Below are 57,671 nucleotides of genomic sequence, written 5' to 3'. Positions count from 1 at the left end.
TCAAAATTACTTTTCTCGCGGTAATAGTGGTTCAAAAGTGAGGGCAGCTATCGCCGAAGGGACTGATGTACCCCTATATATATTAGGATCTAGCACTGACAGCGCACACTTAGCAGCCCAGAAAGGCTTGCCTTATGCATTTGCGAGCCACTTTGCCTCTACGCATTTACTTGACGCCCTGCACATCTACCACGAAGAATTCCAACCATCTGCAGCTTTAGAAAGCCCTTATACCATAGCGGGGATCAATGTATTTGTTGCAGATACAGATGAACAAGCCGAGCGTTTATTTACCACGCTGATAAGGATGTTTGTTGGGGTACTAACCGGAACCACAACTGCACTGCATCCGCCAACTGCCATGACGGAGGAATTGAGAGGCATGCTGCAACACCCTGCAGTGCATCAAATGCTGAAATACTCCTTTATAGGTAGCAAACAAACCGTAAAAGAGCAGGTTCAGGCATTTGTGAACGACACGAAAGTAGATGAACTGATCGTTGTAACCCCTACACATAGCCAGGAAGACCGGATAAAGTCGATTCAGCTTTTTTCAGAAGTTATGAATGATGTCAACGCAGAAGCTTCTCGTGCTCATCAAACAGTTTCAAAATGAGCGAAAGAAAAAAATTAAAGCTGGCTGCAAATATTGATGGCACCGGCTGGAACTTTGTGGGCTGGCAGCATCCGGACATTCCCTCGGACGCCAGTGAGAATATAGACTTTTATATCCAGCAAGCGCAGCTTGCCGAGGCTGCAAAATTTGATACGCTTTTCCTGGTCGATGTCAGCCATGTTGGTGCGGGCAATATCCCACATTACCTAAGCATGTTCGAGGGCATGACTATCATGTCGGCCATCAGCACGAAAACCGAAAAGATTGGTTTATCAGCCACAATTGCTACTTCCTATACTGATCCTTACAACGTGGCCAGGCAGGTTTTGTCGCTCGATAAGATTAGTAAAGGTCGGGCCTCTGTTAACGCAGTTACCTCCAATCCCGGCGGTATGGTCAATTTCAGTCGAGGTCATTTAACCAAGGCTGATCAATACCCGATGAACAAGGAATTTATGGAGATTCTGATCGGCCTTTGGGATACTTACGAAGATGATGCTTTCATTCGCGATAAACAACGGGGAGTGTACCTGAACCCCAACAAAATGCATACGCTGAATTACCGGGGAAAGTATTTTTCAGTCGCGGGACCATTAAACCTGAGCCGTTCGGTGCAGGGCAGGCCGGTACTCTATACCGCTGGCAGTTCGGGCACCTTTATGGATCATGCGTCAAGCTTTACCGACGGGGCCTTTATACATGGGCAAACGATGGAAGATACTATGCAAGTAGCAAATGGCATAAGGGCACGGTTAGCCGAGAAAGGACGTCGCCCGGAAGACTTTGTAGTGATCACCAGCCAAAACCCTATAGTAGGCAATACCGATGAAGAAGCGGTGGCTAAATATAAGCAACTGCTGGCATTTAGTCCAAGGAACAGCATACCGGTACCGCTCTTCTTTGGTTCGGCAGAGCGGGTCGCCGCTCAGGTAGCTTTATGGTATGAATCCGGTGCGATGGATATGCTGATGGTCAGGCAGGACCACCCGCACGGATTGAGGGATTTTATCGAACTGGTGGTTCCGATCTTACAGGAGCGTGGTGTTTTTAAGACCGAGTATGAGGGGGATACCTTAAGAGGACATCTGGAGATTCCGAAGCCAGCATTTAGAAAAGTAGGATAAAGATCATTAAACATTAAGATTTTAATAAAAAGCTAACCCAAATGGAAAATAAGCAAAATCCAACGGTACTCATCATAGGTGCCAGCGGAACAATCGGGAGTCAACTGGTTAAAGACCTCGAAGATAAACCTGTTAACGTTCGGATCACTTCCCGTAAGCGGAACGAGGTAGAGCAAATGGTAACGGAAGGGAAAGACTGCAAGTTTCTTGACCTTGATGATCCGAAAACATTTGCATTTGCTCTTGCCGGTGTTGATAGAGTATTTCTTTTAACAGGGTACACGGTTGGCATGCTCACGCAGAGTAAAACGTTAGTGGATGCTGCGAAAAAAGCAGGCGTTAGTCATATTGTACATGTGGGCGTATTTGCTGAGTGGGATACTACAGACGCTCACTTTGCCTGGCACCAGATGATCGAAAAATACATTGAGGCGAGCGGTATTGCCTGGACACACCTCCATCCGAATATGTTTATGGAAGCCCTTACAAGTGCTTACTTGCCAAAAAATCTCACCTACACCACTTATTGGGAAGATCGCAGGGTAGGTTTCATTGCTTCAAGTGATATAGCTGCCGTTGCGGCAAAAGTTCTTGTGGACGGACCTGGGCGGCACGGCGGTAAAGATTATTGGTTGAGTGTAGAGAGCCATAATGGAAAGGAAATCGCCCAGTTGATGAGTGAGGTAAGCGGGCTTGAAATTAAGTGCGAAGAAAAAGGCCTTGAAGAGTTTACAGAACTGATAGAAGCATGGATAGCTAACGGTGCTGACAGTTGGTACGCAAGCGCAAACATCGAATTTGTCAGGCAAATGCTTGATGGTAGAATGTCCTATATGTCGATGATCCAAAATGATATTCCGTACATCCTTGGCAGACCAGCAAAAACAGTTCGGGAGTATCTGGCTGAAAATAAAGAAGTACTTGTAGCTTCGGCTAATCAAAAATAGCAGATCTACTTTTGCTCACAGACGAAACATTTTGCCTGAGCAAAATTTAGGATGTATTGGATATGAACCATCACGAGATTAATATTTCTGCGGTTTAAACGATACTTGCTTTGGTTGGTATGTGTAAATGCCTCCCGAGGAAATTTTATTTTCAAAACCTGTGAATTGATAATATACAAGAGAATAGCAGTTGTCCCAAAAAACGAAAGAAAAACGACCCTCTGAATGAGAAATGGAGTATTAGTCCATTTCATACTTGAAAATCAGGAACAGCAGTGCGGTTCGACCTCCTCCGGTTTCATTTGCCTTAATAGGCCGTCATATCATTTAATGAAGCAATTTGCTTCAAATCTTCAATAAAATGGTTCGACATTAGTACGGCTTTGGTACAAACCCCTCTTTACAGTACGTAGAGAGGGGTTTTTGTTTTTTGTAAAACCTTTTAATGTTACCCTATTGAATATCCTACAAACAGATTATGGAATATTGTAAATTGGTGCATCTTTGTTTAAAACCTGAAGTTGAAAAAACTAAAGTTGATATTGAGCAATCCCTGTTCAGAGCGCTGGGATGACATGCTGCTAACCAGCGCAGGGCGTTTTTGTGAAAGCTGTGAAAAACATATCGTAGACCTCACTTCCAAATCGGATGAAGAGCTTATTCAATTTTTTAAAAAGAAAAAGGAAAATGTTTGTGGACGCATGTTGGCCAGTCAGCTTAATCGTGATTTAGTGATGCTACCTCCAAAAGCTAGTTGGCACTGGTTACTTCCTCTTGCTATGGGCGCAATTGTGGTTACACCGGCACTGGCAAACGAATTGAGACCACTAGTGGTAAATAGCGATCAAGCATCTGCTTTACTTCCGGCTTCTGTTGAGTCTGCTATTAAAGCCCCGGTAGTGCTGGATACCATTAGCGGGATAGTGGTGGATGATCGGACCGGTAAACCATTGAAAGGGGTGAAGGTCAGGCAGAAGGGTTTCGAAAATGTGCTGGCCTTAACAGATAGCACCGGTAAATTTAAGTTAGGCATTAAGGAAGGAACTGTAGCAACTGCGTATACGTTTGAGTTGAGTGGCTATTCCGGGATGGAGGCTCATCTAGACGACGGTATGGTGATTAAACTGGCAATTGAACCCAGCATTATCTTAGGTGGAATATCAACTATATCTGTAAATCAAGAGCCTTTGTACTTAGTTTATGCTGATAGAAAAAGTTGTGTCATAGACGCAGCCAAATTAAGTAAGATACCACCTGAATGGATAGAAAAACTAGAGGTATTAAAGGATGAAAAGGCAACTTCGCTTTACGGATCTAAAGCTGCGAATGGCGTGATACTGATCGAAATCAAAAAAGCCTATGCGAAGAAAATCGATTTCTCAAAGAAAAAGTAGAAATCTTACTTTTTCGTGCGTTGTTATAATATACTTACCAACTCGGCACGGTAGGAACTTAACTTCTTGACAGTTCCCAACTTGGAACACTTTAATACCGGGTTAAATTGAGGTTGTTATTTCGAATAGAATAACCTTATATCCTAGTCTCAAGAAAACGATCGGTTCTTCGAAGCATAAATCTCCGTCCATTCCTTGTAACAAGCAATCTTCACACATTATATGTGCAAATGCCTACGCAGTATGCACTATTGAACAAATGAGGTGGTACTTAAAAACAGAGCAATGCCGCTGCGGTTCGACTTTATCCGGCTTTGATTACGCTTAACATGCCTTAAAATCACTTAAGACAGCGATTCGCGTCAAATCTTCAATGAAATGGTTCGACATTACTCCGGCTTGGTTTACTAAATGGAAAATTGTACGAACTTCGAAAGGGCTGCTCATAAAAAAGCAGCACTTTCTCTTTGATTTTCAGCACGTTATCGTAGAAGGTAGGATCTGTAAAAGCGGTTCTAAATGACCATCCCCACATAGCAGACTATCTTTGAACACCCCACGAATTAAGGTATGCTTCTGAGTTATGTTACTTTTATTGTATCCTTGTTTGTTTGTCGGCCCTGCGAAGGGGGAATGCATATTTTTCGAAAGACTTCAGGATAGGTTTGGCGATACGTGTTTCATCGTCAAAAAAGCCTCTGCCCCGCATCATCGGCTCCCACCAGAACACGCCTCTTCCCAGCCCGTTGGGCACATTCATGACTATATCATTGACTGCCTGAAACCATTCTTTCTGCCCCTCAGGAGTTTCAGGAAATGGGAAAGCGACATTCTCGTGGGATGAATTTGTTTTCCAGTAGTAACCTGTTTCAATGACAATGATCTCCTTTCCATAACGCAATGCGGTCATTCTCAGGTTGTCTCTTAAATCCATTAAAGTGCCGTGCGACCATGGATAGAAAGAATATCCGATGACATCGTAATCGACCTTGAATTTCTTCATATAGTCAAAAAATGTCCTGGAGAATTCCTGATCGCCGCCATGGTCAACGTGAATCATAATTTTAACTTTTTTTTCCTTACCATCCACATCCCTTATAGCCATTGTCCCGGCTTTAAGGTAATCTGCAACATTTTCCCATCTGCTCTCAGCTGGCTTCGCGTAATTTATACGTCCGTCCGGCCATAAAAAACCATTACCTATCTCATTACCTATCTGAATTATCTCCGGCAAAACGCCTTCAGCCTTTAAGGAGGAGACAACGTGATGTACATACTCATATACGGCCGCTACCTTTTTTTTATGCGTCATGCTTGCCCATAATGATGGCGTTGGCTGCAACATCGGGTTAGCCCAGCCATTGCTAAACATCATATCCAGGGTAAAATGGTAATTATATTTCTTTACATCTTTAGCAGCTGCTATAACATATTTTAAATCCTGCGGAAGTCGGGATGGCTCATTACATATCATTAGTCGGGCCCAATTGAAGCCATGTTCGCTAAAGATCTGCAAAGCGGGTTTTTGTGTTCCGTCCATATCGCGAAATTTTTCTCCACGATCCTCGCGGGATTTTACAAAAGACAGATCAAGTCCGAAGGCATAATCGTTCTGGTAAGGAAGGGATTGAGCCAAAATACCGGATGAAACAAAAGATAGCAGAATGCTTAGTATTGATGGATTAATGAAAATTTTAAGAAGTGGTTTCATAATGTGGTTGATATATGTTTCCTTCCGAAAGATACAAAATCTATGTTTTTCTTTTCCAAGAGCATCAAATAAGCTTTTGTTGCAAAATTGATTGAAGTTATAGCGGTATAATGTATTTGGACTGATGAAGAATGTAATACGCACGATAAATGACCGCCGTTAACTGGTAGCGATGTTAAGTTTTCCCTTAGATGAGAAGGAGCCACATCTAAGCTTATGCTTTGTATTTTCAATTTTGACAACAACAAATTGCCATGAACGATACCCAACAAGTAATTAATTTCAACATAAGGTGCTTCCAGTGAGCTCCTTTTAAATTATTGAACATAAACGGCGATATCAATATCACTTATTGCTTTGCTATTATCACTAAAGAAAAAACCTTGCAAGTTAACTACCTTGCAAGGTTTTACAGAATTTAAAAGTACCTTGCGCGGGAATACTTTGAACACTTGGAACGCTTTCTAATGATTTCTGAAATATCAAGAATAGTGATGTCTTCATAGCGAAGTTAAAAAAATGGTCGACAAGTAAACTGTCTCCTCCGTTCCGCCAATATCAATAATTTTGGCATCAGGCGGAAGGTTCGTTTGGGCTAAAAGTCTGAGATTTTGCAGGTATTTCTTCGTCCAGCTTACTTCCTGTAAGGGTGCATTTCGGATGTAAAGCAATCCTGTTAAATCATGACTTGCACCCCCCAATTGAATTACTCATAGTCACCATCAAAGAACCCGAATTAACAGATGATACCAGAAAGGCGTTATTTAAAGATATGAAGGACAAGATGCGATTTGAAGCGACATATCAGATGATAAACTTTTTCCATAAGTAACTGTTGCTAATTAGGTTTGAAATGAAAAGACTGGCGATTATATCTGAAACAAGCTTAAATCCACTGGCTTCCGGCAAGTCAGATGCAGCCGCAGCTAAGGCTGAAGAATTGAAAACTGCTTTAAACAGTTTAAAATCACAAGGAAGTAAAATCACCCTATCAAAAACTACCGGGTTAATAGCATCTGCTAAAAATCTTGCGGCTCAAAGGGATGCATTAACAAAGCTGGCTAACGAAATGCTCACTCTTGCTAAGGCAGAGAATGAGTATAAAACAAATATATCAACCCACCTGCCCGATGAAAAAAGCATCCTTGTTAAGTAGCGAAAAGGAAATTAAGAGCCCTATTTTGGCTCAGCAATGCTGACTTGCGGAAGTGTGGTGGAAACTTTATAACTAATATTAAACTCTAAAATTATAACATGAAGGCTTTATTTTTGAATTTAATCGTCGCTTCCCTTGCTTTCGCTTCCTGCAATTCGGGAGAAAATAACAAACAGACAAAAGACACTGTTTCAAGTTCAGAAAATACCCAAATTTCAACCCAGGGAGGTTCTGTTCAGGGAATTTTGGATTCTTATCTCAAACTAAAAAATGCCTTAACCGAAGATAATGCTGCGGACGCTGCATCGGCAGGAAATGAAGTTGCAAAGGCGTTCGACCAGTTTGATAATGCTTCTCTGAATGAATCTCAGGCTAAAGAATATGCCGAAATTCATGAAGATGCTAAAGAACATGCAGAACACATTGCAGCAAATGCCGGTAACCTCAAACATCAGCGCGAGCATTTTGAGAGTTTGAGTCAGGATGTTTACGACTTGGTTAAATCTGTAGGTGGGGCCCGAAAACTTTACCTTGACTATTGCCCAATGTATAACAATAATAAAGGTGCAAACTGGATCAGTGAAACCAAAGAAATAAAAAATCCATATCTGGGGAAAGAGATGCCGGAATGCGGTACCGTGAAGGAAGAGCTTAATTAATATGACTACACGTAAGAAAATACTGCTGACAGCATCAGCGGTATTTATCATTATGCAATTCTTTCAACCGGAAAAAAATAACAATGAGCGCATTACAGGGAACGATATCAGCCGTGTATATCAGGTTCCCGTAAATGTAAATGCTATACTTAGAAATTCCTGTTATGATTGCCACAGTGATTCCACCCGGTATCCCTGGTACGCTTCAATTCAGCCTTTTGCGTGGTGGATGAATGAACATATTAAAGAAGGAAAATCGGAACTAAACTTTAATGAATTTGGTACCTATTCGTCCCGCAGGCAAAAAAGTAAAATAAGGGCTATTGAAGAAAGTGTGGAGGATGGTTCTATGCCCCTTGCTTCCTATACCCTGATCCATCAAAGCGCAAAATTATCAAAAGATGAAAAAAGAATTATTAAAGAATGGCTTGCTGAGATTGAAAACACTCGTCCTCGATAAAAACTAAAATGAAACGGATTATTCTCTATATATTTTTCCTTGGTTATATGAATGTTGCTTTCGGGCAATCGCATGATGACCATGAAACGTTGTCTCTTATGGTGCAATCAGAAATATACGTTTGTCCGATGCACCCTGAAGTCATAAGTAATAAGCCTGGTAAATGTCCTAAATGCGGCATGGCCCTGGTAAAAAAGAAAGGTAAAAGCTCGACACCAGCCAGACCAGCTCCCACGAAAAGGCCAAGCCCGCCAAAAGTTTCGAAGCCGGCACCCGTTGCTAAAAAACCACCTGCAAAACCGACATCCCCGAAGGCATCTCCAACTCCGGCATCTAAAAAGCCAACAACTCCAGCCAAGAACGAGGAGGTGAAGAATGAGAAGGTTGAGAAAGCAGGTCATCGGGTTGAAAGTCCGGGTCCAACCTCCAGACCCAGAACTGTTCGGTATGATTTATATGTAAACGATACCACAGTTAATTTTAGTGGCAAAAATAAACGGGCTATCGCTATAAATGGCAGTATTCCTGCACCCACGCTAACCTTCACGGAAGGTGATACAGCAGAAATCTACGTTCACAATAAAATGGATGAAGAAACTTCTGTTCACTGGCATGGGGTGTTTTTGCCTAACCGCTTTGATGGGGTTCCGAATCTTACACAAATGCCTATCAAACCGCGCTCGACCTATATTTACAAATTTCCTGTAATCCAGAACGGAACCTATTGGTATCATAGCCATACCGAACTCCAGGAGCAAAGTGGGATGTACGGTGCATTGATTTTCAACAAGAAAAACGAACCAGATATACCGGCGATTCCGGTCGTTTTAAGCGACTGGACAGATTTTAAGCCTAAAGAAGTTGACCGCTCTCTTCATAATGCTACGGATTGGTTCGCAATCAGAAAAGGCGCCACACAGAGTTATGCAGAGGCCATTCAAAACGGCTACTTTAAAACAAAGGTTATTAATGAATGGAAGCGGATGACGGCCATGGACGTAAGCGATGTGTTCTACGAAAAGCTCTTATCTAACGGCAAACCTGCTATTAAATATTCCCGGTTTAAAGCTGGCGATAAGGTCAAGCTTCGTATTATCAATGGCGGAGCCTCTACTTATTTTTGGCTCACATGGTCTGGCGGGAAAATAACAGTTGTTGGAAACGATGGTAATGACGTAGAACCGGTTGAGGTCGACCGCCTGATTATCGCTGTTTCTGAAACATATGATGTGATTGTCACTATTCCCGAGGATATGAGTTATGAATTTTTGGCAACTGCCGAAGATCGCACTAAATCAACTTCTATATGGTTAGGAGACGGCATGCAGATGCCTGCTAAACCTTTAGGTAAGTTAAAGTATTTCGAAGGCATGAAGATGATGAATGGCATGATGAAAATGAACGGCGATATGGCGCCTATGGGCATGGAGATGAGTAATCAGCAAATGGACATGAACAGCGTGATGTATCCTGAATCAACCGGTGAAGAATACGGAAGGTCGAAGGGAAAGCCAGATGAAATTGTGGATATGGACAAATCTGAAGTGGATTCAGTTCAAACCGATATGAACGCAGTTGAAACACAGGAGTCAACCGGCCATGATATGCATAGTATGCACGGGGCCAGCAGCGGTGACCTGGTAACTCTGAATTACGGCATGTTGAAGTCGTCGAAAAAAAGCACTTTACGGCCGGGGCCTTGGCGGGAACTTAATTTTGAGCTAACGGGTAATATGAATCGGTATGTTTGGACGATTGATAACAAAACCGTTTCTGAATCTGATAAAATTCTGATTAAGAAGGGCGAGAATGTCCGCATTATCATGTTCAACAATTCCATGATGAGGCATCCGATGCACTTGCACGGACATGATTTTCGAGTTATAAACGCACAAGGTGAATACGCGCCTTTGAAGAACGTTCTTGATATCATGCCCATGGAAAGGGACACCATTGAGTTTGCCGCAACTGAAAGCGGCGACTGGTTCTTCCATTGCCATATTTTGTATCATATGATGAGTGGGATGGGAAAAATTTTCAGCTATCAAAATTCTCCGCCAAATCCGGATATCCCAAACCCTAAACTGGCTCAGCGTAAATTATTTGCTGACGACCGCATGTTTCATTTTATGGCCGTAGCCGGTTTGGAAACTAATGGAAGCGATGGTGAAGCCATGCTGGCAAATACTCGTTATCGTTTGTCTACAGAATGGCGCATCGGCTTAAAGCCGGAACATGGCAATGAGAGTGAAACCTATTTTGGACGGTACTTTGGCAAAATGCAATGGTTATTTCCCTTCATTGGGTTTGATTACCATTATAATCCTCATGTTATGGATAATATGGAAAAGAATATGTTCGGGCAGATGAGTAATCAGAGCAACAGGAAGGCTTTGGTTGCAGGTATTCAATACACTTTACCAATGTTGGTTAATGCGGAAGCAAGAATTGACAGTAAAGGAAAATATCGTTTCCAACTGATGAGGGAAGATATCCCGGTAACGGGTAGATTAAGGGCAACTATCATGGGAAATACAGATAAAGAATATATGGGAGGATTGCGTTATACGCTTACTAAATACTTCTCATTGTCAACTCATTATGATAGTGATATGGGTTATGGGGCAGGACTAACTATCACCTATTAAGTGATTAATACTATTTAATGGGTTGAAAAGAATCATGACACAGTTCATGGTACACTCCCTCGGTTTCAAAAAATAGTCGGATTGTATGTTATTTTAATTAAATAAATGGCTCTTCCATTTGACATTATCATCTGTCATAGCGCCCTGGAAATTGTAAAACTCAAGAAAGAAGCTACCCGGGTAAACGAACTGGCCGTACGCAGATTTCAGGCATAAGTGCTTAACATGCAGAGTCTGCAGTATGATATTCTGGGTGCCAATGCTCAGCAGATACAGGCAGTTTACAATTACGAGCGAACAATTCTAAACGCTAATATTGAGGTTGCCAATGAATTAGCTAAAATTACTAACCTTGAAAAGAGCTATAACCTGAAATCGAAGGAGGTTGAGGCTGACGCAATCCATTGATATTTCAAACAGTCTGTTCCGCTCGGAGCGGGCGGATTATATGGAAGTATTGATGACCCAACGGGATGCACTGGAATCGCGATTTGATCTGGTTGAAACAAAAATGCAGCAGATGAAAGCTGTGGTTAACATCTAGCGTGCGTTGGGCGGCGGATCGAATTAGTCTCACTTTTAAGAATTAAACGCCAGCTTCGATCAGAAGCTTCGGGAACCATTCTTGCATTTTGTAAAAATGGTTCTCTGTTTAATGGGAAGACATTTCATAGATAAATTTTAGGTTTTTTAATTGAACGATAAAATATTACAGGTTGATGTAAATATCCTACAATGTAAACACCTCCAAGCATGATATATTTGTTATATAAATGCTAACCAGGCTGTTTGAACTGAACGTTCATTCTCTCTAATTTTCAAAAATTTAGTCCATCTGTAGGTTATTATGTATAACAATGTAAGGCTTTACTTATACCTCGCATTTATGGTCTTAAATCTGAAGGCCCAGGCACAGCTGAAATGCAATGTGTCGCACTATAATACAGAACACGGACTTTCTCATAACCGGGAAACTTTCATTCATAAAGATAAGGAAGGGTTTATTTGGGCAGCATCCTGGGATGGCTTAAATCGTTTTGACGGCAGCAGTTTTATTTCCTATAAATCATTTCCTGGCGATCGATATGGGCTGGCGCATGACAGGGTTGATGTTATCACGGAAGATGAAAAGGGCATCCTATGGCTGAAAGGTTTAGGCGAGATTTACAAATTTGATAAAAAGACTGAACAGTTCTCACCATTATCTGCAATAATTAGTGAGCTTAAGGAGCAGCATATTGACGTTAAAAATGTTAGTTTTTCAAAAGGCAACTATTTATGGGTCGTAACCAGAACCCGCGGCATCTTCCTTGTTAATAATATTAGTCCGAAAAACTATAAATGGTTCAGAAAGGCTGACAGGAACCGTAATCTTCCTTCTGATACCATTAATTTTTTGCACCAGGATAAACTCTCGAACGTTTGGGTAGGAACTACCGCAGGAGCGGTTTGTTTTGTTAAAAATAAGACGGGACAGTACAAAAAGTCAAACCATCAGCTAACAGTTCCCGGGAAATTAAATATCAGAGATGTGGATGAGGATTCCGGCAATATATATTTTAGTACCACCGAAGGATATGTCGTCATTTTCTCTAAGAAAACGAGACGCACCATCATCAAGAAAATAGCTAATAAAAGTCTGATAGCTATTCGTAAATCTTTGCATAATTCTTCGATTTTTTGTACCACGTCTCAAGGCGATGTGGTAACAATTAATTTGACTGATCTAAAAGCTAAAGAGGTAAAATTGTGCGACAACATACCTATAATTTCTATTTATCAGGACCGTACAGGAAATTTATGGCTCGAACCAGATACCAAAGGAATAATACGATTTAATATTAAAACAGGAGCGTCCAAGTGGTTTGGAGAAAGCCATAGCGCAAATCGAAATCCAAGTAGTTTTTATAGTGTCTTTGAAGATGAGAACGGAACGATATGGCTAAACATGAAGGGTGGCGGTTTCGGGTATTACAATGCTAAATACAACAGGATAGACCAATTTTACGAAGAAGGATTTGAGCAACATAAATTCCCGGATCTGGTTTATAATTTATATTACGACAAATCGGGGATCATCTGGCTATGTACAGAAAACGGAATCGATAAAATTCTACTGCATAACAATAACTTCTTACATCAACCATTAGTCGAAAATTCGACGCTTAAAGTCGACAATCAGGTTCGGAGCATTTTCTCCGACCGTAAAAACCGAGTATGGATGGGTTCGAAAAGTGGAACCCTGACTGTTTTTGATATAAATAAAAGGCTCACTAATCTTTTTATAAACAAACCTTCAGGTGGACTGGGTCCTGTTTATTGTGTTGCACAGGACAGGGGCGGAGTAATTTGGATAGGGACAAAATTTAATGGATTATTTAAAGCGGAGCCCATAAATAAGGAGGAAACGAAATACAAGCTCACACACTATGACAAGGCAAACAGCAATCTTAGCAGCAACGATATATATTCAATATTCGAAGATAACGCAGGCCGGCTATGGATAGGAACGATGGGAGGGGGGCCGAATTTGCTATCAAACATCAATGGCAAAACTTTTTTCTATAATACAAAAAATGCATTTAGAAGGTATCCAAAGGAAGGATTTAATCAGATAAGATACATTACTTCAGACAAAAATGGAATGTTGTGGATGACATCAACTGATGGGTTGCTGCTTATGAATGCAACCGGCAAAAATGTTTTAAATCCTGAGTTTAAAATCTATAAAAAGCAACCTGGAGATGAAAAGAGCCTGGGAGATAATGATATTCAGTTTGTTAGCCGGGATTATAAAAATAGAATGTGGCTATCTACTTCCGGAGGCGGGCTGGCGCTCGCTATTGGTAACAATCCTTTAAAAGCCCTTTCATTTAAAACCTACACCAGAAAGGACGGACTTCCGAGTGACTTTCCTATTTGTTCTATCCAGGATAAAATCGGAAATCTCTGGATAGCGACTCAAAATGGACTCTCAAGATTTAATATAAAGAAAAATTCCTTTACCAATTATCGCCAAAATTATGGTCTACCGAACGTTGGTTTTTCTGAAGCCTCCTGCGCGGTTACAAACGACGGAACAATATATTTCGGCACAGCAAAGGGCTTTTTGACTTTTAATCCCGCCAGAATCGATACTAAAAAAACAAGTCCTAATATCGTTTTTACGAGTATTCAAATCAATAATGAGGATATTAACATTGGATCCGGAGATTCATTACTGGACCTTAATGTAAACTATGTGCGCCAATTGAAGCTGGAATACAATCAGAATATTGTGGGCATCGATTATGCAATACTGGATTACAGAGGCGGTGCTAAACAAGATTTTCTATATCGTTTGTCGGGGCTTAGTGATACCTGGATTAATGATAAGGCGCGGCAAAGAGTTACCTACACCAACCTTGCCCCGGGCGAATACTTATTTCAGGTGAAGAGCGTAAATGATGAGTTTTACTCTAATATACCATTAAAAGAACTTCGTATCACTATTTTACCTCCGCCCTGGAGATCATGGTGGGCCTATGTTTTATATCTGATTGTTGCTTGCATTCTCGGGCGGATAGCTTTTCGAATTGCCCGTACAATTTTACGCCTGAGACAGGATATCACTATAGAAAAAAGAATGGCCAATCTTAAGGTGAGCTTCTTTACGAATGTATCTCATGAACTCAGAACCCCGTTAACCCTAATTCTGAATCCTATCGAAGAAATTGAACGGCGAGAAGTTCTTTCGGACCAGGGAAAAGCTTATATACAGGTTGTTAGAAGAAATGCAAGGCGCATGGTCAGATTTATGGACCAATGGTTAGATTTAAGAAAAATACAAAGTGGGAAGCAATGCGTAAATGTCTCCAATACGGAAGTAGTTTCTTTGGTTCGCAGCATTGGAGAATATTTTATCGAAATCCTCCGTGAGAAAAATATTGAACTTCAGATTTCATCTAATGTTGACGAATTATATGCCTGGATAGACGTAGAAAAAATTGATATCGTTATTTATAATCTTCTCTCAAATGCCTTTAAATACTCTCCTGAAGGCAAAAAGATTTGTATTAAAATCGATTGCCAGAGTAATTTAAATAAGTTTTTTATAGAAGTGACAGATGAAGGAGCAGGTGTTCCTGAAGAGAAACTTAATCAGATTTTTGCTCTGTTCTATTCCGAAGATGTTGAAAGGGTTCAAAACGCAACAGATAAAGGAATAGGAATAGGGCTGGCCCTTTCGCAAGAACTCGTGGACCTTCATCATGGTAAGATTTCGGCTAGAAACAACCAGTTATCCGGACTTACAGTATCCCTGGAACTAAGGCTGGGGAAGGACCATTTCGATAAATCCCAGGTTAAATTTATTGATTCTCCAAATCTTGATTCTCTTCATTCGCAAATTAGCGAACATATAACGGTGCCTGTTAAGGAACAGTTAGTTAAAGAGAATAAGCCAGATAGACCCTTAGTTTTATTAGTGGAAGACAACAACGAGCTTCGCAATATTCTTAAAACCCAGCTGGGTGAATTCTATAACGTGGAGGTAGCGTACAACGGTCAGGATGGATTAGAAAAAGCTTTAATATTGATGCCCGATTTGATCCTCAGCGATGTAATGATGCCGGTATTGAATGGCATCCAATTATTGGAGAAACTAAAAAATGATGAACGTACAAGCCACATACCTGTAATCTTATTATCTGCCAAGGCATCCATAGAAAGCCAGATTGAGGGCCTGAAATATGGTGCAGATTATTACATCACAAAGCCTTTTAGCTCCGACTTCCTGATGGCTGCTTTAGAAAATCTGATGAAGCGAAGAAAAGAAGTTTTTAACTCACTTTTAGGCAAAAAAGCAGCAGTAGATTTAAGTCCCGGTGAAATTGTGTTCACCAGCAAAGATGAAGACTTCCTGAAAAAAGTAATAGATATCGTAGAGAAAGGAATGATTGACCCGGAATTTAATATTGATAAGGTTGCAGAAGCCATTGGACTAGGCCGTACTACTTTCTATAATAAGTTTAAAAGTCTTACCAATATTACCACGGTAGAATTCGTTCGCGAGATGCGATTAAAAAGAGCGAAGCAATATCTTGATGCCGGTGAAACTAATATCTCCACTGTTGCTTATAGCGTTGGCTTTAATAACCCCAAATATTTTAGTACATGCTTCAAAGAAATGTATAAAATTTCGCCAAAAGAGTACGTAAAGAGCCGGGAAGATTGTTTTCGGCAAAGGGTGTAACCTGGTTTATCTTGTTTCTAAAATTAATAAAGAAAGCACATATCCGGGAGATATGTGGACTTTCTTTTAACCAATTATTATAGGTGGGATTCTTCCGGACTGATTTAAATCAAACTCCAACGTTTTTAATTTTAGAATACAATTGCAGTCCTGTTTTTTTGTCTTTTAAGTTTGTCGCGTTGGCTCATTTTGCACAAAGCGGCAGGGTCTCAAAACTTCTCCTTTATTTCATCTACAAACCTATCAATACAAGCCGAAAATTTAGTTCAAAAATCAACGGAATTGGTTCAAAGATCAACGGGATCGAATTGTGAAGAGTTTCATAAAATGGATGAGGGGAAAATATTCAGCAGAACTTCTGCATCTCATAGCCTCCAATTTTGCATTCCAATATCTTAAAAGCTCCTGAAGTAATCTCGATCCAATTTAAACGTGAAAAAAAGCTGTTTTAAGCGCAGGTTGATGATTATTAGACCAAATTTGAAGGAATTTGAACCTCCTTTCGACGCATCTCTTATATGTTTGTTTAAGGAAATGACAGTGGTTTATAGTCAATCTGCAGTTGATTGTACTCGATTTTTCTTTCCCATATGGTAATAGGAATTATCATATCTATCCAATCCTGGCAATGAGGCTATGGCAATTAGAAAACCAATTAAACAACCATTATGAAAGAAATTTACTTAGACCAAGAAAGTAATCTGTAGCTATAATTCTAAGTAGTTATGAACTCAGCTTTATTCCATTCTTATCATTGAGATGAAAAAGCTCTCTTTGATGAGTTTGTCTGGCCGGAAAATACCGGTTCAATGAATACTATGCTGCTTTAGCAAATTAAATATTTATAGTATTTAAAGGGGTTAACGCCTCAACCTAATCAATTATGCAATCAATTAAAATTAAAAAAGTAGTCTTTACTATTTTGGCTATGATCTTCTGCATCGCTTTAAATGCTCAGGAGCGGAAAGTGACGGGAGCGGTTGTAGATCTCAAAGATGGCTTCCCTCTCCCTGGTGTGAGCATAAAAGTAAAAGGGCAGCAAAGATCCGCCACCACAGATGATAAGGGTAATTACTCCATCATGGCCGATCCAAAAACAGAAATCCTGGTATTCTCATACCTGGGATATAGGGTGCAGGAAGTAAATGTTTCCGGCAAAACAGCAGTTAACATTTCTCTTGAGACAGACAGCAAGCTTATGGAAGAAGTTGTGGTGGTAGGATATGGGGTGAAAACACGATCTGAAATTCTAGGGTCTGTGGCAACAATTACAGGCAAGGAGCTCGAAGATATACCAGCTCCAACGATAGCGGCCGCACTTCGCGACAGGATAGCAGGAGTTGGTGTAAGCGTGCAATCGGGGCGTCCGGGCGCTGATATAAATTTAAATATCAGAAATTCAAGAGTATCTACTACATCGGCGGGATATGGAGTTTCTACGGAGCCTCTTTATATTATTGATGGGATAACTGTTGGGGGAGATCAGTTTGATGCCCTTGATGCATCCATGGTTGAAACCATAACGATCTTAAAAGACGCTTCTGCGGCTATTTATGGTTCTGCAGGTGCAAAGGGTGTGGTGCTAATTACCACTAAAAGAGGGAAACCGGGTAAGCCCAGATTTTCGGCAAACAGCTATGTGGGTATTTCAGATGCCTCATACACTCCTCCGATGCTAAGTGCGTATGAGCATGCTTCGCTATTAAATCAGCAATTGGATCTTAAAGGAGACGCAGCCTTCGCTAATTATTTTTCGCAGGAAGACCTTGACTATCTAAAAAATTCAAATATCAAGAGCTGGCGCGAGGAATTGTGGCAGGCTGCAATTACACAAAAGCATAATATTAACATGAGTGGCGGAACGGAGAATCTAACGTTCTCGGTGGGAGGGAATTATCAGAACGAGAATGCCAACTACGCTGATATGAAGAAAGACAGTTATGGTTTTCGTACCGGTTTAGTGGCCCGCATTGGCGAATCTATTAAGGTTGATGTTGGATTCAATGTTAACTCTTCGAATAAATTCAGCAAAAACGGCCTCAATAAAACCGACAACACCTATTATACCAATTTAATGATGACGCCATTGTGGATACCTATCCAGGTCGATGGAAAGCCGGTAAATCATAATGGTATTAAAAATCCTCTCGCTATAATTAATTCAGGCTTTTTCAGCCGCGATGTTGGTACAAACTATTCGATCAACACTGCCGTTAACTTTACGCCAAAATTTATTCCAGGCTTAGTAGCCTCTTTAAGGGTAAGTCAATCAGGTGCAAACGGAAATTCAGAAACATACACTGCACCATATAAGCAATATACTTTTGCCAAAACAGGTAACCTTGGTCTTTTTTACAGAGACTCTGTAATATCTGTTCAAGATGGGGTTGCTCCTAAAGACGCGAGATTAAATCCGTCGCTCAGCAAAGGCTCAAGCTGGCAAGGCACCTTTACACTTAATTATAATAAAGCAATTAAGAAGCATAATATAACTGCTATGGTTACCGGTGAAACTTCCCGTTCTTATAACGAGGGGATCGACATGTACTGGGGTAATCAAATTGTATCGGGTATTGAAGAGTACTGGGGCTTCGATCAAACAGCAATTACTTTCAGAAGTCGGGAGAAATCTGACGGGATTAAAGAATCTTACCTGAGCAGGTTAAGTTATAATTATGACGGAAAGTATATGCTCGAACTTACCGGTCGTATGGATGCATCTTCAAACTTCGGACTTAAGAATGTTTGGGGCAAGTTTGGAAATGTGGGTGTGGGATGGAATATTGGTAACGAGAACTTTTTCAAAGACAATGTAAAGTTTATCAATAGTTTAAAACTACGAGTAAACTATGGTATTACAGGAGACGATAGAGTTACTGCCAAGCTCTGGCAGGAGAGATACGGAATTGACCTTGTTAATAGCGGGTATCTCTATAATAATAGCTCTCAACCGACTTTCAACCCATCTATTATCCCCAATCCTAATATAACATGGGAAAGCGCGAAGACCCTGAACGGTGGTGCAGACCTAAGTTTACTTAATGATAAACTGACTTTTCAGTTTGATATTTTTCACAGATGGTCCCTTGACGGATTTGATAAGAATGGTAACGATAACTTTCCGATGTATGTTGGATTTATCGCACCCGTGGTTAATAATTTTGAACGCCGTACCTGGGGCACAGAATTCAGTATGGGTTACAGAACAACAATCGCCAAAAAGCTAAGGTTCAATTCGAGCATAAACTTTGGGCTCGGAAATTCCATGGTTACACAGACATTCTATAACAAGTATGAGCTATTTTTAAATACCTACCCTGATTGGATAACCAGTTTTGGGGTTAAAGAGAACCAGTGGGGAAATTTCGGATATATCAGCACCGGGATAATGAGGAGCCAGGAGGAGGTAGACGCTTTGTTAAAAGATAATCCTAACTATACTATTATCGGGAAAGTTCCGGAAGTGGGATGGCTTAATTTCAAAGATATTAATCAGGATGGAAAGATATCAGAAGAAGACAAGGTGCAAATGTTTAAACATCCAAACCCGGCGTCTTTCGGTATTAATCTGGGATTTGGCTATAAATCGTTTGATTTACGAGCAAATGTGGCTGCCGATATCGGTGGTAAGGTATTCTACGATTCCAGAGCTCAGGATGAACCAACATTAACCCGGAATGCTTCGAAGTTCTTTGCTGTTGACAGATGGACACCAGAAAATCCGGACGGAAAATTTCCACGTCTTGATGATCCCGGCTCGAAAGACGATTCTGACTTCTGGGCAGTGAGCGGTACCATGATAAGAATCAATAACATGACTTTAAGTTATACCGTGCCTAAGAACATTACAAGTAAGTTGGGGATTTCAAATTTCCGCATTCTTGCAACCGGAAATAATTTATGGACCCTGGTTAATCCGCTGCCTTATAAAGATCCTTACAGTGGGAATATGTATGATTATCCTACGCTTCGCACTATATCTATGGGCTTAAGTGTAGGCTTTTAAAAATAAATTATTTAAAAATGAAATCAGCAATGAAACTAAATTTTAAAAGAAGAACAGTTTTAACATTCTTCCTCGCTGTGCTTGGTCTTGCCTCTTGTAACAAAGAAAAATTTCTCCTGCCAGACCGCATGGGTATGGATCAGAGATTATGGGAGAATGAAGGTGCCGTACAGCTTTATATTAACGGAATTTATAACCTCGTGATGCCGGAATGGCCTTTCGAAACGGCTGGCTTTAACATTATGTATCTGAGTGACGAAAGTATTATAAATGTTACCGATGGGACACTGAAAAAAGCCTTTAGCATTACGGCAGAACTTAGAAATGAAGATTATAAGTTTATCGCAAATAAATATCAGGGTTCAAACAAAACCGATAACAAATACTTCGAAATCGGGAGGTGTAATCTTGCTTTGAACAGACTTTATCAAAGTCCATTACCGTTCGAGACAAGGAAGAAATTTATCGGCCAACTTTATATGCTGCGGGCCATGGCCTACTTTGATATCGTTCGCATATGGGGAGGAGTTCCTTTAATGCTGAAGGAGCAGGACCCTGAAAATCTGGAAGTTGCGCCAAGAAGTAAAGCTTCTGAGGTTTTAAAACAAATTGTTCGCGATTTGGACAGCGCTTCGGTAAATTTGGATGGTGTTGCGTGGAATCCTGCCACAGAATTCGGAAAGTTTACTAAGCTTGCTGCGGTTTGTTACAAGGCACGAGTGCTTTTGTATGCTGCAAGTCCCTTATTCAATCCTCTTAACGACCCCGCTCATCCCTTTGATCAAACAAAATGGAACACTGCTTTACAGGCTTCAAAAGAGGCTTATGATCTTTGCCTGGCTTCCGGCATAGGATTAATGACAGACTATTCCGCCATTTTCAGAACTGAGGGAGCCGGTAATACTGAGGCTATTATAATTAGAGGTTATTCGAAGGACCTTGAGAAGCGCTTCCAGACTATCGAAACAAAATCTCGTCCGGGTGGTCTGACCGGCGGCAGCCCTAATGACTGTTTTGTTGCTACCACCAAACTTTTAGATGCTTATCCTATGGAGGATGGAACCCCTATCTCCCAAAGTACAACTTACGACCCTGTGCTTTACTGGAAAGCTAGAGATCCAAGGTTCTATGCCACCATTGCTTACAACGGAAGCGACTGGAAGCTGAATGCAATAGCCGACAGAAAGCAATGGAATTATAATAGCGAAGTAGAGGGCAGCAGTAAACCGTTTTATTGTAAACGTTTCGCCGACCCTAATTTAGCCTCGGGTTCGGTTGGTGTTAGCGCTGATAAAGGGGGGAATGGTTTTGATTGGATCGAGCTGCGATTCGCTGAAGTTGTTCTTAATTATGCAGAATGTCTGAACGAGACCGATGATTTGGCCGGTGCGAAGGACATGGTTAAAAAAATCAAAATCCGGGCAACAGTTAAACCTGGAACAAAAGATTATGGCTTGGCATTAGCTACCAATAAGCAAGAAATGCGCGATTTAATCTTAAACGAACGTCAAATTGAGTTTGCTTTTGAAGGTAAACGCGGCTGGGATCTGCGCAGAACCCGCAGAATGCATTTGCTAACGGGTTTCCTTGTTTCTCCAATCGAGACCACAAAATCTATTACCAAAAATGGCCAACCATATAATCTAAAGCTACAGCTGGAGGAAATAAATCCTGCAAATGCCAAAAGGAGACGGGATACTCTAAATACAAATCTTAAAAGCACTTATCAGTATTTCTTTTTAAGAAACCCTACTGGCTTAGGAAATTCGACAAATGCATTGGTTTTCCCGGAAAAGAACTATTTCGTAGGTCTTCCGAACCAGTTTTTAAACTCTTCTCCATTGCTTGAACAAACTATAGGATGGGGTGGTACTTTCGATCCGCTTTAAATTTGAACTGTTAATTTAAAATCATGAAAAAAAGTTTTTTTAAAATAGTATCTCCTTTTGTTATTATGCTGCTGCTTGCCGGCTGTGTAAAAGAGGAGAATATCTTTACGATGTTTGATGATGTACAGATAACCCTTCACAACAATTCTCCTTATAGCATAACAGACTATAAAGAAGTGGCTGATGGAGACAGTGTGTATATCGACTTTACGATTAGCTCTGCTAAAAAGGATATGTACGAAGTTTGGCTACTGGAAACTGGCCAGACGGCCCCTTCATTAAAGATTCCGATAACGGATAATTCAAAAAGAAGGGAATTTTCGTATACAATTAAACTTAAGGCAGATAAACGAATCGGACCGACAAGTTATCGCGTATTCCCTGTAGATAAAGAACTTGTTTACATGGGTGATGGCCATAAACAGGTTACTATTGATGTAAAATCTAATTTAACGTTCCTGACAGAGCGCTATGCTTTCTTTCCTGATTCTCAGCAGGTGAAAAAGTGTTTTTTATCGCTAACAAGCGGGCAATTATTCAGCTATAACGAGGGAAAGGAAAATGAGTCGAAAATTGATTTAGGAGTTGATACAATATTCGTACTCGTTCCTAATACAACGCCCAAAAGGTACGATAGAAAGTATGTCATATTTTCGCCGGATGCCTTAAATAAGCCGCTATATTCGTTTTACGATATGAACTCCTGGAACAAGCGCACAACGTTATTCAGTGTGCCGGAAACCATTGCGCCTTTTGTTAATTTCAAGACAGGCGCTCAAATCGTAAAAGCAGCTACACCGAAGATAAACCCTGGTCAAAAAGGGCCTTTCCAGTTTACATCCGGACAAATGATCTATTTTAAAACACAAGAAGGGAAATATGGTGCCTTAACCGCAACTGTGATAAACAGCTTTAGCAAGGGAGGGGATTATGTGGAATTTCAGATTAAAATAGCTGATTAACTATTACAATTTTCGAAGAGGCTGTCCCAAAAAAGGCAGCCTCTTTTATTGACAGGTCTCTGAGTCCTTCACAAGGTCAGTTGCCCCGCGAATTTATTTTAGAAAGCCATGGTTTAAGTTTTTAATATGAGACCGCGATATCGGAAAGTTCCCGTAAAACTCGAAAAATCTTTTAATATCCGGCGCGACGTCAAACCTCATTTTGTAGGCGTTGGCCATTATCACCCTGAATTAGAATTACATTATGTTGTTAAAGGAGAAGGTGTACGTTTTATAGGAAACACAACAAGTCAATTTTCAGACGGAGAAATTGTGCTGATTGGTGAAAACTTGCCACATGCATGGAGAAGCAGCGATCTGTATTACCAAAATAATCCCGCCTTCGAAATTGATGCGATTGTGATAAACTTTGTGCCCGAATTTTTAGGTAAAGAATTTCTTCATTTACCTGAAACACTAAGTATTATGAAATTATTTGACCGTGCCCGGATGGGTTTGGTGTTTCATGGACAAACGCAAAACAAGCTTTCAGAACTTATCCTATCAGCTTTAAATACTTGTGGATTTGATCGGATTGTGATTTTACTGCAAATTTTGAATTTAATGGCACATACCACAGATTGCAGAACAATTGTAAACGGAAGCAATATGCTGTTTCAACGAAATGAGTATGATGCCAAAAGACTGAATAAAATCTGCGAACATGCCTTATCTAATTATATGCGGGAAATTCATCTGGAAGAAGTCGCAGACTTATGCAATCTAAGTATAACCTCATTTTGCAGGTATTTCAAAACCATGACCACTAAGACATATGTCGATTTTCTGAATGAAATACGAGTAAGTCAAGCTTGTAAATTACTTGTCGACGATAGGTTGCCCGCAGAAATAATTTGCTTTGATTGCGGCTTTCATAACATATCAAACTTTTATCGTCATTTTAAAAAAGTAGTCGGAAAAACTCCGCAGGAATATAGGAAACAATATTTTAACAGTCTGGCAAACTTGTAATAGCTAATTAGCATTGCTTGTAAACCAGGATGCAGCTGAATCGTTAGTAGCCGTAAAATAAGAAAACCGGATTGAAGAGCTCAATCCGGTTTTCTTTTTAGAACACTGCGCTTATTGCACTTCTATTTTTCTATTAAAGAGGACCACCGAATCGGCTATACTGCTTACTTTAAGAATGTATATACCTGTTGTAGTTAACTGTACAGGCACCGCAACCGAATTCTCCATGTTTTGAGTCTTAATCAATTTTCCACTCATATCATAAATTTCCAGTACGCAATTATAATTTACGTTGATTAACTGTACGTTAAAGTTCCCGTCATTTGGAACTGGCCATACATTTAATACTGCATTTCTCATTCCGCTTACCACGCGAATATCAGAAGTCGTTAATGTACCATCCCGGTCCTTGGTCACAACACGATAATAGGTGTTGCCTAAATAATCATTCTTGTCATTCACGTTATAGGTAAACGATGCCGCAGCTCCATTTTTCCCTTTGGATAGAATACTTTTTCCAAGCTTAGCAAAATGATTGACATCTGAAAAACTCCTTTCGATTTGAAAGCTTTCGTTATTTGCTTCGTATTTAGTTTCCCATGTAAGGTTTACATTTTGAGGATTGAGTCTGGTTGCTTCGAACGTTAAGGAAGATGCTTTGTGGGTGAAATCACCACTTAGCATATTTATTTTCCTGGCCATTGAAGCTCCTTCCGAATCGGTAACTGTAAAGTAAAACGAACCCAAACCTAATTTAGAGGGTTTAAATCGGGCGATGCTATCATTAACGCTTATGGTTCCATTAACCGCGCCGGAAACAGTGAATTTAGGCGATATCTTATATCCTCTGGCAAGGTTGCTCAGGTCAATTAGAATTGGTTCCATTCCTTTCGTGCTGTAATGAGGAGTAGACATCCACTCAAGGTATTCTTCAAGAGGTGTGTTTCCGTCACGGTCAGGATCTGCGTTACCTTCTGAGAAATCTCCAGGAGAAGAATGTGGATTAAATCCTTTTAGGTTTTCCCACCAGTCAGGCATACCATCGTGGTCAGAATCCCAGTCAGAATCTCTTCTTACTTCAGGGTAATCTTCATAGCCGCCAACATCCGCCTGGTCATCGGGTAAGCCTTTAAATCCAGTTTTGCTTCCTACGTATGTATATGTGCTGTCTCGTGTTTCGTTAACAATTCGGATATCATGATCGTCAAATACCGGCTGAGTACAACCCACGTCAGAGAGTACATTTTTATAAGCTTTATACGCGCTTTCTGTTACCACATACGAAGTGAAGAAAGGCGCGCTTACAAACGTTTGATACGAACTGGTATCGCCATTCGAATTAACGGATCTTCTGCCTAACATCTGGTTGTTTTCGTTAAAACGACCAGGCATTACATTCCCATTAAAATAGCACCGTTGTGTACCTTTTCCAACACCTTCATGATTTAAAGTAAAGGCATAAAAGTGTCTGGTCGCTGGTCCAGGTTTGTAATAGTTATTGGTAAAGTTTACTTCTTTGGCACCACCATCGGTAGTTCTGCCGCCCCAGTTGTACACCACATTATTGGCGATATCCAATTCTCCAGAATAGTATCCATTTCCATCCAAACCTCCGCCAAGACTCCAGTTTCGTCCTTCGTTATGAGCAAGCAAATTATGATGGAAGCTGCCTCTGTCTCCTCCTATGGTTGCTGCATAACCATGTCTGTTTCCTGCTGGATAATTCTGGTGACCAGCCTGATTAAGTGCTTCTGAAATAAGTGTTCTCTGAAGAGTAATATTCTTTGCACCTCTTGAGCTGAACGCTTCATCAATGGTCCAGCTGATAGAGCAATGGTCCATAATTGAATGATTGGCACCCGTCAATCCCATTCCATCAAAAGTTCTTCCTCCACCTAAGCGAACCCGCACATGCCTTACGATACAATCGTTACCTGTAATTCCAAACGGAGAGCTACGGATACAGATACCTTTTCCGGGAGCTGTTTGTCCGGCTACAGTAACGTAAGGGTCTTTAAGTACTAACCGTGATTGCAGTTGAATTATCCCCGAAACGCTAAATACGATGGTACGCGGACCAATATTGTTTTCTACAGCCGCTCTAAGGCTGCCTGCTCCGCTGTCATTAAGATTCGTGACCTCAATTACTTTGCCACCACGACCTCCGCGAGCAAAACGTCCGTATCCTTCAGCATCCGGGAAAGCAAGCTGGCGTGTTCTGAAATGCCATACATTTCCTTTGTATAATGCTTGCGAACCCACTTCATCTACTCTCCAATAATACTTATCCATGGTGTATAGATTCGTGGCAGTATACGTGGTGATGTTAGCAGGCTGGTTTCCCATAAAAAATGTAGAAGAACGATCTGCATTGGCCACTAAAATTGAGTCTGTTCCAAAATATACATCATGCGAAAGTGCCGTTGGCGATTTTTCCCAACTCAGTTCCAGGCTCCCTCCGATAGGAACGTCGAGATGTTCTTCCCCATGAGCAGGATGCGGCGATCTGGATTTTTTGCCAGCATTAACCCCGTTTAGCTGAAATCCGTTTATATAAACATTTTTTACAGGTTGGCTGCCAGTGGTTTTTGCACGGTAAGAAATTACAACCTGCTGTCCCGCTTCAACGTTAACCTGTATTTCAGATGTCGCACATTCTGTCATTTTCTCGAGCCGTACGGTAGGAATAAGGTTCTCGACTGTTAAAATATTATTCACATAGACATCAAGCGGACACACAGCGGCTACGGCGACGTTGTCAGGGATGTTATGATAGGTAACGAGGGTATGCTCCCCAGCAGGCAATCCCTTAATGATTAAATCTATCTGGCTTCCTAATGCAAAGTCTCCATCCTTTACAAAGATGCCGTCGTTGGTAAATCTTGCATTGAACGCGCCTGCTTGTACGCTGGCTTTAAAATACGTTCCAGACATATTTAAACCACGAGGTCCTTTTTTTACGATAAATTTAAGGCCATTAACACTGATGGAATCCAGTAGCCCGTTTTTTAGTACCCATGGAGTGTAGCCTGGTTCCTGAACTTCTGCTGAAGGTCTTCCGTGCATATTGAAATCCACTTTCGCTTCCGGAAGTTGTGAAAATGCGGCTCCCGAAAAAAGGAGGGAGGTGCAAAACAAGATAGTTTTCTTTACTTGTTGAGTAATGGTTAGATTCATAATTTAAGTTTAACAGGTAAGTAATTTTGCAACAGACGTTGAGCAACGCCGGCAATAAATCCGGCTGAATTAAATTCAGCCTTAAGAAATTCAAATAATTAGAATGTAGATCCAGCTTAAGTCATCTGATGTTTTTTTATGTTAATAATTGAATTTTATACGCTTAATGGAGCAGGTAATCTTAGCGGATAATTTTACAAATGGCGCTTCCGACAAGGATACAAGAATGGACAATCAGAATCCTTTACGATTTCTCCAAAATACTATACGATTTTATCGAGTAAGCTGTAATAGTTCCTAAAACTAAGTTCAGAACCCGCTATAACCGGTATAGTTCTGTTTGGTAATCTTTAATATACAGTCCTGATGATTAAGATCATTTGAATTGGTAGCAATGGTGCAGACTTTTGCTTTAAATATTCTCAATGATTTTATATAAAGATTTCACATTCGATTCAGCTCATTTTCTTCCCAATGTTCCTGAGGGACATAAATGCAGGCAACTTCATGGCCACTGCTATCATCTTAGGGTGTTTGTTGAAGGACCAGTAAAAAAGGAAGAAGGGTGGGTTATTGATTTTGCCGAGTTGAAAACAATTGTAGAATCGGTAGTAAAAGTAATAGACCATACATTTTTAAATAATATTGAAGATCTTCAAAATCCAACCAGCGAACTGCTTTCAATTTGGTTATGGGACAATATAAAGCCGCAGCTTCCGCTATTAAGCAGGATTGAGCTTAAAGAAACTCCCACATCAGGAACAATTTATGAAGGCATCTCCGAACCGGATATTGCAGGGATTCAATAGACTGGAAAATTTCATTGCTATAAAAGGCTATGGATCCATTTCAGCCCTAGGTCATGATTTGGAAACGATCCGAAAAAGCTACCAATCAGGTAAGGCAAATTTTCAGTTGCTAAATAACGCACCAATTGGCTCTTTACAAAAGGAAGGTTCGGTGTTGCTGGAGCAGTTAATCACAGATAATAAGATATATAAAGGATTGGATCGTTCTGTTTTGATGGCAATTTATGCATCCCGAAAAGCCGTTCAGAATGCTGGGTGGCCTGACGAAGATAATATATGTGTAAATATTGGCTCCTCCAGAGGGGCAACTGCTTTAGTTGAACAATACCTAAAAGAATTTAACGAATACGGAACAGTTTCGGCGGTTACATCCCCCCTCACAACTTTAGGCAATATATCATCATGGGTTGCTCAGGATCTCAATGCAACAGGTCCGGCAATAAGTCATTCGGTTACCTGTTCTACCGGTTTGCAGGCCATAGCAAACGGTTTTGCCTGGTTAAAATCTGGTATGGCTAAAAGGTTTCTGGCTGGAGCGTCCGAAGCGCCGCTAACTCCTTTTACCATAGCTCAAATGAAAGCTCTGGGTATTTATTCTGATGACAATACGACATCGTATCCCTGCAGACCCTTAAATGAGCAGAAACAAAACACGTTTGTTTTAGGGGAGGGAGCAGGTATTTTTGCGCTGGAAATGCTGAATAAAGACGAATTACTTTCGGATAAATCAGAACCAATTATTATAGAATCGATAGGTTTTGGATTTGAGAATATAAAGAGTAAAACAGGTATTTCAAAAGAAGGACAGAATTTTACAATGGCAATTAAAAATGCCCTTAATAAATCGTTGTGTTCTATGCCAGTTGACCTGATTATTATGCATGCACCCGGTACTGTTGCAGGTGATTATGCGGAATTAAACGCTATACAGGAAGTCTTCAAAATTACCGGAATACCCGCAATAACTTCTTCAAAATGGATGACGGGCCATACTCTTGGCGCATCAGCGTGTTTAAGTTTGGATTATGCGATACACATATTGAAAACCCAATCTTATCTCGAGTTTCCTTATCCTGTTTCTCAAATTGCTTATCAAAACAAGAAATCTATTAACAGAATATTGGTAACAGCAGCGGGATTTGGAGGAAATGCTGCGGCACTAATTGTTAGCACCAACGCTTGTATTAAATTTGTTTGTTAAATATAAGAGCTGGTATAGCGCTTAGGGAGAGATTAGTCGTAATTTGCATTTATAATAAAAAACATGTTTCGTCACAAAGGCAGAAGTAGAGCGTATATACATAATTTACGATTGGCTGCTATGCTCTCTTTTGTGGCAGGCATGGTTAATGTTACCGGAGTTTTATCTGTAAAAACTTTAACAACAAATGTAACCGGTCATTTTGCATACTTTGCAGAAGAGCTGGTGAATAAAAATTATATGACTTCAGTAATTTTCTTACTGTATATTTTATTCTTTTTGTTTGGCGCCTTTGTATCGAGCTTTTTAATTGGAATTATATCAAGAACAAACCCTGAAGTTTCTCATTCTGGCCCAATGATTATTGAGATAGCCCTATTGGTTTTTGTGGCTTTTTTCGGCACCTCTTTAATGCTTCAGAATCATGGCGGTCACCTGATAGCCTACGTCTTATTATTCGCTATGGGAATACAAAATTCGTTGGTCACCCAGGTATCGCAATCCACTGTGCGTACTACCCATTTAACAGGCCTTTTTACGGACTTAGGAATTGAGTTATCGCAATTATTTTTCTTTCGTAAAACGAAGGAACTTAAAAGATTGTCGAAAAGCATCTATTTAAGATTGCTGATTATCGCATTTTTCTTCACAGGATGTATTTTAGGTGGTTTTCTGTTTGGCACCTATCAATTAAAAACACTTCTTTTTGCTTCAGGTTGCTTGGTTGTAGCCTTTCTGTATGATAATCTTCGCTACCGTTTTTATTTTTTCAAAAGAAGATTAAAATCATGGAAGCCTTAAAAATCCAGCGGGTTTAATGGGCTTATTTGCAATTTTCCGGTTCGTTTAAGTTTATACTATGAGATACATAGGGTATACTTAAATTCAATCCTCTGGCCATTAAAAAGGAACCTGCTAGTAAAAATAATATTGGAATCAGCAATACAGGCGCTTTCAACTTCCTGAAAAACAGGGGAGACAATGCTGTTGCAAAAAGGAGCGGTACAGTACCTAGTCCGAAAAACAACATAAAACGCCCTGCTTCAATTGGCGTAGTTAAATTTATGGCTTGTGCCAATGCTATGTAAGTTACTCCGCAAGGCAATATCCCGTTTAAAGCGCCGGCTATAAATCCGCCGTAAGGCTTACTTAAATATCTGCCTAATAGTGAGGTAAGAACGGGCAGTAACTTCAAGGAAAAGATTCGGTTTGTAAGCTTTCTTCCTTTTATGAAATGACTGATGCCTGCTGTGATTAACAAAATACCGGTAATCAGGGATAAGGTCTGCTGCATTTTAAGCAAGCTGAAACCAGTTCCAATTAAGCCAATTAATAATCCTAAAAACCCATACATTAGTATCCGGCCGGCCTGATAAAGCAATCGATGTAAAATTGAAGTCCAGATAGATTGATTTGAAAATGGCAGAGCCAGAATGAGTGGCCCGCACATGGCAACACAATGTAAACTGCCAAACAAACCGGTAAAAAAAGCTAAAGCTTCGTAACTCATGGCATTATTTTTTCACTCTCGTAGAGATACGTTTTTTCATCAATCGTATAATTGAGGGTAAGCAGCCATGGGCCGCGCCTCAAATCTCCTTTTAAAACCCGGACGCTAAAATCTTTATCCGTACTTCGCTCAAAAATGGTATCCATCTTTGCGTCAGACAGACGTTTAAAATTAAGCTTACACTCAGCGGGATGTCTAAAAACTATAGTAAGACCATTTTCATTTACGTCCACCGATGGCACAACAGAATCTGCAACGGCCTGTTGCCTGGCATCGTATTTTTTATTGTAGTTTAAGCCCTGTTCATAATAGTCTTTTTCAATCAAAGCATCGTCGTTGCTGAAGATCATTTTAACACTTAACGTTAATATAAAGGCCATAAACAAGGCTAATGCAATTACCAATTTCGTTCCCCAGTTCATAATTATAAGTTTGGTGGTGCTATAAATGTGGTACTCAGTTCTTCAACCAGTTTCCCTTCAGAAAGTACTTTTAATTCAATATCAGATTTGTATTTCAAAATTTCTTTTTGCGGCCTGATGATAAAGAAGGTAAGTTTTATGCTTTTACCTTTTCCAATGGTATCTTCTTTTCGGATGAATTGGATTTTGGTGTCCTTATCTATGGGCATTAGCCTAAACTTTATAGGATGAGCTGTTTTATTTATAAGTTCGGCATTGTAAAGATTGCTTACTGTTCCATCTGTACGTTGCTGGTACAGCGTTCCACTGGCTCGAAGAACTACGGTTTCAATATCGCTCCGCTTAACCAATAGAATGGCTAGAACAGAGACTAAAACTGCTAAAATGGCTGCATAACCATAAAGCCGTTTGCTGAAGCGAAAAGCTTGTCTGCTTGTAATTTGCTCCTGTGATTTAAAACCAATTAACCTGGTTGGCCGGTTAATTTTTTCCATCACCATATCGCAGGCATCAATACAAAGTGTACAATTAATGCACTCTAACTGGGTTCCTTCACGAATATCGATCCCGGTAGGGCAAACCTGCACACAAACATTGCAATCAATGCAATCGCCAGGAGCGTTATTAACCGGAGCATCGCGATTTAGCTTTCCGCGAGGTTCGCCGCGTTCATAATCATAAGCGACTACTAAACTCTGTTTGTCCAGTAAAACTCCCTGTAATCTTCCGTAAGGACAAATAACCGTACATACAATTTCTCGTAAACGGGCAAATACCAGGTAAAAAGTAATGGTAAACAATATAATTGCGATAAAACCATAGATGTGCAGTTTAACCGGTTCACTTATTATTTTTACAAGCTCATCTAAACCAATAATGTAGGCCAGAAAGATGTTGGCTATTAAAAATGAAATAAGGGAAAACAGCGAATGCTTAGAGGCTTTTTTGACAAACTTTTCTACCGTTAAGGGAGAAGAATCCAGTTTTCGTTGCTTTACGGCATCGCCTTCTATCCAAAACTCAATTTTGCGAAAAAGCATCTCCATAAAAATGGTTTGCGGACAAGCCCATCCGCACCAGACCCTGCCGAAAACCACCGTGAAGAGGATAATGAACACAATAAAAGTGATCATGGCCAGTACGAAAATATGAAAGTCCTGAGGCCAGAAAACTACTCCAAAAAACACAAACTTCCTTTCCAGGATATTAAAAAGAACCAGTTGCTCGCCATTAATTTTTATGAATGGCCCTGTAAACATTAAAGTTAAAAGGGCATAGCTTAACCAGTTACGATAGTTATATAGCTTCCCTTTAATGAGTTTGGGGTATATCCAATCGCGCACTTTATTGTGTTTACTTGCTGTATTTCCCATCTTATCTGTTTCTCATCTCGTTTGATGCAAGGAAGCCGTTCAGAAAGTCCATTCTCCTTATTTATAGGCACTTAGTTCACTTCTCCATCTCAGAAGAGGACTTCAACTATTATATCCTTTCCTCAGAAAAATCGACTATCCTTCTTTCTCTCCCTGTGGTGCTTTCGCATTCGGTGGATTACTGCCTTTCAATGAATTAATGAAGTTCGCTACCTCAGCAATCTGCTTAGGGCTCAGGGTTTTCTCCCATGAAATCATGCCTTTTTCAGGGATACCATATTTGATGCTTTTAAAGACATCATTAATTTTTGCACCATGAAGCCAGTAATTATCGGTTAAATTAGGCCCCACAACACCTTGCCCTTTATCGCCATGGCAAGCCACGCAATTGGTATTGAAAATTGCCTGTCCTGAAGAAATAACTGCTGCATCGCTATTTTCTTTGACCGTATTCTCATCAATTAAATTAGCCGATTTAGCCAGATAAGCTTTTTTTTCAGCCTCCGCTTCCCGAATTTCTGTAGCATATTCCTCATCTTGCAACTGCCCCCATTCAAATACATGGTAATGTAACATATAGCCTACCGCAATAACAATAGTTGCATAAAACAACCACATAAACCACGCTGGCGTAGGATTGTCTAATTCGGTGATACCATCAAAATCATGCTCTATTAAGATATCTTTTTCTTCGGATATCGGCCTTAATCCAAGTATTCTTGAAGTAATTCCAGGTTTTTCTTTTTGCAGCCGGGCCCATTCAAGGTACTCAAGAGGTTTGACTTCCTCCTTAACAAGTGGAGTAGGCTTTAGAAACTCTTTAGATAAACTGTTGAAGGTTTTGAGTAAAGTTACCGCCACAAGTAGTAAAACCAATATAGTAGCCACAAACGCTATAATAAGCATATCCCATTTAAGATCTCCCGAGCCGACTGCTGCCTGAACTTTTTCAGCTTCCTCTGCAAACAGAGAATTCGCTGCAAATAACAGTGTGATGCAGGTTAAATATCTTTTCATAAATTCTCCTGTTTGTCTTCGTTTAATGGCAGTTCACTCATGTGGCGAATGTGGTCCTTATTCATTATAATCAGCATTACTGTTACCAGGATAAAAAAGATCAGAAATATCCAGAGTGAGGTAATTAAATAGATATTGCTATCTGTTACGGTATTTAAAAATTGCTTAAACATTTGGGGTGTATTTTAAGGGTCGTATGTTGTGAGTTTTGGGTTGAATGTTGTAAGTTAGGTGATACATATACCCCGTATCCACAACCTTCTTTACCTATTTTTCCGCTTTTATATCTGTTCCTAATCGTTGGAGGTAAGCTATAACGGCAATTATCTCTCTGTCGCTTTTCACTTTGATATTATCAGCCGCCAGATTTTTTGCAATCATCTCTGCCTGATTTTCAAGGTTTTTATTCGCTGTTTCCTCAAAATCATCTTCATATGGAACACCCAGACTGCGCATTGCTGAAATTTTTGAAGCTGTTGTGCTGATATCCAGCTGTTGCTCAATTAACCATAAGTAAGGAGGCATGATGCTGCCCGGCGACATGGTGGTCGGATCCATAAGGTGATTAAAATGCCATGCATTAGAATACTTACCGCCTTCACGATGCAGATCCGGTCCGGTACGTTTTGAGCCCCATAAGAACGGGTGATCATACACAAATTCACCGGCTTTACTGTATTCACCATAACGTTCGGTTTCAGAACGGAATGGCCGCACCATTTGAGAATGGCAGTTAACGCAACCCTCGCGAATGTAAATGTCGCGCCCCTGAAGTTCAAGCGGAGAATAAGGTTTAACACTCGCAATTGTTGGCACGTTAGAACTTACCAGGAAGGTTGGCATCATTTCTATCATTCCACCAATCAGAATAACAATAAGAGACAGTACCAGAAAGCGCATTGGCTTGCGCTCAAGTGCTCTGTGCCAAGTTTTTTCGCCTGCATGAGGTATAAAAACCGGTGCTAAAGGCATTGCTTCGGCGGGTTCGTCAGCTAAAAGAGTACCTTGTTTTACAGTTTTAACCAGATTATAAGTCATAACCAATACCCCGGTGAGATACAAAACGCCACCCATTCCTCTGAACATATGCATTGGAATAATTTGAAGCGTGGATTCAAGGAAACCAGGGTACTTCAACATGCCTTCGGGAGTAAATTCTTTGAGCATTAGGCCCTGTGTAAAACCGGCCCAATACATTGGTATCGCATAAAACAATATCCCGAACGTGCCTATCCAGAAATGGAAACCGGCCAGCTTTTTAGAGTAAAGCTGTGTTTGATAAATTCTTGGAATTAACCAGTACAGAATTGCGAAAGTTAAAAATCCGTTCCAGCCTAATGCACCAACGTGTACGTGAGCTACAATCCAGTCGGTAAAGTGTGCGACGGCATTAATCTGCTTAAAGGAAAGCATAGGCCCTTCGAAAGTTGCCATTCCGTAAGAGGTTAAACCGACCACCATAAATTTCAGAACAGCATCGTCACGCACTTTATCCCATGCTCCGCGAAGCGTAAGTAATCCGTTTATCATACCTCCCCAGCTTGGCGCTATCAGCATGATTGAGAAAACTATGCCTAAAGATTGAGCCCATCCGGGCAAGGAACTATAGAGTAAATGATGCGGCCCGGCCCAGATATAAATGAATATGAGTGACCAAAAATGAAGGATACTTAGCTTATAAGAATAGATCGGCCGGTTTGCCATTTTAGGAAGAAAATAATACATCATCCCTAAATAAGGCGTAGTTAAGAAAAATGCGACCGCATTGTGCCCGTACCACCATTGTACCAGCGCATCTTGTACTCCGGCGTATAAGTAATAACTTTTAAAAGCTGAAATTGGTAATTGAAATGAGTTAACAATATGCAGAACAGCAACAGTTACAAAGGTTGCTATATAGAACCAAATCGCTACATACATGTGATGTTCGCGGCGTTTGATAATTGTACCAAACATGTTGATACCAAATACTACCCAAATTAGAGTGATGGCAATATCAATCGGCCATTCAAGTTCGGCGTATTCATGCGATGTGGTAAGTCCAAGTGGCAGGGTTATCACGGCTGAAACAATAATGAGCTGCCATCCCCAAAAGTGTATTTTACTTAATATATCGCTAAACATACGAGCCTTAAGCAGCCTTTGCAGCGAATAATACACCCCCATAAAGATACCGTTACCCACGAATGCAAAGATTACCGCATTAGTGTGCAAGGGACGTATTCTGCCAAAAGTTGTGTACTGATTCCCCATGTTTAGAGAGGGCTTAAATAGCTGAAATGCGATCAGCAGTCCTACCGTCATCCCGATAATTCCCCACACCACGGTGGCTATACCGAAGTTTCTTACAATTTTATTGTCGTAACTAAATTTCTCAAGCATAAAGTTGAATGGATTTTACAGGTGTAAAGTTATCAGGAGCGATAAAACGGCTTGATGATGAAGATTCCGGCAAAAACTGATCTTCGTCACTTTTTTAGAAAAGGAAAAACAATTTCTATAGCGAAAATAGAAGGGCAGGGGCGTGTTGGATTTGTTAAAATGATGAACAGGTTCCGTACAATAAGCAGGCTACACCTGATCTATCACAATAAACCCTACTCTCCAGGCTTATCGTCGTCAAACAGAATCCTCATAGCCGGAGTCTGCATATCATCATTCTGTCCGTTTCGCATGGCCCAAAAAAATGCGATAAGAAAAATAAGCGCGATGAAGATGCTGCAACCGATTAGAAAATATATGATATTCATACGTCAGTTTAACCGATTTTTATGAGCGAGGTATTTCGTACAAAACGATGCGAACAACAGAATGGTAACGGTACTTAATGGCATCAATACTGCAGCAGTGAGCGGAGACAGGGTTCCCTGGACGGCGAAATAGACACCTACCAGGTTATACATGCTTGCTATTGAAAAGCTTAACTTGATTGTTTCCATTGCATCTTTCGCCACAGCGATAAACTTTGGTAGTTGTTTCAAAGAATCGCCCTGCAGAACGGCATCGCAACCCGGACTAAAATTGTTAATATTATCCGTAACTGCGATGCCAAAGTCGCTTTGCTTTAACGCACCGGCATCATTTAAACCATCACCGCACATCATTACCTTCTTATCTTTAGCCTGCAGATTTTTAATATATTCAAGTTTTTCTTGCGGCGATTGCTTAAAAAACATCTGATTTACATTTGGAAAAAACTTCTGTAAACTACTTTTATCGTTTTCATTATCGCCGGATAGCAAATGCAGATTAAATTGCTCAGACAACTCAATAAAAATACCCTTTAAGCCAGTGCGCCATTGATGGTTGATTTGAAAGCAACCCTTGTACTGTCCATCGATTTCTAAATGCACGTTGGATGCACCACTAATCAGATTTTTAGCGGATGGTACAAATGATTGACTCCCGAGAAGGATATATTGATCCTTTATATATCCGGCAATCCCCCTGCCCGGAGTTTCTATAAAATTATATACATGCTGAAATGTCTCAGGCTTTATCCATTTAATAATTTCGCGGCTTAGCGGATGCGATGAATTTCGGGCAATAGAGGCTGCAAGTATTTGTTCCTCAGCAGTTAACTTCCCGGAAAATGAAATATCGACCGCTTCCGGGGAAGTAATGGTTCCCGTTTTATCAAACACAATGGTATTTATCCTTGCCAGTTGTTCAACCGCATCGGTATTTTTTAAATAGAATCGGTTTTTATCAAAAAGCGCGAGAACCGCCGAAAGGGTGAATGGTGTACTAAGCGAGAGCACGCATGGACAAGCTACAATAAGTACCGCAGTAAATGCAGCCCATGCTTTATTGGTATCAGAATAATAAATCCAATAACCGGCAGCCGAAAGGGCGATAATAAATACTACAACACTAAAGTATTTTGCAACATTGTCATTAAAATTCTGGATGGTTTTACTGCTTGTAAACGTTTCGTTGTTCCATAAACTGGTAAGGTAACTTTGCGAAACCGGTTTAATAATTTCGAGTTCAACTGCTTCGCCAACCTGCTGGCCTCCGGCGTACACAATTTCTCCAAGTACTTTTCTTACTGGTTCAGATTCGCCTGTTACAAAGCTGAAATCAAAAAAGCCTTCTCCCCGCATGAGTATAGAATCAGCAGGAAGAATTTCATTGTTACGAATAAAAACCCTGTCGCCAATTGAAAGCTCGGCTATTGCTACAGACTTTTCTTTTTTATCTTTTAAAATAGTTACCGCTACAGGAAAGTAGGACCGATAATCGCGTTCAAAAGAGAGATGAGAATAGGTTCGCTGTTTTACCCATCTGCCCATCAGCAATAGAAAGATGAGGCCGGTTAAGGTATCTGAAAATCCTGCACCAGTTTGAGTTGTAATTTCAAATACAGTTCTAAGAAACAATACTGCTATTATTAAGGCCAGCGGAGCATCAAGATTTATGAGTTTGTTTTTTAATCCTGACCAGGCAGAGGTAAAAAAATCGCGACTGCAATAAACCGTTGCCGGAACAGCAAACGCCAGGTTCAACCAGCCGAAGAGCGTTTTATATTGCTGTTCAAACTCCGAAAGGCCAAAATATTCAGGAAAGCTGAAAAGCATGACGTTCCCCATGCATAAACCTGCCACAGCAATTCGTTGAATAAGCTGCCGATTGACCGAACCTTGTTTTTCTTTAACAACATCCTGCAGGCTTATCAATGGCTCGTAGCCGATTGATACCAATAGTTCAACAAGATTACGCAGGGAAATTTCAAGAGGTTTAAAGGTGATGGAAACCTGTTTCTTTAAAAAATCTATCCGTGAATGTATTACACCAGTATTTAGCTTGTGCAAATGCTCAAGCAGCCAGATGCACGAACTGCAATGAATGGAAGGTATATAAAATGTAATAACCGTTATGGTATCATTTTTAAAATCAATAAGATCATTGGCTATATTTTCCTCATCCAGATAGGAGTATTGTTGTTGCTGAATTTTTTGTGTCTGACCGGGTGTATCATTATACCGATAATAATCACATAAGCTGTTCGATGATAAAACCTGGTAAACGCTCTGACATCCTGTACAACAGAATGGCTTATTGTCGAATATATATGCAGAATTTGTTGTTTCAGTTCCGCAGTGATAACATTGAATTTCGGTTACGGTATTTGCAGCCATAATTATTTGCTTTCCTGTTATTGAGCTATCGTTACTTTAAACTGATGGATTTGCGAACTCTTAAGCAGTATGCGACCGTTCTCATCTGATTTTTGTTTAGTATCAAAAGTACTGTGGTACCCAACCGTCGGGTGTGAGGCTGGTCAATACCAAAAATGATCTTCATCACTTTTTTTGATCAATTTTTTTGAACTTTTCCGTTGAAAAAGTTTCGATAACTCCGACTAATTTTTCCATCAGCTTTTCGGAAAACGCCTGGGTAAGCACGCGGTACCAGAACCTTCATTGAAAGAGTTAAAGTCCACCCGATTAAATAGTCCTAGAAAATTGATAGAAACGAATACGAGGTTGGGCAAACCACTGAATATTTAGATATTTACGCGGCTATACGCAAAGCACTCATTAGCGGCAAGCTTAGAATTATAAATCAAAAATAAAATGGAAAATCAACTTAAGTTCTGTTCATTACTGCTAATTTGTTGGGCAACATTTACACTCTTGTACACAAGAAGGCAAGAAAGAAGCGGCGGAAACCGGCTATGCTACCGAAGAAAACCTTGTAGGAAAGTGGGGGTTAAGCAGAGAATCAATGAAGGAAGCCAGACCAAATAATATAAGCAAATTTGAACTGAGGTCTGACTCATCTGCAATTATATCTTTTGTGAACTCAACAAGCCAGCGCGAAATAACAGGGACGTGGTCTCAGAATATCGATAAAGAAATGGGGAATCATAACAGAGTTGAGTTTACCTCTGATGTCGTAATTAAGTTTATGGCAAATGATGCCATGGAAATTATGGCATTTGTATTAAAGTTTAATAAAGGAAGAGTTACTTTAAACGGAACTGACATGGTATATGAGAAGCAGAATTGATTTTTTTGGTACCAGTTTAAAAGTAGCCATAGATTCCGTTGAAGCTTATATTTGCTACTGTAAATGCAGATGCTCTGGTTTCGACCTTAAATGCTCCAGGTCCAAAGTATAATCTCTTATGTCTTCTATATTATGATCCAGCAACCATTGCTTGAATAATTTCGGATCTTCGACCTCGTGATGTACGATATCGTTGTTCAATAGTTTGATAGTGAAAATCTGACCGGCGGCAAGAAATTTTGAAAGCTGATCCGATGAATACTCGAATCCTGGATATTTGGTACTACTACACATGGGATGGTATCGTTCTATTGATTAATTAAGCGTGAACCTATAATCAGAGTCAAGAATATCAGCTGGAATTAAACTTCTAATCTCATCCTCAGTGGGGATCGTTGTAGTTTTAAGTATTGCTCTAAGCAGTTTATCTTTTTGAAAATCAAGTTCGACTGACCAAACCGGCCTTCCAAGATATCTCTCAAGTGTGAGATGAAATTTAGAAAATGGCATTATTGGATTATTTTGTAATAACTGGAACCGTACGATTTGTTGGTCTGTCCAGTTCTCCCAAATCCTACTATTAAGGATAGCTTGCGCCTGTAATTTAGAAAATTGTTTCATCAGATAGCATAAATTTGTAACTCATCGATTGGTAAACACCGGGAAGTGTAAACCCAAATCTCAATAAATCTACTATTTGGAAATCAGTGTAAAAAATCTATTACACGAAATGGTCAGTTGCCGTGACGAAATGGCCAGTTTCCGTGATGAACGATATTTTGATTTTTTAGAGAATAGTTAAATCCCTCCTAAAAAACCACCTCTGGCATAAACGAAATAATACAATATCGGTAGCGGATAATCGCTGGAATTATTAAAGAATCAGAAAAGCGAAATGTATGGGTTGGTGCAATAAAAAATGACACCGTTAGACTAAAAAGATGCGGAAAGATTGGCCCCCGACATCTCCTTCAGGAGTTAAAATGTGTTGGTCCGATATAGGTATCACTAAGAAATATTATCCTGCCAATTGCTTTCATACCAACTAATTTTTAAGTAAATTTAATTTGTCACTTTTAAAACGCTCTATTATGATTGGTCAAGAAAGTACTCCAACAGTAAATTCAGATTACGAACAGAAATGGCTTGACGGGTTGAACAGCGGCAATGTTTCTGTGGCAGACGAAATATTCCAGCCTGATTGTGTTATTCACATTAATGGTAATCCACAACGGGACCTTACATTAGAGAATTTCAAGCAAATGGTGAACGGTCTCCTGGCGGCGTTCCCGGATCTCCATTTTACTATCAATGATCAATTTGCGTCCGACCAGAAAGTTAGTACAAGATGGACCGCCAAAGGAACAAATACAGGATCTTTCGGTGAAATGCCAGCCACAGGCAGGACAGTGGAAATTGAAGGGTTGATTATTGATCATGTAGTAAATGGGAAAGTAGCAAAGCGTTGGGAACTATGGGATCAGATGGCTATGATGCAGCAACTTGGCTTCGTTTAAACGGAAACGCATCTATTTGATGAATTCTTCGCTTTTCAATTGAACTCGATATCTTAACCGAACGACAGGATTCTATTTTCAAAAAACAGGAATATTCCTCTGTTTGCCAAAACCATGATATCACCATATTTTGATTCTAGCCTTACCCATTCCTATTTTTTGAGAAAAGGACCGATTTGTTTTATCCATAAGAAACATTTTGTTTTGGAATAATTCATTTCCTTCGAAAATTCTAATAGCTTTTACTATATTTATAGTAAGCCTCTGAAAATTTTGGCTTTATTCTTTCCATACCGATAATAAATTGTGTCTAAATTCAGGAATTTCTTCACGAGTCAGTTCGTTTTTATCCGATTTTTTATGAAAATAAAATTCCTGATGTTTGACTTGGCTGTTTGATAATATTCTTGTTTTTACCCCGGCTGTTGCCTGATTTATCTTTTTTTATTAATCATCAGATAATGAGAAAAAAAACGGCACTGTTTTAAAATATTTTAACACAATTATCAAAAAGATAAGAAAAAATATGATTTTCGTCATATTTTTGATGGTTATTAAGATGTTTTTAGCTAAATGATATGATCAGGGCTGTATTGTTATTGAACAGAAAAGCACTAATGAATGCAACGGTGATATCACTTATCACAATTGCTCTGGTGTTTTATGGTTCCAGGGAGCTTCAGAACTTTGATGCCGCCTTAATTGCGTATTTATTCGGTACTGTTTTTGCCTTTTTTGGTGTAGTTTACAGATATTCGGTGTGGTTACAAAGACCGCCAACCCGCATGTATTTCCGCAGAGGAAGGGAGCTGATCTTTAGCAGACGCTTTTTTTCACATCTGTTTTTTTTAACGAAGGATACTGTTGAAAATATTGCATTTCAAAAATTTATCTACAAACGCGGCCGCGATCGCTGGATTGGTCACTTCCTTATGGCGTTCGGCAGTACACTGGCCTTCGCAATAACATTTCCTTTAACTTTTGGCTGGATACATTTTACGCTGAAAGCCGGATCAAGCCTGAATCCCGATAGCATCCGCTTATATGAGGCACATTTTTTCGGCTTCAAAATGATGGAGTTTGAACTGGGCTCAGTAATGGCATTCCTAGTGTTTCACGCACTAAACTGGTCATCCTGGATGGTAATAATAGGGGTAGTGATATTTATGCGCCGCCGCTTAACAAAACCGGGACTAATTGCTACCCAGTCGTTCGAGGGAGATCTTTTGCCACTTATTCTGCTCTTTGCTATCGCCGGCACCGGCCTGGGCTTAACGTATAGTTACGAGTTTATGAAAGGTTTTGCTTACGATTTTATGGCTGTAACACATGCCATCACTGTAATCATGTTTCTTATCTGGATTCCCTTCGGCAAGTTCTTCCACATTATACAAAAGCCTGCACAATTAATGGCCCATGTTTATAAAAGAGAAGGTCAGGCACGTGGTATGGCTGTTTGTCCGCATACGGGCGAGGAGTTTGCTACGCAAATGCATATTGATGATTTAAAACAGGTAACCAAAGAACTAGGCTTTGATTTTTCGCTGCCCGACGGAAGTTCCCATCTCGATTTAAGTCCTGAAGGAAAACGTTCAAGGTTTGCAATGGCGCATTTAAAAGCCCGCGAGGAAGGTGGCGGCAGGCTTTTCGGTTAATTTTTTATAATACCAAACAAGATTTTTATGGCAAAACTTCCCGTTTCGGCAGAGGAACTTATAGAAAAATTCGGCCCAACTTTAAATTATCCGCCTAAAGAAGGATTCGCAGGGCGTGATGAACCAGACAAAGAAGTTAAAACACATTGCTGTTTCTGCGGCATGCAATGCGGTATGAAGCTGCTGGTTAAAGATAACACGGTGGTGGGATTTGAACCCTGGATGGAGTTCCCGTTCAACGAAGGCCGTTTGTGCCCGAAGGGCGTTGAGCGCTATCTGCAGAATAATCATCCCGACAGGCTGGTGTATCCTTTACGGCGTGCACAAGGTAATGGGTTTAGGCGTATGGACTGGGATGATGCCCTGACGCATACCGTCTCTGAAATTAAGCGTATCCAGGAAAAATATGGAAACAATGCTTTTGGAATGCTTTCCGGTGTTTCTTTAAGCAACGAGAAAAGTTACCTGGTTGGAAAATTTGCCCGTGTTGCTTTAAAAACAGCAAACCTGGATTATAATGGTCGCTTATGCATGGTAAGTGCCGGTGCCGGAAATAAAAAGGCTTTCGGGCTCGACCGTATCTCCAACAGTTTTGAAGACCTCGAGCGTGCGGAAGTTATTATTGTTACAGGCGCTAATATCAGCGAAACGTTCCCTACGCTTACACACTGGATCTGGAGGGCGAGAGATTATGGCGCTAAGCTGATTGTGATAGATCCGCGTATGATTCCGCTTGCCAGAACTGCCGATTTACATTTGCCGGTAAAACCCGGAACAGACTCCGCCTTACTGGGCGCCATGCTGAAGTATCTGGCCGATCATGACATGCTTGATCATGACTTTATTAATAATCATACGAGTGGTTTTGAGGAGGCTCTGGATATAGTTAAAGATTATACGCTGGAGTGGGCCGAAGAAATAACAGGAATCGAAAAAGAAAAGATTGAAACTGCCGCCAAATGGTGGGGACAGGCAAAAACCAGTTTCTTACTGCATGCCCGTGGTATTGAACACCATACCAAAGGGGTAGACAATGTGGTAGCCTGTATTAACCTGGTACTTGCAACCGGCCGTATTGGTAAACCTTATTGTGGTTACGGGACTATTACCGGACAAGGAAACGGGCAGGGAGGAAGGGAGCACGGCCACAAATGTGACCAGCTTCCGGGAAACCGTGATATTGAAAATCCGGAACACCGAAAATATATTTCGGCGGTTTGGGGTATCGATGAAAAAGATATGCCGGGCAAAGGGCATACAGCCTACGAGTTGATTGAAGCTATCCACAGGGGCGAGGTAAAAGGACTTATTTCCCTTTGTTTCAACCCATTGGTGTCGCTGCCAAATAACAATTTCGTTCGCGAAGCTTTTGAGAAACTTGAGTTCTACATGTGTATCGATTTCTTTATGAATGAAACTTCCCGTCACGCGGATATTATTTTGCCGGGATCTCTACATGAAGAAGAAGAGGGAACCGTTACTTCGGCAGAAGGAAGGGTAATCCGTATCAGAAAAGCGGTAGATTGTCCCGGTGAGGCCCGTCCGGATACAGAAATTCTGCTGGATATTGCCAACAGGTTAGGCTATGGTGACAAGTTCAATTACAAAACCAGTGAAGACATCTTTAATGAACTGCGGGTGGCCTCAAAAGGTGGTACCGCAGACTATTATGGAATCACATACCAAAAAATAGAGGACAATATGGGCGTTTTCTGGCCTTGTCCGTCATTAGATCACCCGGGAACAAAGCGACTTTGGGAAGACCGGAAGTTCCATACAAATGATGGTAAAGCACACTTTAACGCTGTAAAATACCGCGATCCGGGAGAAGTTACCGACGAAGAATATCCGATAATATTGACTACAGGACGTGTGGTTTCGCAATACCTGAGCGGAACGCAAACCCGTCGTATCGGTAAGCTGGTAGATAATTTCCCCGAACCAAAAATAGAAATGCACCCCGACCTTGCAGCTAAATACGGTATTCGTAATAACGAACTGGTGAGGTTAAGCACCCGTCGTGGCTCTGAAGTGTTTCCTGCACATGTTGTAGAAACCATTCGTAAGGATACCATTTTCCTGCCTTATCACTGGCCGGGTAAAAAATCGGCAAATCAGTTTACTACACCCCTTTTAGATCCTGTTTCCAAGATTCCGGAATTTAAGGTTTGTGCCTGTAAAATAGAAGGAACCGGCGAGTTTGCCACACCTTCAAAAGAGTCAAAAGCATTTCAAAGCAGTTAATCCTATCCATTAAAAAGATACTATGCCAGTTACTAATTATATACAAAACCAGGAGTTTTTCATAGACATGCAGCGTTGCATTGGCTGTAAAGCTTGTGAAATGGCTTGTGCCGAATGCGAAACCAATGGTCAGGAATCTATGATCCACGTAAATTATGTGGATCGTGCAACTACAGTGCAAACTACCGTGCAGGTATGTATGCATTGCGAGGAACCGGCCTGTGCGAGTGTTTGTCCGGCAGATGCAATTACTAAAGATGAATTTGGTGTTGTTCATACAGCCAATACATCACGCTGCATTGGTTGTTCCAACTGCGTTATGGCCTGTCCGTTCGGCGTTCCTAAAAAGAACGAAGAGTACGACCTGATGATGAAGTGCACCATGTGCTACGACCGTACCAGTGCCGGTAAAAAACCAATGTGTGCTACTGTTTGTCCTACGCAGGCTCTGTATTACGGTACCCGTGAAGAAATGGCCCGTATGCGCCCAAACAGTTCGCCGGTAAGCAACTTCATTTTCGGAAACGAGAAAGTGAATACCAAAGTAAATATCATGATGCCGAAAGGTACCACCGAGTTTGTAGTTTATTAAGATATGGCTTCGAAGAATAAGGATAACCACTGGAAAGAAGATTTTCCGATTGATCAAATGGAATCAAGTATGGTTTCCCGTCGCGATTTTGCAAAATTTTTATGTCTCGTTTCCGGAGGGCTTGCTGCCGGCACCGGAGCTGTTGCGGTAAAGGCTAATTTCTTTCCTGAAGAAAAAATTGAAGGCGAGCATTTTGTATGTAAGAAAAGCGAGATTCCGGTAGGTGGAACCCGTTCTTTTGTGATCAGCGGAAGCACAATTCCCTATGTTTTGATTCATTTGGAAGATGGACAGCTACGAGCTTACGAACAAAAATGCACCCACTTATCCTGCGCCGTTTTTTACAAGCCTGGCACCGGGAAAATAGAATGCCCATGTCATAACGGATGGTTTAACGCACTGACCGGTGAGGTACTTGCAGGGCCTCCGCCACGTTCGCTTCCACGTTTGGACGTTCTTGAAAAGCCAGACGGTATTTATGTAAAGCAATTTGTAGAACCTAAGCAGAAAGATAGGGCATAGTTATATGAGTACATTTAGAGAGGCTCAGAACCAGGCCCATCCCAATAAAATCGGCACCTTATTGCTGGCATTGATCATTGTGATGATATTTAATGTAGCCATACAGATCTGGCTGCTGTATACGGCGTTGAATAATGCTCTTGCGGACCATAAAGATATCGCCTTCCCGGCTTTTGTCGCTTCCTTGTTCCTGTTCCTGATAGGGTTTTTCTGGTTGTATTATTTACCGGGGGGAGTTAAGAAGCATACCGTTAAAGAATTTTATACTACTCGATACAACTAAAGGCATCTGTAAAGAAAAAGAACTAGTGATGATCGCAGAAGCAACACCCACATTTAAATCGCATAAAATTCTGGCTTTAAGCACCTTCGGTTTTCTGATGTGCTTTTCGGCCTGGATGATTAACGGAGTATTGGTTACTTACCTTACCGATAATGGAATTTTTCAGTGGAATATGATGCAGATAGGGTGGCTCATGGGAATTCCGGTCTTAACCGGAGCTGTATGCCGCTTGCCAATGGGTATTTTAACAGACAGGTTCGGCGGAAAATGGGTATTTGGCACACTTGCTATTCTTTGTTCTATTCCTATGTTTTTGCTGTCGAAGGCAGATTCTTATTCTGACTTTTTAATACTTAGCTTTTTCTTCGGCCTTGCAGGCTCTAGCTTTGCGGTTGGTGTCGGCTTCACTTCGGTATGGTATCCAAAAAACTGGCAGGGGAGGGCATTAGGTATTTTCGGCATGGGTTCTGCCGGAGCTTCGATAACTACATTGGTTGGGCCAAGCTTGTTAAACAGCCTTACAGATAACGGAACAAACCCCGAAGGCTGGAGAAGTCTGCCCGTAATTTATTCGGTAGTCCTTTTAAACGTAGGTTTATCGTTCTTTATATTCGCGGAGAACAAGAAGCCCGCAGCAAGCAACAAATCAATAGGGCAGCTATTATCGCCTTTAAAAGAAATCAGGGTTTGGAGGTTCGGATTATATTATTTCCTTTTGTTTGGCTGTTTTGTAACCTTCTCCCAATGGCTGGTTCCCTACTTTGTAAACGTATATCATTGCAGCCTTGTCGAAGCCGGACTGTATGCTTCCTGCTTCAGTTTACCGGCAGGTGTATTCCGTATTCTCGGGGGAGTTTTGTCGGATAAATATGGAGCAAGGAAGGTGATGTATGGCGTTTTAAGTACCACTATCATTCTAAGCTTTTTGCTTTTAGTTCCTCAGATGGAAATAACCTCCCCAGGTTCGGGTATTATGGCTACCAAAGGAGGTGTTGTTACTGAAGTAAGTGCCACACAGATTAAAGTAGATGGCAAAAGCTATCCCATTGTTCAGCGAAGTAAAAAATTTTCCGACGTAGATAACCAGGTATTGTTATTACCCGCTAAAGAATCATGGCACGAGGTGAGGGTTAAGCCGGGCGATAAGATTTCAAAGAAACAATTGCTCGCCCAAGGCACAACCAAGATATATTTCCAGGCAAACAAGTGGATTTTCATTATACTGGTATTGCTTACAGGTGTGTGCTGGGGAATCGGCACAGCTGCGGTATTCAAGCATATACCCGATTATTTTCCTACACAAATCGGGCTTGTTGGAGGTATGGTAGGCTTAATAGGAGGGCTGGGCGGTTTCATCGGGCCGATTTTATTTGGCTACCTTCTTAACTTCACCGGGCTCTGGACAAGTTCCTGGATGTTCATTTGTGGCCTTGCTATCTTTAGTATCACATGGATGCATATGGTAATCACAAAAATGATGTCAAAACGAACTCCTGACTTAACCGGCAAATTTGAGCGTCCGCCTTTAGTGAAAGTTGTTCAGGCTAAAAAGAAAACAGGACTGCTTCGTTAAGTTTGGAGAGGAAGTGCGGTCAGATACTCTTGGTAAGGTTATGCCTCAATGGTAACATAACGACTCCGATCTGTATCAAGAGAGGAACTCTTGGAACCATTATAACCTCCGAAAAGCTTAATCTCCGTCGATCCGGAAATGCTTGCCACCAAATTTAAATAAGTTGTAGTTTAAGTTTAGGGAAATAACCATTGTTTGCTGTTTGTTACGGCTATCAATAATGGTGTTCCTGCTACCATACACGAAATATTTTTCCCTTTGCGAGTAGGTCACTGCCTCTAATATTCATGCTTAGGACTCTTTCTTTAAATAAAATTTTCTCCAGGCCTGCGTTAATGATAAGTGGATTTGAGTTTGTCAGGGCATAACCATAGCTGGCCCTTTCTGACATTATAAAATTTACAAAATAGGATCTCTTAATTGTTAACCGGATAGACAAGTTTAAATTAATACCACTAATATTCCGGGTAGACTGTACAGCGGCCGCATGGCTGTTATTGGTGTTGTAGCCGACCGAAGAATTCGCGGCAACCTTTTCAGCTTCAGGGTACTATCCAGTTGTGTCGCCCCAAAAGGCCGGTTCACCGATCCGGCCAATACAGATGGCCTGATATCAAAGAAAGCTATATAGGAGCTCGCATTTACTGTTGTTTTATCAGGTCTTAGGGCCTGTAAAGCTGCCTGATCGTTTCCATCGGGAGAAACATTTTTTCGCTGTCCTTTAAGGATAGAAAACCGTATTTTCTGTAAAAGCTAACTGCTTTTTCATCAATCGGATCTACAATTACCGCCAGCGTTCCAAGTTGTGTGGAGAGCCTCAGACACCTATCTAAGGCATCCATCAGAAGTAGTTCCCCATATCTTTTGCCCTTGTGCTGTTCGTCTACCGCAAGCCTTCCTAGCAGGACTGCCGGCAGGTCTCTGTAGCTCCGGGGTAGCCTCAGTTTTTTAAGCAGGTCATCAGGCAAGCCTTCCTGCGGTAAAGCATTACCAGACAAAGTATAGTAAGCGATCACCTTATCTGCCGCATCTGCAAGTACGTAGCAGGCAGAGAGATCTTTCCGAACATCCTGTGAAGCCTGCTTTTTTATGTATTCATCTAAAAGTGGGGTATTACTATTGAAACGTCCCCGATTATGTTGTTTTTGCAAGATTATTATTTCCACATCACTGGTTTTCCTTAAATTTTAAGTAATTTAAATGAGCGTTCTTAAGGGCATCATTAGGAGCCGGTGGATTTAATATCGCTTCTAAAAATGTTTTTTTATCCTCAATCGTATGCAGTATCGTGCTGCTGTCTTTTATTATTTTGCTGGCCTGGGCCTGGATGTGAAAAACTATAAATTCAGAAAGACTCTTAAATCCGCTCAGTTCAGATGCGTACTTAATTAACTCTTTCTGTTCCTTGCTAATGCGAACATCAATTCTATCGTTAATTACTGCTGCCATTTTATTTATCTTTTCTTCTGTTATCTTTTTACTGTTCCGTTTCTGAGATTCCTATTTTAATTACACTTCGCTTTATCGCTGAATTATCTTTAAAATCTTCTTAATCTGTATGTTTTCGATTCCTCGTGGAAACCGATTTCAATTTGTATTTCTATTTTTCTCTAATTTTTCCATTTAGCCGATAGTGGTCATATCTGAATGACCTTATCCGCATTAGTGAAATCAAATGTACGTAAAGTTACCGTACAAAACAAGCTTGTTTTAAATAATTTGAACGATGAAAGCAGCTTTCAGATTCATTACGCATTATTGTTAAGCGACTCATCAAAATGACATCCTTATTTGATAAGTTTTTGGAACCATGTATTTTTTCATTACTATTGTCAATCATACAATTATTAACCAAATACTAGCCATTTCCCTTAATTAATTGAAATTAAGTATTTTAAATATTAACAATTCGATATTTAAAGTACTCTATAACTCAAATTTGATGACAACACCTAGAAATACTTTCCTGATCACAAAGGGCTGGTTAAGCCTTGGCCTTTGTTTAACCCTGTCAATTGCAACGAATGCCCAGCCGCTTGTCAGTGCTATACCATCAGTCCAGGTTCAAGATGTCAATGATGAAAAATTCACAGCCTATCTTTTCACTTATTTTACTGGTAATGGAGGTCGGGAGGAAGAAATACGCTTTGCGATAAGTAACGACGGTTATAACTTCAGGGCACTAAATGGCAACAAGCCCGTCATTAACAGTTCGGCAATCAGTTCTTCGGGAGGAGTGAGGGACCCTCATATACTACGGGGAGCCGATGGAAAAACATTTTATATGGTAGCTACTGATATGGTGGCGGCTAAGGGCTGGGATTCGAACCGGGCGATGGTGCTGATGAAATCTACAGACCTGCTCAACTGGACATCAAGTGTTGTTAATATACAGAAAAAATATCCCGGTAATGAGAACCTGAAACGTGTTTGGGCGCCGCAAACCATTTATGATGCCAAAGCAGAAAAATATATGGTTTATTTTTCTCTGAAGCACGGTAGCGATCCAGACAAAATTTATTATGCCTATGCCAACGCAGATTTCACCGATCTTGAAACGGAGCCAAAGCAACTTTTTTTCAGTCCTACAAACTCAGCCTGCATAGATGGCGATATTATTTTAAAAGATGGCATATATCACCTGTTTTTTAAGGGTGAAAGCGGAGCTCCGGGCATTAAAATCGCAGTTTCTGATAAATTAACCGAAGGCTATGTTTTACGGGACGAACGGGTTCAGCAGACAAAAGATCCGGTGGAAGGTGCTGGCGTATTTAAGCTAAACAATGGAGAAGGTTATATCCTGATGTATGATGTATATATGCACGGAAAATATCAGTTTACTAAAAGTACAGACCTCAAAACCTTTAAAGTTATTGATAATGAGGTAAGCATGAATTTCCATCCCCGCCATGGAACTATTATTCCAATAACTGCAAAAGAAGCAGAATCATTAGTAAGCAAATGGATGCCGGCTGATGAAATTATATTATCTGTCAAGGCTAAAGGGCTAAAGCCAATAAACGTTTCTTTAGATACTGTAACAAACACACTATCTCTGCTGGTTAAACCAGGTACTAGCTTGAAAGAATTTAAACCCGGGTTTTTAGTGTTTCCAGGGGTAAAGATCAGTACGCAATCCACAATTAATTTTGCATCCGGGCCGGTGAAATATACAGTTGAAATACAGGGAAAGAAACCAGAAAACTATGAACTTATCGCAAAAGAATACCATAATCCTGTTTTAGAAGGATATTATGCCGATCCTGATATCTTGTATTCTGAAAAAACAGGTAGGTTTTACATCTATCCAACAAGCGATGGCTTTAACAATTGGAGCGGCACTTACTTCAAAACCTTTTCATCACCTGATCTTGTAAACTGGAAAGACGAAGGCGTAATTCTTGATCTGGCAAAAGATGTTAGCTGGGCGAAAAAGAACGCCTGGGCACCCTGTATTATTGAAAAGAAAATCAATGGTAAGTACAAATATTTTTATTATTTCACAGCCGCACAAAAAATTGGCGTAGCAGTAGCCGATAACCCTACAGGCCCATTTGTCGATTCAGGAAAGCCGATTATTAATCAATATCCGGAAGGAGTAACGAGGGGCCAGCAAATAGACCCCGATGTGTTTATCGATCCTAAAACAGGTAAAAGTTATTTGTATTGGGGAAATACCTATATGGCCGGGGCAGAATTAAGTGACGATATGGTCTCGTTAAAACCTGGTTCCACTAAAATTTTAACGCCCGATAATACTTTCAGGGAAGGTACTTCTGTGTTTTTCAGAAACGGAAAGTATTATTTTATGTGGTCTGAAGATGATACCAGGAGTGTAAAATACAAAGTTCGATACGGAACAGCGGCTAGTCCTCTGGATAAGATTGAGATTCCTGAAAATAATACTGTTATCGAAACATATAAAGAATCCGGAATTTATGCTACAGGGCACAACTCCGTGCTACAGATACCTGGAAAAGATGAATGGTACATTGTATATCACCGTTTTAATTATCCAAAAGGAATTACAATGGGTGATGCTGCCGGCTTTAATCGCGAAGTATGCATTGACAAGATAGTATTCAATAAAGACGGGAGCATCAAACAGATATTCCCAACCCACGAGGGTATTAAGGCAGTAAGTATTAAAAAAAACAGTAAATAGGTTCACCTATACAATTCAATTTTTTTTTCTCAAATACGATGAATTATTTAAAGTTTATGACAAAAAGGTACTTTTTGGTTTTATGTTTCCTTGCCAGCTTTAGTTCTGGGTATTCGCAATCTACAAGCAACTTTCATAAATGGGCACCAACGCCCCCTATGGGCTGGAACAGCTGGGATTGTTTCGGACCAACGGTAACAGAATTTGAAGTAAAAGAAAATGCCGATTACATGGCAAAACACCTGAAGTCTTATGGCTGGAATTATGTTATTGTGGATATCAGGTGGTATATAGGAAATGATAAAGCACATGGGTATAATGAAACAAACCCTGATTACGTGCTGGATGAATACGGTCGATTTTTGCCGGCTGTAAATCGCTTTCCTTCTGCGGCAGGAGGAAAAGGATTTAAACCGCTGGCTGATTACCTTCATGCTAAAGGGTTAAAGTTTGGCATCCATATCATGCGTGGAATACCTGTAATCGCTGTAAAACAGAATTTACCAATAAAAGGAACAAATGTTACTGCCCGCGATATTTATTCGGAAAAGGACCAGTGCCGATGGTTGAGGGATATGTACACCATTGTTCCGGGGAAGAAGGGAGCACAGGAGTATTATAATTCATTGTTTGAATTGTATGCATCCTGGGGACTTGATTTTGTCAAAGTAGACGATTTATCGTCTCCTATTTATTTTACGGAAGAGGTGGAAATGATAAGAAAGGCAATAGACAGAACTGGTCGTAAAATTCTATTGAGCACCTCTCCTGGAGAAACCCCGATCGCTTCTGCAGGCCATGTGCAGAACAATGCCAATATGTGGCGGACAGTTGGAGATTTTTGGGATAGCTGGCAACAATTAAAAGAGCATTTTTCAGTATTTGAGCGTTGGAATAAGTGGCGCAGTTTTGGGGCCTATCCCGACGGAGATATGCTGCCGCTTGGTCGGATTGGGATCCGTGCAGAGAGAGGAAATCCAAGAATGACCAATTTTACTAAAGATGAGCAATATACGTTAATGACCCTTTGGAGTATTTTTAAGTCTCCTTTAATGTTTGGTGGTAACCTCCCTGATAATGATCCGTTCACACTTTCTTTGCTTACCAACAAACGGGTCCTCAGCGTTTTAAATGGAAGTATCAACAATAAACCTGTTTTCAGAGATGAGGAAAAAGCTGCATGGATAGCAGATGAACCCAAAACTGGCGCTAAATATTTAGCAGTATTTAATATCGCAGATCAGAAAACGGCGATTGAAGAAAAAGCTGTTTGGAATAGCGGGATAATTAACCGGGAAACAAAGGGACATAGAAAGGACTTAGATTTAAATATCTCAGGTGCCAGGAAATTATATTTGGTTGTTACAGATGCAGGGGATAATACAGACTGGGATCATGCCGACTGGATTGCACCTACTTTATATAATGGGAAAGACTCCCTGTTATTAACAAAGCTAAAATGGGTGAAGGCTTCGTCCGGCTGGGGAAAAGCACATATCAATAAAGCAGTTTCAGGCAGTAGTCTGATTGTTAGTGGAAGGGAATTCGAGAATGGCATAGGCGTTCATTCAAATTCTATTATTGAATTCGATATCCCGGAAGGATATACCCGCTTTAAATCGCAGATAGGTTTAGATAATGCCGGTGCGGTTCAGAATATCGGTGCTACCGTTAAATTTCTGGTTTATACTCAGAACCCATCAGGTGAGGTACCTCCGGAAAGCGCTAAGATTGAAGTAAATTTAAAAGAGCTTGGCCTTACATCATCTTATACAATAACTGATTTATGGTCAGGAAAAGTACTTGGGAGATACACGGGGAAATTTGCACCTGTAATTAACAAACATGGTGCAGGTTTATACAAAATCAGCAAACTTTAACTTATCAGAGGCGCCGTTCTTAGGATTTATTAAAGACTGAGACCCAGGCATTATATGTAATGGTAAGGATGCTGCATGACCCATTTCTTCCTTTGTGCTGGAACGTTTATCCGAACGGCCAGGATTTTGTTTCAATTAAATAGTTTTGTTTCATCTTGTTCAACAAAGTTGAATTACTTAAGTTTGAAGCTTATAAATTTTAATAAAAACCTTGGAAAATGAAATTGTAGGCCCTAGAGAAAGTGTAACAGGTTCTTTAGAGGTGGGTGATCGAATCAAAATTTTGCGTATTAGTCAAAAAAGAACTTTGCAGGAAGTGGCTGATAGTTGCGGCCTTTCTAAAAGTATGATTTCAAAAATTGAAAATAACAAAACCATACCTTCAGTTGCGACACTTGTTAAAATAGCAAAAACTCTGGGTACAAATATTTCAAATTTATTTGAACATGATGGATGGGCGAAAGCTATAGTGACTACAAGAAAAGAAGCTGAGGATAAATTGGTTTTTACTGAAAAAGGGTATTCAATTTTTCCATATGCCTCCGAGTTTCACGAAAAGAAGATGCAGCCTTTCTTATTTGTGGCTAAAAAAGGCGAAGTTATACCTCATCAGCTTTCGCATGAAGGAGAAGAATTTATTTTTATTGTGGAAGGGACATTGAAAATGCAGGTAGCCGACATAGAATATATCCTGAAAAGCGGTGACAGTTTATACTTCAATTCATTGCAGAAACATGGAATAATTCCAGTTTCAGATAAGGTAGTTTACATAGACATTTTTGTTTAAAACCAGATTTGATTAACGGATTTGTTAATTATAGACCAAAAGATAAAAATCAGGTTGCTTTCCGGGACATTCCCGAGGAGTTTCTACCGGCATAAAAGCAACAACCCAAAAGCGACTGTTTGATGGTAATGGCCTCATCAGAAAATATCGTAAAGTCTTCTATTAAAGAAAAACCCCCAATATCCGGATGGAAAATTGAGGGTTTTATCATTTAATCCGAACTGTTTCAAATTTTGATTGACGGACATTTGCAAAATCTACTTTTGAGCACAAGACCCTTATCTGGATTATTCATGTATCATCCGTAAGGTTTGTACGCCAGATTTAGTGGTCAGACGCAGAATGTAAATACCCGCAGGGGTACTGTTCCCATCTATATTAACTTCAATCCTGCTGTTAGCTTTAGCCCTGCCACCTGCCAAGGATTTTATCAATGAACCTTTCATATCGTAAATATCCATTTTGTAATCTTCATCCTGGGGGACTGAGAACGCTATCGTAGCATTTTCTTTGTATGGATTAGGATAGCTGGTAAGGTTTGCTTTTGGGATTACAAATATCTGCATTTCATCAGTCTGTTTGATCATTGACATTTTGCTTGTGCCAGCAATTAAAGTTGAAGCTGATCCTCCATTTCCTGACACACTTAATACACCGCTAAACAAAGAACCCAGGTTGGTTTGGGTACCGTTCCAATTATTTGAATACCAGATACCTCCTTTACTTCTGTAAATAGTAACTGCTACCTGATCTGCTGATCCAAGCTGCGACGTGGCACCGGTGGCATGCGCATCATAGATTTTCAATTGGAACGTCAGGTTGCCCTCAATACTTTCTTCAACACCATTTACGATTTCAGCAATATTACCCTTACTTGTAAATTCTGCCTTCGGACTAGTGACGGCAAGTACGGATATGGCTGTACTTTTTACTTTATATGTCCGGAGAATCGTGCCTGTATTACCATCACGATCATTATAACTTCTGATGATCAGTTCCACATTTCCCTGAGGATTTTTCAAACTCTTGTTGTATTGGACATAGAAACTTATATCAGATCGTCTGTCTGATGCGCCTTGCACAAAACCGGAGGATGAAGTTTGTGGTAATTTGGCTCCTCCCGCAATAATTCCACCCGGGGTGGGCACAGCAATAGTTAACAGCGCATCATATTGAGCAGTGGTCAATGCATTGTAATTACCGGATATACGAACTGCAATAGTCAGAGTAGTTGCTGAGGCACTGCCCAGGTTGTACTGAACATTGGTTGCCGCAGAACCCACAGACAGATCAGATGGATTAATTAAATCTACAGGAAGATTTTGAGCTCCTGTAATGGGGGTGAGGGTTAAGCCATTTTTAATAAAGAAAGAAACTTTGGCAGTTCTGATATCTCCGGTAAAGTTCTCGCTGTTCTTTATGGTAGCGGCGAGCGTCAGCGTCGCTGTTTTATTCGTTGAACTTGCAGTCCAGTAAAACTCAGACCCGGTGTAATACGCATCTGCCATCGGGTTAGCGGTTTGCGGCATAATAGTCAAAATAGTTGTGCCGCTTGCATCGTTGTAGTTTGTACCACCAGTGAATGTCCAGGTGCTGGATCCTCCCGGCACATTTGTATAAGCTGAGCCAAGGTAAAGATTACTACTTAAATCTTCATCATTCACACCTCTTGCTGTTCCGCTTGCCGTGTGAGGCTGACCATCATAGGTCCCGTTATAAGGAATAACTGTAATTGTGGCATTTGCTTTTATAATGGTAAGTACAGCTGATGTATTTGTCAGCGTATAGTTTGACAGCTTATTATTGGGATCATTTAAGGAAGCATTTATTGGATAGCCAGCGGCCGCAACCTCACTTGCTTGAGTAGCTGAAGTATTATAGGAGGGGGTAATAGCATCTGAACTAACGACTCCAGTCAATATTCCTGTTAGTACAGGGTTCGCCTGACCGTAAACTTTGGTTTTTGGATGAGCCGTTATCGTAATAGCTCTTTTATTGATAATCACTGTAGCGCTGGCACTACTGCCGGTGTGGTTGGCATCACCCATGTAAGTGGCTGTAACACTATAAGAGCCAACAAGGATTGGTGCTGTGGCGCTGGCAGTATAGGTGGTTGCACCAGTTCCCACGTTACTGTAAATAATATTGTTACTTGTGTTCAAACCACCTGCACCAGTTGCGATAGCAGCAGCGGCATGTTCACTACCATTGTACGTTGCTAGAATATCACTCATGTTTACTACGGAGGGGGCTTTACTAATGACGAGATTGCCTGTGGCATTATCAGCCTGGTAGTTTTGATTGTTCAGAGAAGCTATCACTGCATACGAACTGGCATTGACAGGAGCGGTTGTTGAACCGTCGTAAGAAATACTAACACCGGCTAATCCGGCAGGAGTAGTTGTGGCGGAAGCTGATCTTGCAGTTCCATCGTAGGTTTGAGATAAGTTAGCCAGAACCATTGAAGCAGCCGCTTTGCCGATCACCAGATTACCTGTGGCATTATCAGCCTGGTAATTATTATTAGTCAGCGAAGCAACCACAGCGTATGTACCGGCATTGGTTGGAGCCGTTGCTGAACCGGCATACGAAATACTAACACCACTTAATCCGGCAGGAGTTGTTGCTGCAGTTGCCGATTTTGCAGACCCATTATAGGTGTGAGACAAGCTAGCCAGAACAATTGAAGCAGAAGCTTTAGCCAATATAAGTGTTCCAATTGCATTATCAGCCTGGTAGTTATCATTCGTCAGCGAAGCAACTACAGCATATGAACCAGCATTGGATGGAGCCGTAGAAGAACCATCATAAGTAATGCTAATTCCGGTTAATCCAGCTGGATTAGTAGTCGCCGTAGCGGATCTAGCAGTACCATCATAAGTTTGGCTTAAACTCGCTAAAGATAGGCTTGCAGTCGCTTTTCCGATCACCAGGTTACCTGTGGCATCATCGGCTGCGTAATTAGCGTTGCTAAGAGAAGCGACCACTGCATAGGAACCAGCATTGGTTGGAGCAGTAGGCGAACCATCGTAGGTAAAGCTAATTCCTGTTAAACCGGCAGGAGTAGTAGTCGCAGTTGCTGATCTTGCAGTACCATCATAAGTTTGGCTTAA

The 57,671-nt window shown here is 40.6% G+C and carries 43 protein-coding genes (1 of these 43 running past the window's edge); 29 read left to right on the top strand and 14 right to left on the bottom strand.

The genetic code is table 11. The features are described 5' to 3' along the window. The 4 genes from WG906_RS12395 to WG906_RS12380 all read left to right on the top strand — a co-directional run. A protein-coding gene (locus tag WG906_RS12395; protein WP_339992978.1) for an LLM class flavin-dependent oxidoreductase crosses the window boundary here: on the top strand, positions 1 to 616 show its 3' portion. 425 nt of this gene lie to the left of the window's left edge; 616 of the gene's 1,041 nt are visible here — the last part of the coding sequence; the start codon falls outside the window, past its left edge; it ends in the stop codon at positions 614 to 616. Then, positions 613 to 1,740, top strand: a complete 1,128-nt coding sequence (locus WG906_RS12390) for an NtaA/DmoA family FMN-dependent monooxygenase (RefSeq protein WP_339992977.1) — start codon at positions 613 to 615, stop codon at positions 1,738 to 1,740. Before WG906_RS12395 ends, WG906_RS12390 begins: the two co-directional genes overlap by 4 nt. A 41-nt stretch (positions 1,741 to 1,781) precedes the next feature. After that, positions 1,782 to 2,687: an NmrA family NAD(P)-binding protein gene (locus tag WG906_RS12385; RefSeq protein WP_339992975.1), complete on the top strand. Its 906-nt coding sequence runs from the start codon at positions 1,782 to 1,784 to the stop codon at positions 2,685 to 2,687. Between the two features lie 521 nt (positions 2,688 to 3,208). Further along, positions 3,209 to 4,081, top strand: coding sequence for a hypothetical protein (locus tag WG906_RS12380; protein WP_339992974.1), 873 nt, complete (start codon positions 3,209 to 3,211; stop codon positions 4,079 to 4,081). Positions 4,082 to 4,673: 592 nt separating this feature from the next. Here the strand turns inward: WG906_RS12380 and WG906_RS12375 are convergent. Further along, positions 4,674 to 5,792, bottom strand: coding sequence for a glycosyl hydrolase 53 family protein (locus WG906_RS12375; RefSeq protein WP_339992972.1), 1,119 nt, complete (start codon positions 5,790 to 5,792; stop codon positions 4,674 to 4,676). Positions 5,793 to 6,645: 853 nt separating this feature from the next. Here WG906_RS12375 and WG906_RS12370 point away from each other — a divergent pair. From WG906_RS12370 to WG906_RS12325, 10 genes are all read left to right on the top strand, one after another. Continuing rightward, entirely contained in the window at positions 6,646 to 6,948 is a 303-nt protein-coding gene (locus tag WG906_RS12370; protein WP_339992971.1) for a hypothetical protein, read from the top strand. A gap of 98 nt (positions 6,949 to 7,046) precedes the next feature. Continuing rightward, a complete protein-coding gene (locus WG906_RS12365; protein WP_339992970.1) occupies positions 7,047 to 7,607 on the top strand; it encodes a DUF3347 domain-containing protein in 561 nt (186 codons plus the stop codon). Between the two features lies 1 nt (position 7,608). Beyond that, complete coding sequence (locus WG906_RS12360; RefSeq protein WP_339992969.1) at positions 7,609 to 8,067, top strand: heme-binding domain-containing protein; 459 nt, start codon at positions 7,609 to 7,611, stop codon at positions 8,065 to 8,067. Between the two features lie 8 nt (positions 8,068 to 8,075). After that, complete coding sequence (locus tag WG906_RS12355; protein WP_339992968.1) at positions 8,076 to 10,715, top strand: multicopper oxidase domain-containing protein; 2,640 nt, start codon at positions 8,076 to 8,078, stop codon at positions 10,713 to 10,715. 225 nt (positions 10,716 to 10,940) lie between these two features. Then, the gene (locus tag WG906_RS12350) at positions 10,941 to 11,123 is read left to right on the top strand and encodes a hypothetical protein (RefSeq protein ID WP_339992966.1); all 183 of its coding nucleotides are present in this window, start codon (positions 10,941 to 10,943) and stop codon (positions 11,121 to 11,123) included. 478 nt (positions 11,124 to 11,601) lie between these two features. Further along, positions 11,602 to 15,948 carry a hybrid sensor histidine kinase/response regulator transcription factor gene (locus WG906_RS12345; protein WP_339992965.1) on the top strand — a complete coding sequence of 1,449 codons (4,347 nt, stop codon included), beginning with the start codon at positions 11,602 to 11,604 and terminating at the stop codon, positions 15,946 to 15,948. Between the two features lie 883 nt (positions 15,949 to 16,831). Beyond that, positions 16,832 to 19,954, top strand: coding sequence for a SusC/RagA family TonB-linked outer membrane protein (locus WG906_RS12340; protein WP_339992964.1), 3,123 nt, complete (start codon positions 16,832 to 16,834; stop codon positions 19,952 to 19,954). Positions 19,955 to 19,983: 29 nt separating this feature from the next. Continuing rightward, the gene (locus tag WG906_RS12335) at positions 19,984 to 21,843 is read left to right on the top strand and encodes a RagB/SusD family nutrient uptake outer membrane protein (protein ID WP_339992963.1); all 1,860 of its coding nucleotides are present in this window, start codon (positions 19,984 to 19,986) and stop codon (positions 21,841 to 21,843) included. 23 nt (positions 21,844 to 21,866) lie between these two features. After that, positions 21,867 to 22,805 (top strand): hypothetical protein, encoded by a 939-nt coding sequence (locus WG906_RS12330; protein WP_339992962.1) that lies wholly within the window; start codon positions 21,867 to 21,869, stop codon positions 22,803 to 22,805. A gap of 126 nt (positions 22,806 to 22,931) precedes the next feature. Then, positions 22,932 to 23,816 (top strand): AraC family transcriptional regulator, encoded by an 885-nt coding sequence (locus WG906_RS12325; protein ID WP_339992961.1) that lies wholly within the window; start codon positions 22,932 to 22,934, stop codon positions 23,814 to 23,816. A gap of 111 nt (positions 23,817 to 23,927) precedes the next feature. Here the strand turns inward: WG906_RS12325 and WG906_RS12320 are convergent, their stop codons facing one another. Continuing rightward, positions 23,928 to 26,993 (bottom strand): T9SS type A sorting domain-containing protein, encoded by a 3,066-nt coding sequence (locus WG906_RS12320; RefSeq protein WP_339992960.1) that lies wholly within the window; start codon positions 26,991 to 26,993, stop codon positions 23,928 to 23,930. Positions 26,994 to 27,418: 425 nt separating this feature from the next. On the opposite strand from WG906_RS12320, the gene queD reads away from it, so the two are divergent. The 3 genes from queD to WG906_RS12305 all read left to right on the top strand — a co-directional run bounded on the left by queD (position 27,419) and on the right by WG906_RS12305 (position 29,804). Then, positions 27,419 to 27,802 (top strand): 6-carboxytetrahydropterin synthase QueD, encoded by a 384-nt coding sequence (queD, locus tag WG906_RS12315; protein WP_339992959.1) that lies wholly within the window; start codon positions 27,419 to 27,421, stop codon positions 27,800 to 27,802. Beyond that, positions 27,762 to 29,003 (top strand): beta-ketoacyl synthase N-terminal-like domain-containing protein, encoded by a 1,242-nt coding sequence (locus WG906_RS12310; RefSeq protein ID WP_339992958.1) that lies wholly within the window; start codon positions 27,762 to 27,764, stop codon positions 29,001 to 29,003. Before queD ends, WG906_RS12310 begins: the two co-directional genes overlap by 41 nt. Before the next feature lie 63 nt (positions 29,004 to 29,066). Continuing rightward, a complete protein-coding gene (locus WG906_RS12305) occupies positions 29,067 to 29,804 on the top strand; it encodes a YoaK family protein (RefSeq protein ID WP_339992956.1) in 738 nt (245 codons plus the stop codon). 22 nt (positions 29,805 to 29,826) lie between these two features. On the opposite strand, the gene WG906_RS12300 is transcribed toward WG906_RS12305, so the two are convergent. The 8 genes from WG906_RS12300 to WG906_RS12265 all read right to left on the bottom strand — a co-directional run bounded on the left by WG906_RS12300 (position 29,827) and on the right by WG906_RS12265 (position 38,466). Then, positions 29,827 to 30,513, bottom strand: coding sequence for a sulfite exporter TauE/SafE family protein (locus WG906_RS12300; RefSeq protein ID WP_339992955.1), 687 nt, complete (start codon positions 30,511 to 30,513; stop codon positions 29,827 to 29,829). Further along, positions 30,510 to 30,935: a FixH family protein gene (locus WG906_RS12295; protein ID WP_339992954.1), complete on the bottom strand. Its 426-nt coding sequence runs from the start codon at positions 30,933 to 30,935 to the stop codon at positions 30,510 to 30,512. The genes WG906_RS12300 and WG906_RS12295 overlap by 4 nt, the downstream gene beginning before the upstream one ends. 2 nt (positions 30,936 to 30,937) lie before the next feature. After that, positions 30,938 to 32,308, bottom strand: a complete 1,371-nt coding sequence (gene ccoG, locus WG906_RS12290; protein ID WP_339992953.1) for a cytochrome c oxidase accessory protein CcoG — start codon at positions 32,306 to 32,308, stop codon at positions 30,938 to 30,940. Between the two features lie 135 nt (positions 32,309 to 32,443). Continuing rightward, the gene (locus WG906_RS12285) at positions 32,444 to 33,325 is read right to left on the bottom strand and encodes a cbb3-type cytochrome c oxidase N-terminal domain-containing protein (RefSeq protein ID WP_339992951.1); all 882 of its coding nucleotides are present in this window, start codon (positions 33,323 to 33,325) and stop codon (positions 32,444 to 32,446) included. Further along, a complete protein-coding gene (locus tag WG906_RS12280) occupies positions 33,322 to 33,498 on the bottom strand; it encodes a hypothetical protein (RefSeq protein ID WP_339992950.1) in 177 nt (58 codons plus the stop codon). The genes WG906_RS12285 and WG906_RS12280 overlap by 4 nt, the downstream gene beginning before the upstream one ends. Before the next feature lie 94 nt (positions 33,499 to 33,592). After that, positions 33,593 to 35,707, bottom strand: a complete 2,115-nt coding sequence (gene ccoN, locus WG906_RS12275; protein ID WP_339992949.1) for a cytochrome-c oxidase, cbb3-type subunit I — start codon at positions 35,705 to 35,707, stop codon at positions 33,593 to 33,595. 215 nt (positions 35,708 to 35,922) lie between these two features. Further along, on the bottom strand, positions 35,923 to 36,075 hold the full coding sequence (gene ccoS / locus WG906_RS12270) for a cbb3-type cytochrome oxidase assembly protein CcoS (protein ID WP_339992948.1): 153 nt from the start codon (positions 36,073 to 36,075) through the stop codon (positions 35,923 to 35,925). 3 nt (positions 36,076 to 36,078) lie between these two features. Continuing rightward, on the bottom strand, positions 36,079 to 38,466 hold the full coding sequence (locus WG906_RS12265; protein ID WP_339992947.1) for a heavy metal translocating P-type ATPase: 2,388 nt from the start codon (positions 38,464 to 38,466) through the stop codon (positions 36,079 to 36,081). Positions 38,467 to 39,055: 589 nt separating this feature from the next. Here WG906_RS12265 and WG906_RS12260 point away from each other — a divergent pair. Then, entirely contained in the window at positions 39,056 to 39,340 is a 285-nt protein-coding gene (locus WG906_RS12260) for a hypothetical protein (RefSeq protein WP_339992946.1), read from the top strand. 54 nt (positions 39,341 to 39,394) lie between these two features. Here WG906_RS12260 and WG906_RS12255 read toward each other — a convergent pair whose 3' ends face one another. Next, the gene (locus tag WG906_RS12255; protein WP_339992945.1) at positions 39,395 to 39,634 is read right to left on the bottom strand and encodes a hypothetical protein; all 240 of its coding nucleotides are present in this window, start codon (positions 39,632 to 39,634) and stop codon (positions 39,395 to 39,397) included. Between the two features lie 797 nt (positions 39,635 to 40,431). On the opposite strand from WG906_RS12255, the gene WG906_RS12250 reads away from it, so the two are divergent. The 8 genes from WG906_RS12250 to WG906_RS12215 all read left to right on the top strand — a co-directional run bounded on the left by WG906_RS12250 (position 40,432) and on the right by WG906_RS12215 (position 48,357). Then, positions 40,432 to 40,857 (top strand): ester cyclase, encoded by a 426-nt coding sequence (locus tag WG906_RS12250; protein WP_339992944.1) that lies wholly within the window; start codon positions 40,432 to 40,434, stop codon positions 40,855 to 40,857. A 578-nt stretch (positions 40,858 to 41,435) separates the two neighbouring features. After that, on the top strand, positions 41,436 to 42,512 hold the full coding sequence (locus tag WG906_RS12245; protein WP_339992943.1) for an MFS transporter: 1,077 nt from the start codon (positions 41,436 to 41,438) through the stop codon (positions 42,510 to 42,512). 27 nt (positions 42,513 to 42,539) lie between these two features. Continuing rightward, complete coding sequence (locus WG906_RS12240; protein WP_339992941.1) at positions 42,540 to 44,756, top strand: molybdopterin oxidoreductase family protein; 2,217 nt, start codon at positions 42,540 to 42,542, stop codon at positions 44,754 to 44,756. A gap of 22 nt (positions 44,757 to 44,778) precedes the next feature. Further along, the gene (locus WG906_RS12235) at positions 44,779 to 45,348 is read left to right on the top strand and encodes a 4Fe-4S dicluster domain-containing protein (protein WP_339992940.1); all 570 of its coding nucleotides are present in this window, start codon (positions 44,779 to 44,781) and stop codon (positions 45,346 to 45,348) included. A 3-nt stretch (positions 45,349 to 45,351) separates the two neighbouring features. Continuing rightward, positions 45,352 to 45,870 (top strand): Rieske (2Fe-2S) protein, encoded by a 519-nt coding sequence (locus WG906_RS12230; protein WP_339992939.1) that lies wholly within the window; start codon positions 45,352 to 45,354, stop codon positions 45,868 to 45,870. 4 nt (positions 45,871 to 45,874) lie between these two features. Beyond that, positions 45,875 to 46,153, top strand: a complete 279-nt coding sequence (locus tag WG906_RS12225; protein WP_339992938.1) for a DUF6755 family protein — start codon at positions 45,875 to 45,877, stop codon at positions 46,151 to 46,153. A gap of 28 nt (positions 46,154 to 46,181) precedes the next feature. Next, a complete protein-coding gene (locus tag WG906_RS12220; protein ID WP_339992937.1) occupies positions 46,182 to 47,726 on the top strand; it encodes an MFS transporter in 1,545 nt (514 codons plus the stop codon). A gap of 487 nt (positions 47,727 to 48,213) precedes the next feature. Further along, positions 48,214 to 48,357: a hypothetical protein gene (locus tag WG906_RS12215; RefSeq protein ID WP_339992935.1), complete on the top strand. Its 144-nt coding sequence runs from the start codon at positions 48,214 to 48,216 to the stop codon at positions 48,355 to 48,357. A gap of 31 nt (positions 48,358 to 48,388) precedes the next feature. On the opposite strand, the gene WG906_RS12210 is transcribed toward WG906_RS12215, so the two are convergent. Both WG906_RS12210 and WG906_RS12205 read right to left on the bottom strand, forming a co-directional pair. Continuing rightward, positions 48,389 to 48,892: a GNAT family N-acetyltransferase gene (locus tag WG906_RS12210; protein WP_339992934.1), complete on the bottom strand. Its 504-nt coding sequence runs from the start codon at positions 48,890 to 48,892 to the stop codon at positions 48,389 to 48,391. Between the two features lies 1 nt (position 48,893). After that, entirely contained in the window at positions 48,894 to 49,175 is a 282-nt protein-coding gene (locus WG906_RS12205; RefSeq protein WP_339992933.1) for a type II toxin-antitoxin system TacA family antitoxin, read from the bottom strand. Positions 49,176 to 49,668: 493 nt separating this feature from the next. Between WG906_RS12205 and WG906_RS12200 the strand changes: the two genes are divergently transcribed. The 3 genes from WG906_RS12200 (at position 49,669) to WG906_RS12190 (ending at position 54,558) form a co-directional block, all read left to right on the top strand. Further along, on the top strand, positions 49,669 to 51,891 hold the full coding sequence (locus WG906_RS12200) for a glycoside hydrolase family 43 protein (protein ID WP_339992932.1): 2,223 nt from the start codon (positions 49,669 to 49,671) through the stop codon (positions 51,889 to 51,891). Between the two features lie 56 nt (positions 51,892 to 51,947). Further along, on the top strand, positions 51,948 to 53,771 hold the full coding sequence (locus WG906_RS12195; RefSeq protein WP_339992931.1) for an NPCBM/NEW2 domain-containing protein: 1,824 nt from the start codon (positions 51,948 to 51,950) through the stop codon (positions 53,769 to 53,771). 211 nt (positions 53,772 to 53,982) lie between these two features. Next, positions 53,983 to 54,558 (top strand): helix-turn-helix domain-containing protein, encoded by a 576-nt coding sequence (locus tag WG906_RS12190; protein WP_339992930.1) that lies wholly within the window; start codon positions 53,983 to 53,985, stop codon positions 54,556 to 54,558. A gap of 287 nt (positions 54,559 to 54,845) precedes the next feature. Here the strand turns inward: WG906_RS12190 and WG906_RS12185 are convergent. Beyond that, positions 54,846 to 57,671, bottom strand: a 2,826-nt coding sequence (locus WG906_RS12185) for an MBG domain-containing protein (protein ID WP_339992928.1), incomplete at its 5' end; no start/stop codon positions are given.

Source organism: Pedobacter superstes, assembly GCF_037622515.1.
Taxonomy (GTDB): Bacteria; Bacteroidota; Bacteroidia; order Sphingobacteriales; family Sphingobacteriaceae; genus Paradesertivirga; species Paradesertivirga superstes.
Note: the sequence above shows the minus strand (reverse complement) of the source record. Positions and strands in the feature narration are given on the sequence as shown.

What these genes read in the sequence shown, in the direction of transcription:
- WG906_RS12390 (WP_339992977.1), top strand. Translation starts at nt 613, where the DNA reads ATGAGCGAAAGAAAAAAATTAAAGCTGGCTGCAAATATTGATGGCACC.
- WG906_RS12385 (WP_339992975.1), top strand. Translation starts at nt 1,782, where the DNA reads ATGGAAAATAAGCAAAATCCAACGGTACTCATCATAGGTGCCAGCGGA.
- WG906_RS12375 (WP_339992972.1), bottom strand. Translation starts at nt 5,792, where the DNA reads ATGAAACCACTTCTTAAAATTTTCATTAATCCATCAATACTAAGCATT.
- WG906_RS12370 (WP_339992971.1), top strand. Translation starts at nt 6,646, where the DNA reads ATGAAAAGACTGGCGATTATATCTGAAACAAGCTTAAATCCACTGGCT.
- WG906_RS12365 (WP_339992970.1), top strand. Translation starts at nt 7,047, where the DNA reads ATGAAGGCTTTATTTTTGAATTTAATCGTCGCTTCCCTTGCTTTCGCT.
- WG906_RS12360 (WP_339992969.1), top strand. Translation starts at nt 7,609, where the DNA reads ATGACTACACGTAAGAAAATACTGCTGACAGCATCAGCGGTATTTATC.
- WG906_RS12355 (WP_339992968.1), top strand. Translation starts at nt 8,076, where the DNA reads ATGAAACGGATTATTCTCTATATATTTTTCCTTGGTTATATGAATGTT.
- WG906_RS12350 (WP_339992966.1), top strand. Translation starts at nt 10,941, where the DNA reads ATGCAGAGTCTGCAGTATGATATTCTGGGTGCCAATGCTCAGCAGATA.
- WG906_RS12345 (WP_339992965.1), top strand. Translation starts at nt 11,602, where the DNA reads ATGGTCTTAAATCTGAAGGCCCAGGCACAGCTGAAATGCAATGTGTCG.
- WG906_RS12340 (WP_339992964.1), top strand. Translation starts at nt 16,832, where the DNA reads ATGCAATCAATTAAAATTAAAAAAGTAGTCTTTACTATTTTGGCTATG.
- WG906_RS12335 (WP_339992963.1), top strand. Translation starts at nt 19,984, where the DNA reads ATGAAACTAAATTTTAAAAGAAGAACAGTTTTAACATTCTTCCTCGCT.
- WG906_RS12330 (WP_339992962.1), top strand. Translation starts at nt 21,867, where the DNA reads ATGAAAAAAAGTTTTTTTAAAATAGTATCTCCTTTTGTTATTATGCTG.
- WG906_RS12325 (WP_339992961.1), top strand. Translation starts at nt 22,932, where the DNA reads ATGAGACCGCGATATCGGAAAGTTCCCGTAAAACTCGAAAAATCTTTT.
- WG906_RS12320 (WP_339992960.1), bottom strand. Translation starts at nt 26,993, where the DNA reads ATGAATCTAACCATTACTCAACAAGTAAAGAAAACTATCTTGTTTTGC.
- queD (WP_339992959.1), top strand. Translation starts at nt 27,419, where the DNA reads ATGATTTTATATAAAGATTTCACATTCGATTCAGCTCATTTTCTTCCC.
- WG906_RS12310 (WP_339992958.1), top strand. Translation starts at nt 27,762, where the DNA reads ATGAAGGCATCTCCGAACCGGATATTGCAGGGATTCAATAGACTGGAA.
- WG906_RS12305 (WP_339992956.1), top strand. Translation starts at nt 29,067, where the DNA reads ATGTTTCGTCACAAAGGCAGAAGTAGAGCGTATATACATAATTTACGA.
- WG906_RS12300 (WP_339992955.1), bottom strand. Translation starts at nt 30,513, where the DNA reads ATGAGTTACGAAGCTTTAGCTTTTTTTACCGGTTTGTTTGGCAGTTTA.
- WG906_RS12295 (WP_339992954.1), bottom strand. Translation starts at nt 30,935, where the DNA reads ATGAACTGGGGAACGAAATTGGTAATTGCATTAGCCTTGTTTATGGCC.
- ccoG (WP_339992953.1), bottom strand. Translation starts at nt 32,308, where the DNA reads ATGGGAAATACAGCAAGTAAACACAATAAAGTGCGCGATTGGATATAC.
- WG906_RS12285 (WP_339992951.1), bottom strand. Translation starts at nt 33,325, where the DNA reads ATGAAAAGATATTTAACCTGCATCACACTGTTATTTGCAGCGAATTCT.
- WG906_RS12280 (WP_339992950.1), bottom strand. Translation starts at nt 33,498, where the DNA reads ATGTTTAAGCAATTTTTAAATACCGTAACAGATAGCAATATCTATTTA.
- ccoN (WP_339992949.1), bottom strand. Translation starts at nt 35,707, where the DNA reads ATGCTTGAGAAATTTAGTTACGACAATAAAATTGTAAGAAACTTCGGT.
- ccoS (WP_339992948.1), bottom strand. Translation starts at nt 36,075, where the DNA reads ATGAATATCATATATTTTCTAATCGGTTGCAGCATCTTCATCGCGCTT.
- WG906_RS12265 (WP_339992947.1), bottom strand. Translation starts at nt 38,466, where the DNA reads ATGGCTGCAAATACCGTAACCGAAATTCAATGTTATCACTGCGGAACT.
- WG906_RS12260 (WP_339992946.1), top strand. Translation starts at nt 39,056, where the DNA reads ATGAAGGAAGCCAGACCAAATAATATAAGCAAATTTGAACTGAGGTCT.
- WG906_RS12255 (WP_339992945.1), bottom strand. Translation starts at nt 39,634, where the DNA reads ATGTGTAGTAGTACCAAATATCCAGGATTCGAGTATTCATCGGATCAG.
- WG906_RS12250 (WP_339992944.1), top strand. Translation starts at nt 40,432, where the DNA reads ATGATTGGTCAAGAAAGTACTCCAACAGTAAATTCAGATTACGAACAG.
- WG906_RS12245 (WP_339992943.1), top strand. Translation starts at nt 41,436, where the DNA reads ATGATCAGGGCTGTATTGTTATTGAACAGAAAAGCACTAATGAATGCA.
- WG906_RS12240 (WP_339992941.1), top strand. Translation starts at nt 42,540, where the DNA reads ATGGCAAAACTTCCCGTTTCGGCAGAGGAACTTATAGAAAAATTCGGC.
- WG906_RS12235 (WP_339992940.1), top strand. Translation starts at nt 44,779, where the DNA reads ATGCCAGTTACTAATTATATACAAAACCAGGAGTTTTTCATAGACATG.
- WG906_RS12230 (WP_339992939.1), top strand. Translation starts at nt 45,352, where the DNA reads ATGGCTTCGAAGAATAAGGATAACCACTGGAAAGAAGATTTTCCGATT.
- WG906_RS12225 (WP_339992938.1), top strand. Translation starts at nt 45,875, where the DNA reads ATGAGTACATTTAGAGAGGCTCAGAACCAGGCCCATCCCAATAAAATC.
- WG906_RS12220 (WP_339992937.1), top strand. Translation starts at nt 46,182, where the DNA reads ATGATCGCAGAAGCAACACCCACATTTAAATCGCATAAAATTCTGGCT.
- WG906_RS12215 (WP_339992935.1), top strand. Translation starts at nt 48,214, where the DNA reads ATGGCTGTTATTGGTGTTGTAGCCGACCGAAGAATTCGCGGCAACCTT.
- WG906_RS12205 (WP_339992933.1), bottom strand. Translation starts at nt 49,175, where the DNA reads ATGGCAGCAGTAATTAACGATAGAATTGATGTTCGCATTAGCAAGGAA.
- WG906_RS12200 (WP_339992932.1), top strand. Translation starts at nt 49,669, where the DNA reads ATGACAACACCTAGAAATACTTTCCTGATCACAAAGGGCTGGTTAAGC.
- WG906_RS12195 (WP_339992931.1), top strand. Translation starts at nt 51,948, where the DNA reads ATGACAAAAAGGTACTTTTTGGTTTTATGTTTCCTTGCCAGCTTTAGT.